Genomic DNA, 57,413 nt, shown 5'->3' with positions numbered 1-57,413 from the left:
GCCCCATCGCAGATGGGGAGAGGGTCATCTGCCCCCCGTCAGTCCAGCCAGGCGGCGGTCGGCAGGTTCCAGGGGCGGCGGCCGTCGATGCGGCAGACCGAGCGGGGCGAGGCAGGCGTTACCGTGCGTTTGATCGCGTCGAACCAGTCGGTCTGGCGGCGCGGTGGGACGACGGCCAGATCCGGCCGGCCCAGCCGCAGGAAGGCGACATAGGCCGCCTCGCCGACGTCGATGCTGCGGCGCAGGCGCTGGGTGGTCTCGGCGATCGCCTGCGGCCCGTCCGGCAGCCTGCCGCCGGCCCGGCAATAGCCGAGCACCGCCCCGGCGGTCGCCATCCGGTCCGGCGCGTTCAGCGCCTGGCGCAGCACCGGCCCGCTGGCGGGCGCCGCGTCGCCCAGCCGGGTCAGCAGGGTCGGGGCGCGGGCGAACCAGCCGGCGCGGGGCGCCAGGGCGATCAGCCGGCCGCTGATGCGGTCGAAGGCCGCCGGCGGCAGGGCGGCGACCACCTGGCCGATCTCCCAGACCATGCCGTCGTCGCGGTGGGCGACGGCGTCTTCCAGCAGCCCCATCATGGCGTCGGCCCGGGCGGCGAGCTGGTCGGCGTGCGGCGCCATGACCGCGCCGAAGCCGGTCTCGACGCGGGGACTGCGGCCGGCGAGCACCTCGTCCAGCCGCGCGCTGGCGTCGGCCCGGCGCTGGGCCTGCAGGCCGTCGATCAGCGCCAGCACCGGCGCGCGGTCGCCGGAGATCCGGACGGTCTCGGCCGCGTCGACCTCGGCCGCGCCGCGGTCGAACAGGCCGCGCGACGGACGCACGATGCGGATGGTCCGCGGTTGCAGGTTCAGCGCCGAGGCCAGCGCCGCGGCGCCGGCGTCGTCGCCGGACTTGCCCGAAACGCCCAGCGGCATGGGGAAGCGCAGCAGCTGGGCCGTGCAGTCCCAGCGGCTGTCGGCGTCATTCAGGCCACAGCCGATCACCGGCAGGGGGATGGGCATCAGGATGGCGGCCGTGCCGTAGACCCGCGTCGCGCCGGCGCCGCCGGGGCCGGTGACGCCCAGGGTCCAGATGGCGGTTTCCAGCAGCCCGCCGCCACCCTTCGCCTGGGTCCTCTGGCTGGTGACCAGCGGCGCCGCCGGCGTTTCCGGCATCTCCAGCAGGCACGCGTTGGCCAGCGGGACGCGGTCGACGTCGACGGGGGCGGTGCGGACCTGGATCGCGTCGGTGACCTCGACGGCGTCACAGTCGGCCTTCAGCCACAGACGCGCGGACCGATAGGACGGGGCCGGCGAGGGCGGCATGACGAGCGGTTCCGCGGCGCCGCGGCGCGTGAACCGCCGGTAGTGGCCCGGCAGCGGATAGGGCCTCGCGTTCGCGTCGATGAAGGCTGCCGGGAGCTGGTAGCCAGACACCAGAGGCTTCAGCGTCTGATAGTCCGTCACCAGCGCCTCGCGCGCCGGATCGAAGGCCATCGGCGTGGCGGCGTTGCGTCCGTCGATCTCGGCCTTCACGCCCAGGTACTGGACAAAACCCGCGCCGCTGGCCGCCAGGTTGCCGCCGTAGGCCAGGATCGGGACCAGCAGCGTCCAGCGCGGCAGCGCGCGGCGCCAGGCGTCGATGCCGATGGTGATCAGCAGCAGGTTGACCAGCACGATCGACCAGGCGGGGGCGCCCAGCATCATGAGGAGCAGACCGGTCCAGACGAACCACTGCCCGGCGATCACCAGCCCCAGCAGGATGGCCACGAACAGCGAGGCCGGCAGTTTGCGCGGCGGCCGTGTCAGCATCGCTTCAGCCATGCGGATCTCCCGTCATGGTTGATCAGCTAGGGCGGAAGTCCGAACAACGGGTTGACGCGGGCGCCGCCCGCGACGGTCAGGAACCCTTCTTCGAGGCCAGCGCCGCCAGCTGCTGCTGCATCGCCTCCATCTGCCGGCGCAGTTCGGCGAGGGAGTCGGCGTCGCCCTTGGGGGGCTCGGCGGTCGGTTCGGCGGCCTTGGCGGGGGTTGGGGCGGCGCCCGCGGCGTCTTCCGGGCGGAAGGCGAAGGGGGAGAACATCTTCATCGCCCGGTCGAACAGCTGCAGGTTCTGGCGGATCTGTTCCTCGTAGCCGGCGATGCCGGTGATGCCGGGCGGGCTGATGGCGCTGAACTGGCTGCGCAGCCGCTCCTGCTGGCGGATGAAGCTGTCGAGCGACAGTTCCAGGTAGCTGGGCAGGAAGGCCTGCATCTGGTCGCCGTAGAAGCGGATCAGCTGGCGCAGGAACTGGATCGGCAGCAGGTTCTGCCCGCGGCTCTCTTCCTCGAAGATGATCTGGGTCAGCACCTTGCGGGTGATGTCCTCGCCCGTCTTGGCGTCGTAGACCACGAAGTCGACGCCGTCCTTGACCATGGTCGAGAGGTCTTCCAGCGTGATGTAGGTGCTGGTGGCCTTGTTGTAGAGCCGCCGGTTCGCGTACTTCTGGATCACCACGCGGTCGGCGCCCCCCGGCGCGCCCGCTTCAGACTCGTTCGCCATCGTGTTTCCCGGCCCCCCGTTACGTGAGGGGTTTTTCGCACTGCAGTATCGCGGATGCAAATCGGCAGCGCCAGTGCTGGATGGGCGCCGCGCACCGGGTCGATCCTGCGATCGGGTAACGTCATCAATCCTATGCGTGACGAACGCCGCGTGAGTGTGCTTTGTGGCTGACAAAGCCATTCTCGCAAGGGAGCCTCCCATGAGCGACATCGTCATCGTCTCCGCCGCCCGCACCCCGGTCGGATCGTTCAACGGGGCCCTGTCCAGCCTGCCCGCCCACGAACTGGGCAGGGTGGCGATCCAGGCGGCCGTGCAGCGCGCCGGCATCCAGCCCTCCGACGTGCAGGAGGTGATCATGGGCCAGGTGCTGCAGGCCGGCGCCGGCCAGGGCCCCGCCCGTCAGGCCTCGGTCAACGCCGGCATCCCGGTTGAGAGCCCGGCCTGGAGCCTGAACCAGCTGTGTGGCTCGGGCCTGCGCGCCGTGGCGCTGGCGGCCCAGCAGATCAGCCAGGGCGACGCCGACATCGTCGTGGCCGGCGGCCAGGAGAGCATGAGCCAGTCGCCGCACGCGGCCAACCTGCGCAACGGCCAGAAGATGGGCGACCTGGGCTTCGTCGACACCATGATCAAGGACGGCCTGTGGGACGCCTTCCACGGCTATCACATGGGCCAGACGGCCGAGAACATCGCCGCCCGCTGGCAGATCACCCGCGAGGACCAGGACCGCTTCGCCGTCACCTCGCAGAACCGCGCCGAGGCGGCGCAGAAGTCCGGCCGCTTCGCCGACGAGATCGCCCCGGTGACCATCAAGGGCCGCAAGGGTGACACGGTGGTCGACCAGGACGAGTTCATCCGCCACGGCGTGACGCTGGAGAGCATCTCCGGCCTGCGCCCGGCCTTCACCAAGGACGGCTCGGTCACCGCCGCCAACGCCTCGGGCCTCAACGACGGGGCCGCCGCCCTGGTGCTGATGACCGCCGACGAGGCGAAGAAGCGGGGCCTCAAGCCGCTGGCGCGCATCGCCAGCTGGGCCCACGCCGGCGTCGATCCGGAGATCATGGGCACCGGCCCGATCCCGGCCAGCAAGAAGGCGCTGGAGAAGGCGGGCTGGAAGGTCGCCGACCTCGACCTGATCGAGTCCAACGAAGCCTTCGCCGCGCAGTCGCTGAGCGTGGTGCGCGAGCTGGGCCTCGACCCGGAGAAGGTGAACGTCAACGGCGGCGCCATCGCCATCGGCCACCCGATCGGCGCCTCCGGCGCGCGCATCCTGACCACCCTGCTGCACGAGATGGGCCGCCGCGACGCGAAGAAGGGCCTTGCCACCCTGTGCGTGGGCGGCGGCATGGGCGTGGCCATGTGCGTGGAGAAGCTCTGAGCGTCGCCCGACAGGGTCGTCTCGGGCAGTTGATTTCAACGAGAGGCCCGCAGCCTAGGCGGGCCAGGGAGAACGCAAGGCTATGAGCAGGGTCGCATTCGTCACCGGGGGAACCCGCGGCATCGGCAAGGCCATCACCGCCCGCCTCAAGGCCAGCGGCTACAAGGTGGCCGCGGGCTACGCCGGCAACGAGGTGGCGGCCAAGGCCTGCGCCAAGGAGCTTGGCGTGATGATCGTCAAGGGCAACGTCTCCAGCTTCACCGACTGCGCCCAGGCGGTGAAGGACGTCGAGGCCGAGCTGGGACCGATCGACACCCTGGTCAACAACGCCGGCATCACCCGCGACGCCATGCTGCACAAGATGACCGAGGAGCAGTGGATCGAGGTGATCCAGGTCAACATGGCCTCGATCTTCAACATGACCCGCAACGTCATCGAGGGCATGCGTGACCGCGCCTTCGGCCGCATCGTCAACATCTCGTCGATCAACGGCCAGAAGGGCCAGATGGGCCAGACCAACTACTCCGCGGCCAAGGCGGGGATGATCGGCTTCACCAAGGCCCTGGCGCAGGAGAACGCCAAGAAGGGCATCACCGTGAACGCCATCTGCCCCGGCTACATCGACACCGAGATGGTGTCGGCGGTGCCCAAGAACGTGCTCGACAACATCATCGCCCAGATCCCGGTGGGGCGCCTGGGCCGGGCCGAGGAGATCGCCCGCTGCGTCGCCTTCCTGTCGTCGGAGGAGGCAGGCTTCATCACCGGCGCCACGCTGACGGTGAACGGCGGTCAATACATCGCAGGCTAGCCTTCGGACCCGTCCAAAAAGCGCCCTGATCCCGGGGCATGCACCTTGTAATGGCGCCGAAACGTTGGGCCCTGAATGGCAGGATTGCCATCGCCGTGGCGCTCGCTGCGGCGATGGCTCTTGGATTCGGCTCGCCGGCCAGCGCCGGGCACGACGTGCTGCGCAACGCGCTGGGCCTGGAGCACATGGACGAGGGCCGCGCCGGCGCCTCGCCGCAGGTGGCGCGCTACAACATCGACGAGGGCGGGGTGTTCGTGCTGGACCGCAGCGCGCCGCACCCTCTGCTCAAGTTTGATGACAGCCCTGAAATCTGGGTGCTGAGCCAGGCGCGCGGGCCGCGGGGCGACATCATCTACAAGAACGACCTGGGCGAGACCATGCTGCGGGCCACGCGGCTGGGCGGGATGACGGTGTTCACCACCAAGCGGCCGGCCGGGTCGGCCGCCCTGCTGGTCGGCCCGACCTCGCCGCTGCGCATGCCGACCCTGGGGCCCGTGGTGCTGTATCAGCGGCTGTTCCAGGCCAGCGTCCGCGCCACCCGCTCGGCCCAGCACCTGGTCGAGTTCGAGGCCCCGGACGCTGACGCCTATTCCGACGCCCTGATCGCCGACGCCGCCGTGATCACCGTGGAAGCCTTCTCAAACCTGGCGTCCCAGCCGGACAGCCGCTCCTCCCTGGCGCGCGTCGGCAAGATCGCCTTCATCGTCGGCCCCAGGACCCAGGCGGCGATGCAGGGCGGTGTCCTGACCATCACCGTCACGCCCAAGGAAGGCATCGCCGGCCGTCCGTCGTCGCGCCGCATCCAGAAGGCGGTCTGGGGGCGGTAGGCGCTCCGCTGGAGCCCCCATCCCCCGCTTCGCGGGGACTTCCCCCAGAGGGGGAAGAGAATTGGCGCTCGAGCCTCTTACACCGTTCTCTTCCCCCCCCCCCTTGGGGGAAGTCCCGCCGAAGGCGGGGATGGGGGCTCCAGCCGGACTCAGTCCTCTCCGGCGCCGTCCGACGCCCCGTCTCCACCGGTCGGCGCCTTGCGCCGTCGCGGCAGGGGCTCCGGTGCGCCCGGCAGGCGGATCTCAAAGGTGGTCCCACTCTCGCCGGTCTCCACCAGGGTCAGGTCGCCGCCGTGTCCCTGGCTCAGCTCCTTGGCGATGGCCAGGCCCAGGCCGGCGCCGCCGCGGCGGGTGGACCCGGCGAACGGCTGGAACAGGTTGGTCTGCGCCCGGTCCGGCAGGCCCGGACCGTTGTCGGCCAGGCGGATCAGGCTGAAGCCGTCGGCCTGGGTCAGGGTGGCGCGGATCTGGCCGACGCCGCCGCGTCCCTCGACCCCGTCGATCGCCTCGCGGGCGTTGCGCATCAGGTTGACCAGGATGCGGTGCAGCTGTTCGGGGTCGGCGTCCACCCGGGCGCCCGGCGGCGAGTCCACCACCAGCCGCACGCCCTCGTGCGACAGGCGCGCGTCCTCGGCCGCCGTCTCGAGCGCCGGGCGCAGCGGCGTGGGCCGCTTGTCGGGGGCCGGCTCCTCGCTCTTGCCGAAGGCCAGCACGTTGGAGGCCAGCACGATGGCGCGGTCGAGGGCGCGCTCCAGCCGCGGCAGGGCCTGGGCCACCTTGGGGTCGCCCGACAGGGCCAGCCGTTCGGACGCGATCTGCGCGCTGGTCAGCATGTTGCGCAGGTCGTGGTTGATCTTGGCCACCGCCGCGCCCAGCGCCGCCAGCCGGGCGCGCGAGGCGAGGGCGGCGCGCAGGTCCGACTGCATCCGGTCGAGCTCGGCCTCGGCCACGCCGATCTCGTCGCGCCGGCCCGAGGGATGGATCGCCGCCTCGGGGTCCTCCGGATTGGCGCGGAACTTCTGCATCGAGCGGGTGATGCGCTGCATCGGCGCCACCAGCAGGAAGTTCAGCGAGAAGAACACCACCGCCCCGGCCATCAGCGAGGTGAAGGCGGCGATCGCCATCAGCCGGCCGAGCTGGGCCAGCAGCTCCTTGCGCAGCGGGGCGTCGGGGGCGACGATCTCGACGAACTCGCCGGGGATGTAGCGCGGCCGGGCGATCACCCGCACCATCCGCTGGCCGCCGCCCATCAGGGTCTGGATCGGCCCGGCCAGGGAGGTGATCGGATTGTCCTGGCGCAGGTCGATCAGATAGGGCGTGCGGGTCAGCCGCGGGGCCTGCAGCACCAGGCGCCGGTTGCCGTCGGCCTGAATCGCCACCGAGACCACCTCGGCCTGTTCCAGCAGCTGCTGCGACAGGTGTTCGGTGACCTGGCCGTTGGGGGCGGCGTCGGCCACGCGCGAGGCCAGCTCGGCGGCGCGCAGCCGGTCGAGCAGCCACTGTTCCTGGAAGGCGGCGAGGTTCGGCGGCAGGATCAGCAGGTTGGCCACCACCACGATCAGCACGGTGACCAGCAGCAGGCGCGAGGAGAGGCCGCCGAGCCTCGGGAACCGGCGCTCGCCTGACGATCGGGGCTCGGGCAGGGACGCGTCGTCCGCCATGGAATCCCGTTACTTGAGAAGCCGCGCCGTAGCAATGAAACGCACCGTCGCGGCGAATCCGGAAGCCGTGTCAGGCCGCGCGGCGCCGCATCCACAGCCGCCAGCCGATCGGCAGGGCCGACAGCGCCGCCAGGCCCGCCAGCGGCACGATGATGCGCGGCTCCTCGAACAGCGAGGCGTCGATCCGCCCGCCGCGCTCGAACACGACCCCCAGGCCCGAGCCGAGGCCGGCGAACACGAAGCACACCGGCGAGGTGCCCAGCAGCGTCGCCGCCATCAGGTCGCGCAGCCGCACCCGGGCCAGGCCCGCCGCGACGTTGGTGGCGAAGAACGGCATCATCGGGATCAGCCGCAGCGTCAGGAGGTAGGAGAAGGCGTTGCGCGTGAAGCCGGCCTCGATCCGCTGCACGATCGGCCCCGCCTTCTGCGTCGCCCAGTCGCCGAAGGCCGTGCGGCAGGCCAGGAAGACGATGGCCGAACCCACGGTGCAGGCCGTCAGGGCCGCCAGGCCCCCCACCAGCGTGCCGAACAGGAAGCCGCCGGCGGTGGTCATCGCCCCGGGACCCGGGATGCAGGCGACGACGATCAGCACATAGATCGCCACATAGGCCAGGACGCTCAGCACCGGGTGCGCGGTCACGAAGGCGGTCAGGGCGTGGCGGTGCGCCGCCAGCTCGGAGAGGTTCAGGTGGCGCCAGGCGCCCGACAGGATCGCCGCGGCCAGCAGGCCCAGCACCAGGGCGATCAGGCCATAGCGCCGCAGAAGTCCCGCGAGGAGGGTCACGCGCCCACCGCCTGGCTCAGGCTTGCGAAGCCGTCGGCCTTCAGCCGCGCGGCCAGGTCGCGGCGGATGCGCATCACCAGCCCAGGCCCCTCGAAGGCGAGCGCCGAATAGAGCTGCACCGCCGCTGCGCCCGCGCGGATCTTCTGGTAGGCGTCCGCCCCGCTGGCGATGCCGCCGACGCCGATCAGCGGGATGCGGCCGGCGGCGGCGGCGTGGAAGGTCCGCAGCACCTGGGTGGACGGCGCCATCAGCGGCGCGCCCGACAGGCCGCCGGTCTCGCCGCGGCGGGGCGAGCGCAGGCTGTCCGGCCGCGCGACGGTGGTGTTGGAGACGATGATGGCGTCCAGGCCGTGCGCCAGGGCCGCCTCGGTGATCGCTTCCGCCTCGCCGTCCTCCAGGTCCGGCGCGACCTTGAGAAACACCGGCGCCGCGCCCCCGTCGGCGGTCACCGCCGTCCGCGCCTCCCCCACCCGGCCCAGCAGATCGTCCAGCGCGGCCCGCGTCTGCAGGGCGCGAAGGCCCGGCGTATTGGGCGAGGAGATGTTGAGCGTGAAGTAGTCGGCCAGGCCCCACAGGCGCTTGAGCCCGGTCACGTAGTCGCCGATGCGATCCTCGGCGTCCTTGTTGGCGCCGATGTTGGCCCCCAGCACGCCCCGCCGCCGCTCCCGCCGCGCCAGCCGGCCGGCGAAGGCCTCCAGGCCCTGGTTGTTGAAGCCCATGCGGTTGATCACCGCCCGGTCCTCGCTCAGGCGGAACAGCCGCGGGCGCGGGTTGCCGGCCTGGGGCAGCGGGGTGACGGTGCCGCACTCGACGTAGCCGAAGCCGGCGGCCAGCATGGCGTCGGCCACCTCGGCGTTCTTGTCGAAGCCGGGGGCGAGGCCGACGGCGTTGGGCAGGTCCAGCCCCGCAAGCGTCGTCGCCAGCAGCGGGTCGTGCGCCGGATGGCGCGGCCCCAGGCCCGCCTTCAGTCCCGCGATCGCCAGGCCGTGGGCGTCCTCCGGGTCGGCCAGGCGCAGGGCGCGGGTCGCCAGGCCATGCAGGTCACTCACGGGACGAGCTCACCCAGGTCCGGCAGACCGTCGGCCTGCAGCGGGGCGGGGCGGGCCTCCAGCACCTGGTCGCAGGCCAGCGGGCCGTAGAGGTGGGGGAACAGGGCGCCGCCGCGCGATGGCTCCCATTTCAGGGCCGGCCCCAGCGCCTCGGCCTCGATGGCCAGCACGTAGAGATCGGCCTGCCCGGCGAAATAGCGTCGGGCGGTCTCGACGGCCTGGTCGGCCGCCGAAAAGTGGATGAAGCCGTCGGCCAGGTCGACGGCGGAGCCGTCGAACCGGCCCGTGGCCAGGGCGGCCTCCCATTCGGCGCGCGGCAGGATCTTGTAGATGCGGGTCATGCGGGCGTCTGTTCGTCGGGCTGTCTGGGCCTATTCGCCCTCGCCGCCGTGCTCGGAGGCCAGGAACAGGCCGTCGAACGAGGCGCGGCCGGCCGGGTCGATCAGGAAGGCGGCGGCGGTGGAGGTGGGGAACCGGGCGTCCATCTTGTCGACCTGCCAGGCGGGGGCGCCACCCTCCTCCAGCAGCATCACCGCCAGTTCGTGCAGCCCGGGATTATGGCCGACGATGATCAGGGTCTCGCCCTCGTCGGCCCAGGCTTCGGCCTCGGCCATGATCTCCTCGGCGGAGGCGTTGTAGAGGGCGTCCACCACCTCCATGCGCGCCGCGGGAAACGCCGCCCGGGCGCAGTCCCAGGTCTCCTGGGTGCGCTTGGCCGCCGAGACCAGGGCCAGGTCCGGCGTCAGCTTCTCGCGCGCGAGCACGCCGGCGATCAGCGCCGCATCCTCGCGCCCGCGCGGCGCCAGCGGGCGATCGATGTCGTCCTGCCCCCGGCCTCTCGGCTCGGCCTTGGCGTGGCGGAAAAGAATCAGACGGCGCATCGGCAAGGCACTCCCCGACTGACGTCTTAGCCGCTCGCCTCGCCGGCCGAAACCGCTGCTGGTGGTTGACAGCGGGGAAGCTTTGACCCCTCCAAGGCGCATGAGCGACGGAGACCTGCTGCAGGCGCGCGTCGATGCGCCGGTCGACGAGGGCGGGGGGACCATGCGGTTCCCGGCCGAGGCCGTGCTGCGCCTGGAATCGGGCGCCCGCATCGAAGGCCTCGAGATCGGCTACAAGACCTACGGCCGGCTGAACGCCGAGCGCAGCAACGCGGTGCTGGTGTGCCACGCCCTGACCGGCGACCAGCACCTGGCCTCGCCGCACCCGATGACGGGCAAGCCGGGCTGGTGGGACAAGATGGTCGGCCCCGGCCTGCCGCTGGATCCGGCGCGCTATTTCATCATCTGCTCGAACGTCATCGGCGGCTGCATGGGCAGCACCGGCCCGGCCTCGACCAACCCGGCGACCGGCGAGCCCTATGGCCTGAGCTTCCCGGTGATCACCATCGCCGACATGGTCCGCGCCCAGGCGATGCTGATCGAGGCCCTGGGCGTCGAGCGCCTGTTCGCCGTGGTCGGCGGCTCGATGGGCGGCATGCAGGCGCTGCAGTGGGCCGCGGACTTCCCGGAGAAGCTGTCGGCGGTGGTGTGCATCGCTGCCGCGCCCCGCCACTCGGCGCAGAACATCGCCTTCCACGAGGTGGGCCGCCAGGCGATCATGGCCGATCCGGACTGGCGCGGCGGCGACTACGCGCGCCTCGGCGTGCGGCCGGAAAAGGGACTGGCGGTGGCGCGCATGGCCGCGCACATCACCTACCTGTCCGAGCCGGCCCTGCAGCGGAAGTTCGGGCGCGAGCTGCAGCGCGACGGCCTGTCCTGGGGCTTCGACGCCGATTTCCAGGTGGAGAGCTACCTGCGCCACCAGGGGGCCAGCTTCGTCGACCGCTTCGACGCCAACTCCTATCTCTATATCACCCGGGCGCTCGACTATTTCGACATGGCCGCGGCGCATGGCGGGGTGCTGGCCGAGGCGTTCCGGCGGGCCAGGGACGTGCGCTTCTGCGTCTTCTCGTTCACCTCGGACTGGCTCTATCCCACCGAGGAAAGCCGCACGATCGTGCGGGCGCTGAACGCGGCGGGCGCGCGCACCAGCTTCGTCGAGATCGCCACCGACAAGGGCCACGACGCCTTCTTCCTGGACGAGCCGATCCTGCGGCAGGCGCTGCAGGGGTTCCTGGATTCCGCCGCCCAGGCGCGAGGCCTGACGTGAGGGCCCCTGACGTGAGGGTTCCTGAGGTGAGGGCTTGGGCGTGAACACGGGACCGGTCCGCGAGGACTTCCAGGAGATCCTGCGCCTGGTGCGCCCCGGCGCGCGCGTGCTGGACATCGGCTGCGAGGATGGCGACCTGCTGGAACTGCTGGCGCGCGAGAAGGACGTCGACGGCCGCGGCCTGGAGATCAGCCCCCAGAACGTCTCGGCCTGCCTCGCCCGCGGCCTGGCGGTGGTGCAGGGCGATGCCGACCGCGACCTGGACTCGTTCCCGGCCCAGGCCTTCGACTATGTGATCCTGTCGCAGACCCTGCAGGCGGTGCTGAACCCGCGGCATGTGCTGGGCGAACTGCTGCGCATCGGCGGCCAGGCGATCGTCTCGCTGCCGAACTTCGGCCACTGGCGCGTGCGGCTGGACCTGCTGCTGCACGGCCGCATGCCGATGACCGGCTCGCTGCCCGAGCCCTGGTGGTCGACGCCGAATATCCACCTGTGCACCCTGCGCGACTTCACCGCCCTGTGCGACGACCTCGGCCTGCGCATCGACGCGGCGGCGCGGCTGTCGGCCGGCCGTCCGGCGCGGCCGATCGATCCCTCGCGGCCGATCGAGAACTGGCGCTCGGAAGCCGGCCTGTTCCTGCTCAGCCGCCGTGACGGCGCGGCCCCAGCGGCCGCGGCGCCGGCGAAGGCGGACTTGTTCGGGTAGATCTGCGGAGGCGGCCCTGCGCCCCGATCCTCTTCCCCCACTGGGGGAAGTACGGCCGAAGGCCGGGATGGGGGCTCCCGTGCGCCAGCCCCTGGGCGAGCGTCCGCTCTCCGCTGGAACCCCCTACCCCCGCTTCGCGGGTACTTCCCCCAGTGGGGGAAGAGAAGCGGCGCTGTTGCCCGGACGACACCTGCTACGCCGCCTCGGTCGCCCCAAAGACCTCACCCGCTGATCGCGGCGGCGTCCAGTTCGCCGGTGCGTATGCGGATGGCGTTTTCCAGGTCCATGACGAAGATCTTGCCGTCGCCGATCTTGCCGGTGTTGGCCGAGGCGCTGATCGCCTCCACCACGGCGGTGACGATGTCGGACGGCACGGCGATCTCCAGCTTCACCTTGGGCAGCAGCTTCACCTCGTACTCGGCGCCGCGGTAGACCTCCGTCTTGCCCTTCTGGCGGCCATAGCCGCGCACCTCGGTCACCGTCAGCCCGGAGGCGCCCGCCTCGGTGACGGCTTCCAGGACCGCGTCGAGGCGGCTGGGCTTGATGACGGCGGTGATCATTTTCATGGGGAAACCTCTACTCGGCCCGGCGACCGTGAAGTTGGACCAAAACCGACCCGCCTCCAAGCGCCTCACCGTAGCCGTTCGTTCCGGCGCCTGAAGAAATGGCGCCCGAAGTGGCGATGCCGGAGAGGGCGCGGCCGCGGGTGGCCGGCTGCAGCACCCCGGGCGCCGGCGCGCGGGCGCGGACCTTCGCCCCCTTCGGCCGCACCGCGAAAGTCTGCTTGACGGCTTCCAGCAGGATCAGCCCGGCGAACGGCGGCCACAGCAGGGCGCCGGCCTGTTCGAAGCCCTCCGCCCAGCGCGCGGCCCAGCCGAAGGGCGGGGCGTAGAGCGCCCGCGTCCAGCCGGTGGGCTCGAGGTCCGCTTCGCGAACCAGGGTCTCCAGCTGGCGGCGGCTGTAGGGACGGCCCTGGCCGAAGGGGGTGGCCTCGGCGTCGGCCCACAGGCCGTGGCGGGCGGTGACCACCAGGATCGCCCGGCCCGACGGGGCCAGCACGCGGTTGACGTCCCGCAGCAGGGCCAGGGGATTGTCGGCCTCTTCCAGGGCATGCACCGCCAGCACGCGGTCGAACAGCGACGGCTGGAAGGGCAGGGTGGTCTCGTCCACCAGGCAGGCGAGGTTGCGCTCGCCCATCGGCCAGGCTTCCACGCCCTGGCCCGCCGGCATCGCGGCGACCGCCCGCCGCGCGCCGCGGCTGACGCTGTCGAGGAACGGCGTGGCGTAGCCCAGGGCCAGCACGTCCAGGCCGTTGGCGGTCTCCCAGGCCTCGTTGACCTTGCGCGCGACCATGGTCCGGGCGGCGCGGCCGAGCGGGGAGGCGTAGAATTCTCGCAACTGAAGCACGCCCTGGCGCATCGGGGCTCCGTTTCGATTCGGCTTCAATGTAAGGTCGCCGCGGTCCTTTTGTCCTCTCCCCGCCCTGCCGGAGCGTTTTGCATGCCTCTCACCGTCCACCAGTTCCCCTGCCTGTCGGACAACTACGGCTTCCTGATCCGCGACGAGGCGACCGGCAAGACCGCCACCGTGGACACCCCCGACGCCGCCGCGATCCTGGCGGAGCTGAAGACGCTGGGCTGGGGCCTGGACCTGATCCTCAACACCCACTGGCATGCCGACCATGCGGGCGGAAACGCGGAGATCAAGGCGGCCACCGGCGCCACCATCGTCGGCCCGGGCGAGGTCACCCGCATCGCTCCGCTGGACCGCCAGGTGGGCCAGGGCGACGTCGTCGAGCTGGGCGAGACCCGGTTCGCGGTGCTGGAGACCGGCGGGCACACCCTGGGCCACATCTCCTATTTCGACGCGGCGGACCACGTCGCCTTCGTCGGCGACACCCTGTTCGCCCTGGGCTGCGGGCGGCTGTTCGAAGGCACGGCCGAACAGATGTGGACCAGCCTGCAGAAGCTGGCCGCCCTGCCGGACGACACCCGCGTCTACTGCGCCCACGAGTACACGGCCTCGAACGCCCGCTTCGCCCTGTCGGTGGACGACGGCCCGGCGCTGAAGGCGCGGGCCGACGCGGTGTTCGCCGCCCGCGAGCGCGGCGAGCCCACCGTGCCCACCACCATCGCCCTGGAGAAGGCCACCAACCCGTTCCTGCGCGCGCCCGCCCTGGCCGGGCGGGTGGGCAAGGCCGGCGCGCCGGACTTCGAGGCGTTCGGCGCGGTGCGGGCGGCCAAGGACGGCTTCAAGGGCTGAGGCGCGACAGCCTGCCGCGGGCCCGGACTCATTTCCGACTTCGTTTGGCCGCCGCAAGTTCATGAATTTTCAGCCCTCTGGGTCCGAACTGATGGGAATCAGTCCGGGGGGCTTCATTGCGCTTTGCTGGATATCGCCTGGCCCGTGCGGCCTTGGGCGCCGCTGCGGGACTGGCCGTGCTGGTCGGCGCGTCCCAGGCCTGCGCCACCGACGGGCCTGACGAGGCCCTGCTGGACCGGCTGCTCGACAGCCTGCTGGCGGCGCCGGCGCCGACGAACGCGCCGCCGGACCTGTTCGGCCTGACCGGCGTGCGGCTGGGGCAGACGATCTACGACAGTGTCTGGCGCGAAGCCTCCAACAGCGCCCTGCCGACGGGCGACGCCGACTTCGATCGGGCGGTCGCCAGGCTCGCCAGCCTGCCGCTGCGCGAGCGGGTCGCCGGCGCCAACGCCTGGGTCAACGCCCACATCCCCTATGCCCCCGACCCGACCCTGTCCAAGCACTGGGGAACCCTGGCCAGGAGCCTGGCGCGCGGCAGCGGCGAGCACACCGACATCGCCATCGCCAAGCTGCAGCTGCTGGCCGCGTGCGGCACGCCGCGGCGTGACCTGTTCGTGGTGCTGGTGCGCGACTGGGCGCGCGAAGCCGACGACGCCCTGCTGGTGGTGCGCGACGGGCCTGACGCCTACGTGCTGGATTCGCGCCACGACGCGCCGCTCGCCCCCGGTCACACCGATCGCTACTTCCCGGTGCTGGCGCTGAACGTGGACGGCGCCTGGGTGTTCGGACGCCGGCAGGCCGGCGGCGCCGCTGGCCTGGACCAGGCGACCTTCATCGGGCCCTAGGTTCGGCGACCGATGTTCGATTTTTCCGTGCGCCGGGCCTTGCGGGGCTAACGCTGGTCTAGGGCCAAGCTTATCTATAGCTCTGGTTGCGCTTCCTGAGCGGGGCCGCGAGGGCGACCCCCAGCGCACCTGGAGGGTCCAATGCCCGAAGTCATAAGTATCGCGCCCTGGCTGGGCGCGATCGTGCTTGTCGTTCTGCTGCTGGTGCTGTTCGCCAGTTCCGGCATGGTCCGCTACATCGGCAACAGCCGTGTGGCGGTGGTCGAGAAGCTGTGGAGCCCCGCCGGTTCGATCCGATCCGGCATCATCGCCCTGAAGGACGAGGCCGGCTTTCAGCCCGACGTGCTGCGCGGCGGCCTGCACTTCTTCTTTCCGTTCCAGTTCCGGCTGCATGTGCAGCCCCTGGTGACCATCCCGCAGGGGCGGATCGGCTATGTGTTCGCGCGCGGCGGCCTGCCGCTGAACGCGGACCAGACGCTGGCCGCCAACCCTGACGACGTGGACTTCCAGGACACCCGCCGGTTCCTGGAGAGCGGCGGCCAGAAGGGCCCGCAGCGCAAGATCCTGCGCGAGGGCTCGTACGCCATCAACCTGGCCCAGTTCGTGGTGGTCACCCGCGACCAGACCTTCGCCCTGCGCCTGGACGGCGCCGACTCGGCGCTGCTGGACCAGATGGCCGAGGTGATCGCCGCGCGCGACGGCTTCGAGCCGGTGGTGATCAAGGACGCCGACGACCAGATCGGCGTGGTCACCGTGCACGACGGCCCCGGCCTGGCGTCGGGCGACATCATCGCCCCGACCGTGGGCGTCGATCCGGCCGACACGGCGACCTTCCACAACAGCTTCCAGGACCCCAGCAAGTTCCTGGCGGCGGGTGGTCAGAAGGGCCGCCAGCTGCAGGTGCTGGTCGAGGGCACCTATTATATCAACCGCCTGTTCGCGACCGTCGAGCGGATCCCCAAGACCGTGGTCGAGGTCGGCCAGGTCGGGGTGGTGGTGTCCTATACCGGCGACGCCGGCGTCGACACCTCGGGCGAGAGCTACCGCCACGGGGAGCTGGTGGAGAACGGCCGTCGCGGCGTCTGGTGCGACCCGCTGCTGCCCGGCAAGTACGCCTTCAACACCTACGCCGGCCGCGTGACCATGGTGCCGACCACCAACTTCATCCTGAAGTGGGAGAGCAACGCCATCGGCTCGCACAAGTTCGACGAGAACCTGGCCGAGGTGTCGCTGATCACCAAGGACGCCTTCGAGCCGACCCTGCCGGTCTCGGTGGTGGTGCACATCGACTACCGCAAGGCGCCGCTGGTGATCCAGCGCTTCGGCGACATCAAGAAGCTGGTGGAGCAGACGCTCGATCCCATGGTCAGCGCCTATTTCAAGAACATCGGCCAGACGCGCACCCTGATCGAGCTGCTGCAGGACCGCAGCGAGATCCAGTCGCTGTCGTCGCAGGAGATGAAGACCAAGTTCGGGGTCTACAACCTGGAGCTCCAGGAGGTGCTGATCGGCACCCCGCGGCCCAACGCGGCCGGCGACGACCAGATCGAGCGCATCCTGACCCAGCTACGCCAGCGGCAGATCGCCGACGAGCAGGTGGGCACCTATGAGCGCCAGAAGCTGGCCGCGCAGAAGGAACGCGAGCTGCGCGAGGCGGAGGCCTTCGCCAAGCAACAGACCGCGATCACCGAGTCGCAGCTGTCGATCCAGGTGCAGCAGAACGCCGGCCGGGCGAACCTCGCCCGCTCGGAACAGGAGGCCGAGCAGACCCGCACCCTGGCCAAGGCCGAGGCCGACCGCATCCGCTTCCTGGGCGAGGGCGAGGCCAAGAAGGTCGTGGCCCTGGCCGCCGCCGAGGCCGAGCGCGTGACCAAGGTGGGCCTGGCCCAGGCCGAGGCCATCGAAAGCCAGGTCGCCGCGTCCGGCGGTCCCCGCTTCCAGCTGGCCCGCCAGGTCGCCGAGCGCTTCGCCGAGGCCCTGGAGACCAGCGGCGTCGACGTGGTGCCCAAGGTTCAGATCGCCGGCGGCGCCAATGGCGGGGGGGCGTCCGGCGGCGTGCTGCAGGCGCTGATGACCCTGCTGATGGCCGAGAAGCTCGACCTGCCGCTTGGCCTCTCCGAACCGCCCGCGGCCGAACCCGAGAAGGAAGACGCCTAGCGGGCAAGGGCTCCGGCGGTTCTCCGCTGGAGCCCCCATCCCGGCCTTCGGCCGTACTTCCCCCAATGGGGGAAGAGAACGGCAGTCGGCTCAGAGGCGGCTTCTCTTCCCCCTCTGGGGGAAGTCCCGGCGAAGCCGGGGAAGGGGGCTCCAGCTTGGCTGGGGCCCCTTTTCCTTGCGCCATCCCCGTGCACAACTGCGCGCCAATCAGAACAGGGGAGGCGTTCCATGCCCATCGCCGCGGTCAACGGCCAGAACATCTACTACGAGGACACCGGCGGGACGGGTCCGGCGATCATCTTCTCGCACGGCCTGTTCATGGACCACGCGATGTTCGCGCCGCAGGTCGAGGCGCTGAAGGGGCGCTGGCGCTGCATCACCTGGGACGAGCGCGGCCATGCCGGCACAGCCTCGGACACCCTGGCGCCGTTCAGCTACTACGACTCCGCCGACGACCTGGCGGCGCTGCTGAAGCACCTTGGCATCGAGCGGGCGGTGCTGGCGGGCATGAGCCAGGGCGGCTTCCTGTCGCTGCGCTGCGCGCTGACGCATCCGCAGATCGTCCGCGCCCTGGTGCTGATCGACACCCAGGCCGGCCAGGAGGACCCCAACGCCCTGGAGGGGCATATGCAGCTCGCCAACACCTGGGCGACGCAGGGCCTTTCGGACGAGATGGCCGGCATCATCGAGCACATCATTCTGGGCGAGGGCTGGGCGGGCGCCCCGGCCTGGAAGGCGAAGTGGAAGACCATCAAGCCGGTCAACGTGCTGGGCTGCATGCAGACCCTGGCCAGCCGCGACGACATCACCCCGCGGCTGGGCGAGATCAAGGTCCCGGCCCTGGTGGTGCACGGCGACGCCGACGCCGCCATCTCGCTGGACTTGGCGAAGACCCTGACGGCGGGCCTGCCCGACGCCCAGCTGGTGGTGGTCCCCGGCGCCGGCCACGCCGCCAACCTCACCCACCCGCAGGTGGTCAACCCGGCGATCGAACGGTTCCTGGCGGGGTTGGGTTAGCGCTCCGCTGGAGCCCCCATCCCGGCCTTCGGCCGGACTTCCCCCAAGGGGGGAAGAGAACGGATGTGCGGGGCTCGAGCGCCAATTCTCTTCCCCCTCTGGGGGAAGTACCGGCGAAGCCGGGGAAGGGGGCCCCAGATTGGAGCCCCCGCCCCTAGATCTCCCGCGCCCTTCCCGCCCAGTAGGGCTTGCGCACCTTGCCACGCTGGATCTTGCCGGCGGGGCTGCGGGGCAGTTCGTCGACGAAGTCCACGGTCTTGGGGACCTTGTAGCCGGCCAGGTGCTGGCGGGCGAAGGCGATGATTTCCTTGCCCAGGGCCTCGGAAGGCTCGTACCCCGGGTTCAGGGTGATCACCGCCTTGACCTCCTCGCCCCACTCGTCGTTGGGCGCGCCGATGCAGCAGCTGTCCTCGACCGCGGGATGCTTGATGATCTCGTTGTCGATCTCCTGCGGATAGATGTTCACCCCGCCGGAGATGATGGTCTCGGCGTTGCGGCCGGTGAGGAACAGGTAGTTGTCCTCGTCCAGGTAGCCGACGTCGCCCAGGGTGAAGTAGCCGTCGCGGTGCGCCGCGGCGGTCTTGGCCGGGTCCTTGTAGTATTCGAACGGCGCCACCGGCGAGACCTTGAAGTACAGGGTGCCGGAGACGCCCTTGGCCACCGGGTTGCCCTCGTCGTCGAGGATCTTCAGGGCGTCCTCGGCCGGCAGCTTGCCGACGGTGCCGGGCTTGGCCAGCCACTCCTCGGAGGAGACCACGAAGCCCGCGCCGCCTTCCGAGCCGGCGTAGTATTCGTTCAGGATCGGCCCCACCCAGTCGATCATGGCCTTCTTCACCTCGGGCGGGCAGGGCGCCGCGCCGTGGATGATGTAGCGCAGGGACGAGATGTCGTACTTGCGGCGCACCTCGTCCGGCAGGGCCAGCAGGCGCTGGAACATGATCGGCACCAGGTGGGCCCGCGTGACCTTGTACTGCTCGATGGTCTTCAGCACGCCCTCGGAGTCCCAGCGGTCCATGAACACCAGCGGGTTGCCCTGGGTCATCGACGAGCGCACGTCGAACGCCAGCGGCGCGGCGTGGTAGGCCGGTCCGGCGCACAGCTGCACGTCGTCCGGCGCGCCCAGCTGGATCTGCAGCAGGGCGGCGCTGGCCTTGCGATAGACCCCCTTCGGCCGGCCGGTGGTGCCGGAGGTGTACAGCATCTGGCTGCCCAGCTCGGGGTCCTCGATGTCGCTGGCGTCGTGCGCCTGCAGGGCCTTGGCGTAGGGGACGAAGCCCTCGGCGTCGTCGCCGACGGACAGCTTGACGACCACGTTGGGGGTGTTCGCCTCCAGCGCCGACTTGTATCGCGGCTCGGCGATCAGCGCCTTCGCATCGCAGTCGTTGATGATGTACTCGACCTCGTCGGTATTGAGGTGCCAGTTCACCGGCGTGATGCGGAAGCCGCCGCGCAGGGTGGCGTTCAGCACCTCGACGAACTCCGCCCGGTTGCTGGTCATCAGGGCGACGGAGTCGCCGGCCTGCAGCCCGGCCGCGCGCAGCAGGCGGACGATGCGGTTGGCGTTCTCGTTGACCTGCCGGAACGTGCGGGTCCCGATCGGGTCGTGAATGGCGATGGCGTCGGGCTTTTCGGCGGCCCAGATGCTGGCCGTCATGCCCTTGGAAGCGGCCAGGGTCAGGCGTTCAATCAACTCAGGCATAAAAAACTCCTCCCGGCGCCGTCAAAGGCCTCGGAGGATCTTCTTTGTGGATCCCCGTCTGGCTGGCGCCACGTTCAGTGTGACGAATGAATATGCCCATTGATTGCCAGGAGGGGCGGCCGTCAAGCGGGACTTGCGCCCTTGCCGGGGCGCAGATTTTGCGACCCTGGCGTTCGCTGTCCTCTGTTTGCGTCGGCAAGTATAGCTTCGATCGTTTCTATTCTAAAATCATAGTAAATGAGGCGTTTATCGTTAGGTGATCTGCACGATGTTTGTCGCGGATCAAGGTGAACGCGAATTTACGACGTCCCTTAATGACACCGAAATGGGCGCGGTCGCAGGTTGTGCCTGAAATCGCGCCATTTTCAGCGCGGTGGGGGTTGGGCGGGCGATATGCGTACAGGAACCATCATCAGCCTGGGGGCGTCGGCTGTCCTGGGCGTCGGCGCGCTCCTGGTGGCCAAGGTCTGGTTGCCGCACGCGGCGCAGGGGAGTCCCTCGGCCAAGGCGCCCGCGCCGGCGGAGGCCACCGTACCGGTTGTCGTGGCCAGCGGCGCCATTCCCTACGGCGGCAAGCTGGACGCTTCGCATCTGGTGCTGGCGCACCTGCCGCAGGGCGCCGTGCCGCAGGGCGCCTATTCCTCGATCGAGCAGGTGACCAGCCAGAACGGCGGCGCGCCGGTGGCGGTGGTGGCGATCTCGGCGCGCGAGCCGATCCTGCCGACCAAGGTCAGCGGCGCCGGCGCCAAGCCGACCCTGTCGGCGATGATCACCGAGGGCATGCGCGCCTACACCATCGGCATCAGCGACACCTCGGGCGGCGGCGGTCACATCCTGCCCTCCGACCGGGTGGACGTGGTGCTGACCCGCGAGGTGCCGCTGCCGCAGAAGGTCCGCGACGATTGCGGCGGCTGTAAGCGCTACGTCACCAACGTGGTGATCCAGAACGTCCGCATCCTGGGCATGGACCTGAACGCCGATCCCAGCTCGACCCAGCCGGTGCTGGCGCACACCGCCACCCTGGAGGTGTCGATGGCCGACGCCCAGCGCCTGTCCCTGGCGGCTCAGGCCGGCAGCCTGTCGCTGGCCCTGCGCCGCACCGGCCAGGGCGAGGTGGACCCGGTCCGGCCGATGGGCGTGCGCGACCTTGGCCCGCTGGACACCCCGATGGCCCCGCACGCGGCCGGCCTGCGTTCGGTGAGCCACGCCAGCCGCGCCAAGCCGGCGGCCGCGGCCGCCCGACACTCCATCATCGTCGTCAACGGCGACGCCCGATCGGCGGTCGACGTGCCGTCCGAGCGCGGCCTCTAGAGCGCCATCGCCATGCACAAGCGAGCCATGAAATCCTTCACCGCCCTCATCGCGTCGGCGCTCCTCGGCCTGGCCGGGCTGGCGACGGCGGTCCCGGCCGCGGCCCAGATGGTCAGCGACCAGCAGGGCGCCAGCACCATCGTCGTCGCCAAGGACAAGTCGGCGGCCTTCCGCCTGGATTATCCGGCCGGCGAGATCGTGGTCGCCGCGCCCGAAACCCTGGCCCTGGTCGCCACCACCGACCGCAGCTTCTATGTGCGGGGCAAGTCGGTCGGCGTGACCAACATCCTGATCTATGACGCCCAGCACCGCCTGGCCCAGGTGGTGGACGTGCGCGTCGGCTACGACACCGACAGCCTGCAGGCCGACCTCGCCGCAGCCCTGCCGGGCGAGCCGATCAAGGCGGCGAACTTCGCCGGCGGCATCCTGCTGTCGGGAGAGGTCTCGACGTCGAGCGTCGCCCTGCGCGCCGCCGCCATCGCCGAACGCTATGCGCCCAAGGCGGTGCAGTCGGCCCTGACGGTCAAGGCGGCCCAGCAGGTGATGGTCGAGGTGCGGATTATCGAGGCTTCGCGCTCGGCGCTGAAGGACCTCGGCGTCGGCCTCAATGTGCAGAACATGTCGGGCTTCACCCTAAACACGGCCAGCACCCTGATCAGCAACAGCGCCCCGACCGGCACGCTGGACGTCGGCGGCCACTTCGGTCCGTGGAGCGTGGACGCCACCATCAAGGCCCTGGAGCAGCGCGGCTCGGTGCACACCCTGGCGCGGCCGAACCTGACGGCCATGTCCGGTCAGGAGGCCAGCTTCCTGGCGGGGGGCGAGTTCCCCTTCCCGGTGCCCAACGGCCAGAACGGCGTGACCATCGAGTTCCGCACCTTCGGGGTGAAGCTGAACGTCACGCCCACGGTGCAGGACTCCGGCCAGATCCGCCTGAAGGTGGCGCCCGAGGTCAGCCAGCTGGATCCGCGCAACGGCGTGACCATCCAGGGCTTCCAGGTGCCGGCCATCTCCACGCGCCGCGCCTCCACCGACGTGGAGCTGCGCGACGGCCAAAGCTTCGCCATCGCCGGCCTGTTCGAAAAGGGCCAGACCCGGGCGGTCAACCAGGTGCCTTGGGCGGCGGACGTGCCGGTGCTGGGCGCGCTGTTCAAGTCGGTCGACTGGCAGAAGAACGAGACCGAGCTGGTGATCATCGTCACCCCCCGGCTGACCACGCCCACCGACCACCTCGAGACCCTGCCGAACCCGCTGAAGGACGACACCGATCCCAGCCCGATCGACCTGATCCTGGCCGGCAAGGGGGTCGAGATGCCCCGCTCGGAGCCGCCTCCGGCGACCCAGCTGCCGGCGCCGGCGCCTGTCGCGGCGACCGATCCGGCCAGCGTGCCGGGTCCCGCCCCGGGTCCGGTGGCCAGCGCCGAGCCCGCCGCGGTCCCGATGCCGACCACCAGCGATGCGCCGGCCGCGGCCGGTCAGCCCTGACGGCCGCGCTCCAGACGACAGTAGCCCTTCTCACGCGAGCATCCCGATGAGCCATCCGGTCCTGAATGAACGCCATGTCCTCGTGATCGGCCAGCGGCTCGCGCCTGTCGCCCAGGAGGCTATGCCCGCGGCGCGGCTGGAGGTCGCCGGCGCCGAACGCCTGGATCTCCCCGATACCCTGCACGGCGCGCTGGAGCTGCTGCTGATCGACGTCGACGCGGTGGACCCGGCGGTGCTGACCGGGGTGCTCAACGCCCTGTCGCAGCGCCCGACCCCGCCGGCGGTGCTGCTGGCGGGCAGCCACCTGCCCACCGCCCTGGTCAAGGCGGTCATGCGGCTGAGCCGGTCGGACGTGCTGGAGGCGCCGTTCACCTCGGTCGACCTGTCGCGGGCGGCGGCCGTGCTGCTGGCTGACGCCAAGGCCCCGGCCGGCGCGCCGCACCAGGCGCACTGCTGGACGGTGATGGGCTCGGTCGGCGGCTGCGGCGCGACCACCATCGCCGTGGAGATCGCCACCGAACTGGCCCGCCGCGCCGGCGCCGACCGCCGCGTGGCGCTGGTCGACCTGAACCTCTGCGACGGCGCCGCCAGCGCCTACCTGGGGGCCACCGCCAACATGCTGCTGGCCGAGGCCTCGGCCACGCCGGAGCGGATCGACCAGGCGCTGCTCGACGCCTTTTCCATGCGGGTCGGCGGCGGGCTGGACCTGCTGGCCTGCCCGCGCGATCCCAAGGCGTTCGGCAAGGTCTCGGCCATGGCCGTGTGCCGCGTTCTGGAGGTGGCCTGCCAGGTCTACGACCACGTGGTGGTCGACCTGCCGCGGCATCACCAGGCCTGGACCCTGGACGTGCTGGCCGGCTGCGACGAGATCCTGGTGGTCTCCGAGCTGACCGTCCCCGCGCTGCTCGCCGCGCGCTCGCTCGCCACCGAGATCGAGGCCGAGCTGCCGGACGGCGCGCCGCCGCGCATCATCCTCAACCGCCTGGCCAGCCGCGTGTTCGGCCCGGCCCCCTCGCTCGCCGAGGCCGAGAAGGCGCTGCAGCGCAAGGCCGACGGCGGGGTGACCTCCGACTGGGAAGCGGCCGCCGCCTCGGCGAACCTCGGCGGGGCGATCAGCCACCACCGGCCGCGCTCCAAGATCGTGCGCGATATCGCCGTCCTGGTCGACCGGCTGACGGCGCCCCAGGCCGCGCAGCGCGGGCGGGCCGCCTGATGAGCCGCTTCGCCTTCCGCCGCGCCACGCCGGTCGAGCCGGCGCCCGAGCAACCCGCCCCGCCGCCGTCCGCCCCGCCGCCCGCCGCCGAGGCGACCAAGCCGGGCTTCACGCCGCCGGCCAAGGACGCAGCCGCTCCGGCCCCGCCGCCGGTGGACAACACCATGCTGGACATGCGGCTGAAGCTGCACGCCCGGCTGATCGACGAGATCGACCTTTCCAAGCTGGACAAGCTCGAGGAAGGCGAGATGCGCCGCCAGGTGCGCAAGCTGGTGGGCGACTTCGCCCGCACCGAGCGCCTGGCGCTGAATGCCGGCGAACTCGACGACATGGGGGCTCAGGTGTTCGACGAGATGGTCGGCCTGGGTCCGATCGAGCCGCTGCTCGGCGACGATTCCATCGCCGACATCCTGATCAACGGCCCGTTCCAGGTCTATGTGGAGCGGCGCGGCGAACTGGAGCTGACCCCGGTCCGCTTCCGCGACAACGACCACCTGCTGCGCATCGTCAACCGGATCGTCTCGACGGTGGGCCGGCGGATCGACGAAAGCCAGCCGATGGTCGACGCCCGCCTGCCCGACGGCAGCCGCGTGAACGCCGCCATCGCCCCGATCGCCATCGACGGCGCCTCGGTCTCGATCCGCAAGTTCTCGAAGCGGCCGTACAGCCTGGACCGCCTGGTGGGCGTGGGCGCCATGCCGGCGTGCGTGGCCGAGTTCCTGTACGGCGCGGTGCGCAGCCGGGTCTCCACGGTGATCTCCGGCGGCACCGGCTCGGGCAAGACCACCCTGCTGAACGCGCTGTCGGCCGCGATCAGCGAGAAGGAGCGCCTGATCACCATCGAGGACGCCGCCGAGCTGCAGCTGCAGCAGCCGCACGTGGTGCGCATGGAGACCCGGCCGCCGAACATCGAAGGCAAGGGCGAGATCCGCCAGCGCGAGCTGGTGAAGAACGCCCTGCGGATGCGTCCCGACCGGGTGATCCTGGGCGAAGTGCGCTCGGAGGAAGCCTTCGACATGCTGCAGGCCATGAACACCGGCCACGAAGGCTCCATGGCCACCATCCACGCCAACAACCCGCGCGACGCCATCACCCGCCTGGAGCAGATGGTCGCCATGAGCGGCATGCGCCTGGAGCCGAGCGCCATCCGCGGCCAGATCGCCTCGGCGGTCGGCATGATCGTGCAGGTGATGCGCCTGTCGGACGGCTCGCGCCGCTGCATGAGCGTGTCGGAGATCACCGGCATGGAGGGCAATGTCGTGCAGATGCAGGAGATCTTCGCCTTCCACCGCGTCTCCACCGACGCGGACGGCAAGGTGCACGGCGAGTTCCGCGCCTCGGGCCTGCGCCCGAAGTGCATGGAGGAGATGATCCGCCGCGGCATCCACTACGACACCTCGAACTTCGATCCGGGCAAGCCGCTGCAATGAAGTTCGACGTCGACCCCTCGATCGCCTTCTACGTGCTGGTGTTCGCCGCGGTGTTCACCGCCGGCCAGGCCGCCTATGGCCTGCTCAGCGTCGGCGTGGCCAAGCGGGCGGTGAACCGGCGGCTGGCGACGGCGGAGCGCACCACCGGCCTGGGCGACCTGGTGCTGGAGCTGCGCAAGCAGCGGGGCATCGGCGCCGACGGCGCCTCGATCTTTTCCTGGACCTGGTTCTCCGACCTGGTGATGCGCTCGGGCGTGCCCTACGACGCCCGGCGCTGGGGGATGGTCACGGGCGGGCTGGGCTTCACCCTGGCGATCGGCGTCTGGGTGCTGACCAAGAATCCCATGCTGGGCGTGGTCGCCGGCATCGCCGGGGCGGTGATCCTGCCGATCCTGTATCTCAACTTCAAGGCGGCGGGCCGGGCCAAGATGCTGGGCCAGCAGCTGCCTCAGGCGCTGGAGGTGATCGTGCGCAGCCTCGAGGCCGGTCACCCGGTGCCGACGGCGGTCGCCCTGGTGGGGCGCGAGCTGCCCGACCCGATCGGCTCGGAGTTCGGCATGGCCGCCGACGAGATCGCCTATGGCGCCACCCTGGAGCAGGCGGTGGGGCGCATCGCCGACCGCTGCAAGCAGATGGACGTCGACCTGTTCGCCGCCACCATCCGGCTGCAGGAGCGCGCCGGGGGCAATCTGACGGGCCTGCTGAAGATGCTGGCCCACACCGTGCGCGAGCGTCAGAAGATGCGGCTGAAGATCAAGGCCGCCTCCTCGGAGGGGCGCGCTTCGGCGATCATCCTCACGGCCGCGCCGATCTGCGTCTTCATCCTGCTGCAGGTCGCCAGCCCGCACTTCTACGGCGATGTGATCGGCAAGCGGCCGGTGCAGATCGGCCTGGCCGGGCTGGGAGGCTGGATGTTCATCGGCAACCTGGTGATGCGCAAGATGATCGACATGCGGATCTGACCCCATGAACATCGCCCTGTTCCAGACCATACTGACCGTCGCCTCCTTCGCCCTGATCGCCGTGGGCGTGGGTGGGGGCGGCTTCCTCATCGTCCGCAACGCCGTCACCGGCGTGCGACGTCGCGCGCGGCTGTCCGGCGAGACCGTCGCGGTCGGCGCGGGAGCCGCGTCCGGCGGCCGCGGGGTGGAGGCGTTCTCGGGTGTGCTGTCGGGGGTGCGGCGCCTCGGTGACCGCATGGCGATCCAGGACCCGGCCCAGGTCTCGGCCCTGCGCCAGCGGCTGATCCAGGCGGGCTTCTTCAGCCGCGAGGCGGTGACCCTGTATCTCGGCGCCCGGGCCGTGGCGATGATCGCCGCCATCGGCGGCACCGTCGCCCTGCTGCCCTGGGCCCTGTCGGGCGGCGGCGGCAAGGCCGCCCTGCTGCTGGCGGCGCTGCTGTCGGTGGCGGCCCTGCTGGGGCCCGACCAGGTGATCAAGGCCAAGCGCAAGAAGCTTGAGCTGGAATACCGCGAGGGGTTCCCGGACCTGCTCGACCTGCTGGTGGCCTCGGTGGAGGCGGGCCTGTCGCTCGACGCCGCCGTCAACCGGGTGACGGACGAGCTGGTGCGCCGCTATCCGCACCTGGCCGAGCACCTCAAGGTGCTGACCCTGGAGCTGCGGGCCGGCCGCGCGCGCAAGGACTGCTGGTCGAACTTCGCCGAGCGCCTGGGCATCGACGAGGCCCGCTCCATGGCCACCATGCTGCGCCAGGCCGAAGAGATGGGCACCAGCCTGGGCGAGACCCTGGCGGTGTTCTCCGACGACATGCGCTCCAAACGCATGCTGCGGGCCGAGGAAAAGGCCATGGCCCTGCCGGCCAAGCTGATGATCCCGCTGATCCTGTTCATCTTCCCCTGCCTGCTGGGGGTGCTGATCCTGCCGGCGGCGTTCCGCATCTCGCAGAGCATGGTGGCCGGGCACTAGCCGAGGCGCGGGCAAGGCCCTCAGGCGAACGAGTCGCGCAGGGTGGCGTAATAGTAGCGCCTGAACTGCAACGTGGCGCGGTCCGTGCCGACGGAGGGCTCGCGCCCGGGCGCCGGAACTTCCGCCGGGCCGGACGACTCGACGACGGCGCGGTCTTCGTCGGCGATGCGCCCGTTCATCCAGGCGAACAGCGGCGTGAACGCCGGCGACCGCAGGAAGTCCCGTGATCCGACGACCGTGAGGCGCGTCCGGCCCGGGTCCGACGGCGTGACGATGGCGTGGATGCGCAGATGCCGGCCGGGCGCTGGGATCAGCAGCGACATGATGTTCGGCCGATGAAACTCGAGCAGGGCCCCGCCGTCGACGCCGTCGAGCGCCGCGCTGGCGCGGCCGCCCCAGGAGGTGTCCTCCCAGCCGATATCCATCCGCGAGGCGTCCGTCATGCGTCGCCGCAGAGGACGGCCGATGGTCCGGCGGTGCACGAAGGGCAGATGCGGGCTGTCGAGCATGTTCTCCATCGCCCGGGTCCAATGGCATCGCCACACGCGCTCGGTGTAGGCGCGGGCAAGGCCAGGCGCGGCGAGTCCCTCAGGCGCCACGGGGTCTTCGGCGGCGTCCGCGCCGGGCGCCGTGCGCAGCCAGATCAACTCGCCGATCTCGCGCACGGCCAGGGCGGTGGCCGGCATGCGGTCCAGGCGCGCCTCCGGGTTGAGGGGAATGCGCCGGTTGACGCCCCGCGTGTCGAAGCGCCAGCCGTGAAACGGACATTCCAGGCAGCCGTCCTCGCCCACGCGCCCGCCGGACAGGGCCACGCCTCGGTGCGGGCAGCGGTCGATCAGGGCGCCGGCGCGGCCGGCGCGGTCGCGGAACAGCACGACAGGCTCGCCCGCCACGACGATCCGCACGGGGCGGCGACCCACGCGAGCGCTGCGCGCCGCTGGGGTCCAGACGTTGGCGAAACCCTGGAACAGGGGATGGTCGTCGGGGCCGGCCATGGTCACCTTCGCGGGCTGCAGACTGTACGCACGCCACCTGCGCCCGGATCACGTCTCGACGGACCGGCAGGGGGCGGGGTCCCTGAGTCTCCGTGCGCGCTCCCGGCGGCCGTTTACCGCAGCGGCCGGGCGGGTCAAGCTGCACGCGGCGGAGGGACATCCGCCGGCAGGGAGACGACCATGGCCGCCTACCAGACCATCCTCTACGACAAGGGCGACCATCGGGCGACCATCACCCTGAACCGGCCCGAGGCGCGCAACGGCATCGTCCAGCTGATGATGGACGAGTTCTGGGCCGCGCTGCAGGACGCGGCCGCCGACACCTCGCTGCGCGTGCTGGTGCTGCGCGGCGCCGGGCGCGACTTCTGCCCGGGCGCGGACGTGAAGGCCTATGCGGCGGGCGCGGGCGGCAAGTCCGACCCGAGCACCTTCCATGTGGCCACCCTGCTGCATGAGGCGCCGCTGGTGACCGTCGCGGCGATCCGCGGGGCCTGCGCCGGAGCCGGGTTCGGCTGGGCGGCGGCGTGCGACCTGCGGGTCTGCGACGACACCGCCCGCTTCAACTCCGCCTTCCTGGGCGTCGGCATCTCCGGTGACATGGGCGGGCCGTGGACCCTGCCGCGCATCGTCGGCGCCGCGAAGGCGCGCGAGCTCTATTTCCTGCCGGGCAAGTTCGACGCTGCAGAAGCCAAGGCCATCGGCCTGGTGTCGCGGATGTTCGACGAGGCCGGCTTCGAGGCGGGCCTGGCCGAGATCGTCGACCGGCTGGCGAATTCCGCGCCGCTGGCGCTGAAGGCGATGAAGGCCAACTTCCTCGACGCCGAGCGCATGGGCCTGGCCGAGTTCGTCGCCGTCGAGACCGCCCGTCACACCACCTGCGGCGCCAGCGAGGACAGCCGCGAGGCGTTCAAGGCGTTCGTCGAGAAGCGTCCGCCGGTGTTTCACGGCCGCTGAGGGTCCCCTCCCATCTGTCATCCCGGAATCCGCGCAGCGGATATCCGGGACCGCGGCAGGCGTCAGCGTGTGTCGAGCCGGCCCCCCCCGGGCTTCCGGCGGCCCCGGATAAGGCGCATGCGCGCCTTTCCGGGAGGACAGTCGGGAGGGATCAGAACCGCAGGTTGGCCGCCAGCCTGAAGGCGACGTCGTTCTGGCCGCGGACGTTCTGGGCGTCGGAGCGGAAGTCCACCTCGCCGCCCAGGCGCAGGGCGCCGCGCACGACGGTCCCGTAGGCCAGGTCGAGGTCGGTCTCGTTGCCGTCCGGGGTCAGGCCCACGCGGGTGAAGCCGGTGTGGGCGTAACCCTGGTCGTCGACCGTGGTGACCGCCAGGTCCGCCGTGCCGGAGCTGACGCGCAGCGGCTTGCGGATCGACACGGTCAGGCTGTCGCCGGCGCGCAGGGCGTCGACCTGGACGAAGGAGACGCCCCAGGCGCGGGCGGTGATGTTGCTCACGTCACGGATCAGGCCGTCGTTCAGCTTCGCGCCGTCGGCGCTCACCCAGGCGGCCTCGGCCAGCAGGCTGCGGCCGCTGCCGAGATCATAGGCGGTGCTGATCGAGACTTCCCGGCTCCGGTGCTGGCCGCCGAACGACAGCAGGCCGGCGCCGTCGTAGGTCGAGCCGAGCAGGCCGTTGGTCTCCTTCAGGCCGGAATAGGAGACGCCCAGGGTCCAGCGGCGGGTGACCTGGGCGGTCGCGCCCACCACCGCCGCCGAAGCGCCGGACAGGGTGCGGTTGCTGGCCAGGCCGGACGAGGTGGTCTCGTCGGTGGCCGACCAGCCGGCGGCCAGGCGCACGCGCCCGCCGAGGCTGGCGCCGATCGCCGAGGCGTTGCCGCCCTGGGCCAGGTTCAGCAGGGCGGTGCTGGCGCCGATGTGGCTGGTCAGGTCGGCGGCCGGGGCGTCGACGCCCCAGAAGGCCTGGGCGAAGGCCGCCGAGGAATTCATGCCGCGCGACACCGCCGCCACGTCGCCGCGGCCGTCGGCCAGCATCACCGCGGTCATGCCGCGGTCACGCGCGCCGAACATGCGGTCGGCGACGTCGTTGGCGCCGCTGTCGCCGAACACCGCCTCGCCGAACGACACCGGCTGCAGGCCGGTGGCCATGACAAAGCCGCCGCCGGCCAGGTGGCGGCCCAGCGTGGTCGGGGTGCTGACGGACACCGGGGCCGGGGTGACGACCGTGGCCACCGAGCTCGTCGACACCAGGCCCGAAAGGTTGCTGGTGAAGTTGCGCTGGAAGCTGTCGAAGGTGGTGTAGGCCGACAGCTGGCTGCGGATGGCGCTGAGGTTGCCCAGGGCGCCGGAGGTGATCATGGCGCTGGTCAGGCTGCTCACCGGCGTCGACTTGCCGTTGGCCTGGGTGACGGTCAGGGCCCCGATCGGCTGGAACGCCTGATTGATGTTCAGCAGGCCGTTGCCGTAGGTCGAGTCGACGCCCTTGGTTCCAAGGTCGGTGGCGGTCAGGAACAGCACCTGCGCGGCCGTGCCGTTGCGCATCAGCACCGGCCAGGTCGCCTCCAGCAGGGCCACGGCCCCGGCCACTTCCGGCGCGGCCATCGAGGTGCCGGTCCAGTAGGCGAACGAGGTCGAGCCGTACTGCAGGCCCGGCGCGATGATGCTGTCGCCATTGCCCATCAGCCACAGCGACGAATAGGCCGTCGAGCCTGCCTTGCCGCTGCCCGGCTTGTTGGAAAAGCTGGAGATCTGGTTGTTCGACCCCACCGAGCCGACCAGGATCAGGCGCTGCAGGGCCGCCGCGGAGAGGCCGCTCGTGTTCGCGCCATTGTTCAGGTTGGCCGACGAATTGCCACCCGCCCAGACGATCACCACGTTCTTCGACGCGGCGTAGTTCACCGCGCTGATGATGTCGCTGTTGGTCATGTAGGTGAGGCTGAGGTTGATCACCTGCGCCCCGCCGTTCACCGCCTTGGTGATACCGTTGGCGATGTCGCTGTTCATCCCCGTGCCCGAGGCGTTCAGCACCTTCTCCGACAGGATGGTGGCAGAGGGGGCGACGCCGGACATGCTGATCGCCGGCGTCGGGCTGTAACTGCCCGCGGCGATTGCGGCCACGGCCGTGCCATGACTGTTGTCGTCGTAGACCCCGTTCGAGCAGCGGAAGGTGACCGCCGCGCAGGACGAGGCGCCGAGCACGCGGCCGGTCACTTCCTGGTTGCTGGCGGCGATGCCGGTGTCGACGATGCCGATGGTGATGCCTGCCCCGCCCTTGGCGGTGGCCTGCACCGCGGCGGTGTCGCCGATCTGGGCCTGCCAGGCCGCCGAGCGGTCCGCGCCGGCGACCGCCTGGCCGCCAAACAGCAGCGCCAGCGCCGAGGCGCTGGCCAGTAACTTATAAGACACGATGTTCTGCCCCCGCAGAGTGGTATTCCACTTTGTGGCAAACTAGGGGCAATCCGTGAAGATCAGCTTAGCGCGACAAATGCGCCCTGGTTAACAGTTCATGTAGCAACGATACCTCGGTCAGCCCGCTGTTCACCTTCACCAGGAAGATCATCAAATGACCCGTGGCTGGATGAATACAGCTTGGCATAGAGGCCGTTACGCGCGATCAGCGCGTCGTGCGGGCCCTGCTCTATTATGTGGCCCTGCTGCAGCACCACGATCATGTCGGCGTCGCGCACGGTCGCCAGGCGGTGGGCGATCACCAGGCAGGTGCGGCCGGCGAACAGCACCTTCAGCGCGCGCTGGATCTCCAGCTCGGTGAAGCTGTCGATGTTGGCGGTGGCCTCGTCCAGGATCAGAATCTTCGGATTGGCCACCAGGGCCCGGGCGAACGACAGCAATTGGCGCTGTCCGAGCGAAATGTTTCGCCCGCGCTGGCCAAGCTGGGTCTGGTATCCGTCCGGCAGGCGCATGATGAAATCGTGCGCCGAGACCGCCTTGGCCGCGGCGACGATGTCCTCGTGCGTGGCGCCGGCGGTGTTGTAGCGGATGTTCTCCTCGATGGTGCCGGTGAACAGGAACGGCTCCTGCAGCACCATGCCGATCGTCTGGCCAAGGCTCTCCAGGGTCACGTCGCGCACGTCGTGGCCCCCGACCAGCACGCGGCCCTGGTCCACCTCGTAGAACCGCCGCACCAGCGACATGATGGAGGTCTTGCCCGAGCCCGTCGGGCCGACCAGGGCGACCACCTGTCGGGGGGCCACCTTCAGGCTGACGTCATGCAGCACGACACGGTCGGGCGAATAGCCGAAGGTCACGTGGTCCAGTTCGACGGTGGGCTCGACGTCCTTCAGCACCACCGCATCGGGCTTGTTGACGATGCTCACCGGCACGTCCAGCACCTCGAAGATGCGGTGCCCGGCGGCCATCGCCCGCTGCATGATGGTGTATTGCATCGACAGCATGCGCACGGGGTCAAAGAACCGCTGCACATAGAAGACGTACGAGACCATGGCGCCGACCTGCAGCTCCTGGTTCAGCACCTCGCCGCCGCCGACGACGATGATCACCGCCATGGCGAAGCCGGTCAGAATGTCGACCGTCGGCACCATCACCTGGGTCAGGGCCGAGGACTGGATCTGCGCGGTCATGTTGCCCCGCGCCTTCTCCTCGTAGAGCTCGAAGTTCATCGCCTCGCGCCGGGTCTCCTGCACCGTGCGGATGCCGTTGATGTTCTCGGCCAGGGCGCCGTTGGCGATCGACGAGGCGTCGCGGGCGTTGCGGAAGGTGGTCTTGGAGAACGGCAGCCAGATGGCCCGGATGCCGACCAGCGCCGGCAGCACCAGCATGGTCAAAAGGCCCAGCTTCCAGTTCATCACCAGCATGAAGATCACCGTGCCGATCAGCACGGCGAAGTCGCCGAGCGCGCCGGTGGAGCTCTCCAGGAACTCCTGCAGCGCGTTCACGTCGCCCTGCAGCCGGCTCATCACCCGGCCGACGTGGGTCTTGTCCATGAACGACAGCGAGACCTGCTGGAAGTGGGCGAACATCGCCCGGCGCACGTCGAAGATCACCGCCTGGGCCAGGCGGGAGCTCATCCACTGGTCGGTGAAGAAGGCGAAGGCGTAGAACACCGCCACGCCGACGAACATGGCCACCACGCGGTCCAGGCGCGACGGGTCGTGTTCCTGCGCCGCGGTCACCGCCCGTCCGATCAGGAACGGGATCATCAGCTGGCTGCCGGCCGAGCACAGCACCGCCGCCTGGGCCGCGTAGAGGAAGGCCCTGTGCGGCTTCAGGAAGGCGAAGAACCGGCGCAGGATCTTGGTGTCGAACGACATGAAGATCTCTTCGGCGTCGGCCGTGCCCAGGTTGGCGCGGGGCTTGCGCGGCGCGGTGGCGACGCCGGGGTCGCGGTCGAAAGCCATGTCGCTCATCAGACCGCCTCCTCGATCTTGCGCTTCAGCTTGGCGTCGGCGATCGACAGGCCCTGCTCGCTGCGGGTCTGCAGCTGGTAGAGGTCGGCGTACTCGCCGCCCATCGCCAACAGCTCGGCGTGCGTGCCGCGTTCGACGATGCGGCCCGCCTCCAGCACGATGATCTCGTCGGCGTGCATCAGCGACGAGAGGCGGTGGGCGATGATGATGGTGGCCTTGGCGCGGGTGGCCTCGGCCAGGGCGTCGCGCACCTTCTTTTCCGTCACCGCGTCGATGGCGGCGGTGGAGTCGTCGAAGATCATCACCCCCGGGCCGGGCACCACGCCGCGGGCGATCGACATCCGCTGGCGCTGGCCGCCCGACAGGGCCACGCCCCGCTCGCCGACCCGCGTCTCGTAGCCGCCGGCGAGGCTGGCGATATAGTCGTGGATCTGGGCGGTGCGGGCCGCGCCGGTGATGCGGTCCTCGTCGGCCCAGGGATCGGCATAGGCGACGTTGTTGGTCACCGAGGAGTCGAACAGGAAGGCCTCCTGCTGCACCAGGCCGATGTATTCGCGTAAGGACGGCAGGGTGACGTCGCGGATGTCCTGGCCGTCCAGGGTGATGCGCCCGGCGGTGACGTCGTAGAAGCGCGGGATCAGGTTGGCGATGGTCGACTTGCCGCTGCCGGGCGGGCCGACGATGCCCAGGGTCTTGCCCAGGCCGACCTCGAAGCTGATGTCGTGCAGGATCGGCTTGCCGGGATCGTAGCTAAAGTCGACGTGCTCGAAGCGCAGCAGGCCGGCGGTGGGTTTCAGGGGCGGCGCACCGGGCTTGTCGGCGATGGCGGGGGGCTGATCGAGGATCTCGAACAGCCGGCCGCCGCAGGTGGTGGCGCGGGCGGCGGCCATGACGATCATGGCGATCTGCCGGATCGGCGCCTGCAGCAGGGTCATGTAGGTCAGGAACTCGGTCAGCCGGCCGGCGGTCATCTGGCCCGCCGCCACCTTGTGCCCGCCGTACCAGAGCAGCGCGGCCATCGAGGCGTTGAAGCTGAGCGTCATGGCCGAGACCGAGCGGAAGCGCAGCACGATGCGCTTGTACGACTGGTTCAGGGCCTCGCTGGCGGCCTTGTCGAACTTGCCGAGCTCGAACTGCGTGGCCGCGAAGGCGCGCACCACGCGGATGCCCTGCAGGTTCTCCTCCATGGTGAGGGTGAGGATGCTCATCAGCTCCTGCACCCGCATCCAGGTGACCCGCAGCAGGAAGCCCATGCGCGCCAGGATCCACGCGGCCACCGGCACGAAGGCCAGCCCCAGCAGCGCCATGGTGGCGTCGGCCCGCACCATCTGCACCGTGGCGACCGCCAGCAGCAGCAGCAGCGTCAGGAACTGCATCATGCCGTTCTGGATGAACATCCGCGTGCCCTCCAGGTCGAGCATGCCGCGGGTGATCAGGTCGCCGGAGTGGATCTTGTCGTGGAAGCCGAACGACAGGCGCTGCAGCTGCTGGAAGAAGTCCAGCCGCAGGCGGTAGGCCACCGTCTGGCTGACGTACTCGCCCTGGTAGCCGCCGTAGCCGGTCAGGAGGCCCCGTGCGGAGCTGGCGACGATGACCAGCAGGGCGGAGATCCACAGCGCGTGCTTGGAGCGGCCCATCAGGGCGGCGATCTCGCTGGCGCCCATGTGCGCCAGGCGGGCGTGCTCGACGGCCTTCAGCAGCACCTGGGCCTGGTCGACGGCGTGGCCGAACAGCTTCGGCAGCGTCAGGCCGGCGATCGCTGCGCCCAGGGAACAGGCGATCGCGATGGCGACCCGGCCGGGCTCCTGGCGGACGGCCATGGCCGTGATCCGCTGCAGCACCCGGGGCATCGCCTTGACGTCGATCTGAGGCTTTTCAGCCAGCGGCTGCTCGTGCTCGCCAGGCGGACGAGCGTCCTCACGCGGGGGCGCGCCTCCCTGCGCGCCTGTGGAATCCGGCATCTTGAAATCCGTATGCGGTATGGCCGCCATACTGCGCGCGGCGCCGGTGAACCGCCAGCCCAGCGTGTCACCAGTCCCTACCCGCAATTGTAGCGGTGTTGAAATATTTCGATATATCGGCGATTAGATATATCGATTTCCCCGGGCCGGCAACCCGCTGTATCGCGCCTGGCCCGTCGGCCGCAGCCATCGTCGCCTCTCGCCACGTCAGTCTCGACACGCGCGGCCGCCTCTGGTCAGGGTGCGGCGAAACGTCGAACGACAGCACGAGGGAGGCGGCTTTGGCGCGCGATCTGAGACCGGTGATCATCGGGGTCGGCGAGGCGTCCGAGCGCATCGACGCGGCCGACTATCAGGCCCTGTCGCCCGCCGCGCTGGCCGCCGCCGCGGCCCAGGCGGCGCTCGAGGACGCCGGCGCGAGCCAGCCGCTGGCCCCGCACATCCAGGTGATCGCCGCCATCCGCCAGTTCGAGGTCTCCGGCCCCAACGCCAAGCCCCCGTTCGGCGCGGCGGACAACTTCCCGCGCTCCGTCGCCCGGCGCATCGGCACCGACCCGGCGCGGGCGATCCTGGAGCCGGTGGGCGGGCAGGGGCCACAGCACCTGGTCAACGAGTTCGCCCAGGCGATCGGCCGGGGCGAGGCGGACATGGTGCTGCTGGTGGGCTCCGAAGCGATCTCCACGGTCCGCCACCTCGCCAGCCAGGGTCAGACCCGCGACTGGGCCGAGACCCTCGGCGGCCAGCTGGAGGATCGCGGCTTCGCGGTGGACGGCCTCAACAGCGCCGAACTCGCGCGGCACGGCGCGCGCACGCCGATCAGCGTCTACGCCCTGTTCGAGAACGCCCGCCGCGCGCGGCTGGGCCTGTCGCGCGACGCCTATGCCCGGGAAATGGGCCGACTGTTCGCCCCCTTCACCGAAGTCGCCGCCGGCAATCCGCACGCCATGTCGCGCGAGGTCTACGACGCCGAGGCCCTGGCCACGGTCACCGGGCCGAACCGGCTGACCTCCGATCCCTTCCCCCGCCGCATGGTGGCGCGCGACCAGGCCAACCAGGGCGCGGCGGTGCTGATCGCCGCCGCCGACACGGCGCGCGCTCTGGGCGTGCCGGAGGACAGGCTGGTCTACGTGCACGGCGGGGCCGACGTTAAGGAGCGCCCGCCGATCGAGCGGCAGGACCTGGCGTCCAGCCCGGCCGCCGTACTGGCGTCGAAACGGGCGTTGCAGACCGCCGGCCTGTCGCTCGCCGACGTCGACCTGTTCGATTTCTACAGCTGCTTCCCGATCGCCGTGTTCAACGTGCGCGACGGCCTGGGGATGACGGCGGACGATCCGCGGCCGTTGACCGTGACCGGCGGGTTGCCGTTCTTCGGCGGCGCCGGCAACAACTATTCCATGCACGCCATCGCCAGCATGGTGCGCGCGCTGCGGGCCAGGCCCGGCGCGGTGGGCTTCGTCGGCGCCAACGGCGGCTTCCTGTCCAAGTACTCGGTGGGGATCTATTCGACGCGCCCGTCGACCTGGACCGGCTTCGACAGCACGGCCCTGCAGGCCGAGGTCGACGCCTGGCCGGCGCCGCCGCTCGCCGCGCCCGGCCCGGCCGAGGGCGTGGTCGACACCTATACCATCGACTACGCCGGCCCGGCCCCGCTGGGCGTGGTGGTCGCCCACACCGCCGCGGGCGAGCGCTTCGCCGCCACGGTGGACGATCCGGACCTGGTGCAGGCGATGATCGCCGCCGATCCGCTGGGCGCGCGGGTGTCGACCGAGCCCGACGACAAGGGACGGGCGCACGTGAAGTCGCTGAAGGCGGTGGGGTAGGGCGGGGACTGCGCGCGCCCCCTTGCGCCCCCTCCCCCGCTTCGCCTTCGGCTGCGCAGGGGAGGAGAAGAATCATCGACGGCGTTCACCCTCCTCCCTTGCGAAGCGCAGCGTAGCGGGGGAGGTGGCAGGCCGCGAAGCGGGCTGACGGAGGGGGCGCAAGGCCACCGCCCCGTCGTCGCCCCTCTCTCTCAGTCGAACAGCTTCAGGTCGATCGCGTCGGCCATCGCCTTGTAGCCGGCGTCGTTGGGGTTGAGGTGGTCGCCGCTGTCGTACAGCGGGTTCAGCCGCGTCGGGTCCTTGGGATCGCGCAGCACGGCGTCGAAGTCGATCACGCCGTCGAAGGCGCGTCCGCTGCGGATCCAGGCGTTCACCGCCACCCGCTTGGCCGCCGACGCCTCGCTGTAGAAGCCCGGTCGCGACGGGATCGGCCCGAAGGGCGGCAGGGTGGCGCCGATCACCTTGATGCCGTGGGCGTGGGCGCGGAGGATGATCTGCCGGTAGGCCATGATCACGTCGTCGGCGGTGACCTCCTCGTCGAGCAGCTTGCGCGCGCCGGGAAAGCCGAAGTCGTTGACCCCCTCCAGCACGATCAGATGGCTCACGCCGGACTGGGCCAGCACGTCGCGATCCAGCCGCGACAGCGCGTTCGGGCCGATGAAGTCGTGCAGCAGCCGGTTGCCGCTGATCGCCGTGTTGATCACCGCGAAATAGGTCGGCGCCTTGCGGGCCACCAGCCGCTCCGCCAGGTGGTCGGGCCAGCGGTGGTTGGCGCCCATCTGCGAGCCGAAGCCGTCGGTAATGGAATCGCCGATGGCGGCGATCACCTTGGTCTTCTTGGCCACGCCCACCTCGATGGCCGAGACGAACGGCCGCTCAGTCAGGGTCGCCGCGCCGGGCAGGTCGGCCGCGCTGGTCTGGGCGCCGGCGGCGACATAGGCGGTCTGCAGGCCGAAGAAGTGACTGGTCGCGTCGCCGCTGGGACCGGGGAAGTAGAGGCTGACGGCCAGGGTGGAGAGGTTCGGCACCGGCACGTCGACGGAGTCGCTGACGACGCTGGAGAAGGCCGGGATGGTCACCACCGCCTTGCCGTTGAAGGTCAGCTGCCGGTCGCTCGGGGTCTGGATCTGCGCGCCGACGCCTGTGGCGATGGCGATGTGGGCCGAGGCGATGGTCACCGGCTTGGCGCCGTATTCGTTGGTCAGCCGCACGCGGAAGCGCCCGCCGCCCAGGCTGACGCGTGCCAGTTCGCGGATGGTCTGGTTGTTGAGCACCGTCGGCGGGCTGCGCGGCGGCTCGGGGCTGGCGGCCCAGGTGGCGGCCCAGGTGCTGTCCGGCACGGTGTCGCCCGCCGCCTGCGCGGCGCCGGTCAGTGACAGCGCGCCGAACAGGCCCGCAACCAAGGTCATAGCCCGGCGCGCACGGCCCGGCGCGATGCGCATCTTACGCATGTCCCACTCCCTCGATGCTTCCGCCGACGGGCAACCAGGGTCGCCATCCGCAGAAGTCCCGCCCGTAAAACGTGGATGATGCCAGCTGCCCAGACGGGCGACCGTTGTTCCGCCATTACGCACACGCCGCGGTTTTCGCCAATGCCGAAATGCGCTCAAAACCACTTCGCACTTGCAACGCGCGCGCGGCTCTAGCTTAACTGCCGCCGTTTTCGGGCGGGGCCGCGTCTACTTTCCATGAGCGCCAGTATCTTCATCAGCTTCGCGTCGCAGGACCGCAAGGTCGCGAACACGCTCTGTCAGGCCCTGGAGGGACGCGGCTTCAAGTGCTGGATCTCCAGCCGGGACATTCTCCCGGGGGAGAATTTCCAGGTGGCCATCGTGCGGGCGATCCGCAAGGCCAAGCTGATGCTGCTGGTGTTCACCGCCAACTCGAACAATTCGGCGGAGATGAACAAGGAACTGGCCCTGGCCAGCCAGCAGAAGCTGACCGTGGTGCCGCTGCGCATCGAGGACGTGGCGCCCAACGACGCCTTCGCCTACGAGTTCGCCACCCGGCAGTGGATCGACTTCTTCGCCGACTGGGAGCTGGCGATGAACGCCCTGGCCTCCCAGATCGCCAACGTGCTCGGTCCGGAGGAGATCGGCGAGGTCGAGGCGGCCGGCGCAGCCCGCGTGGCGGCCCCCGCTGCAGCGCCTGAGCTGGCTGCGCCGGAGCCGGAGGCGCACGCGCCCGAGGTCCAAGCGCCTGAGGCGGCGCTCCCCGAACCTGTCGCGCCCGAACCTGTCGCGCCCGCGGCGCCCCCGGAGCCCCCGGCGGAAACGGTCGCCATCTGGCCCGCCGCGCCGCCGGCGGTGGAGGACGAGCGAGAGCCCGAAGCGGATCCTGCGCCGCCGGTCGAGGCCGTGGCGTCCCCGCCTGAACCGGCTGCGGCGATCCCGACCCCCGCGCCAAAGCCTGCGCCGGCCCCCACGGCCGCCGCGCCGGCGCGCAAGAAGGGCTCGCCCCTGCCGCTGATCATCGGCCTGGTGGTGGTGGTCGCCGCCGCCGCGGCCGCCGCATGGTTCGTGCTGGGCCCGAAGTCCGGCTCGTCGGCCGCCGCCGCCAGTACCGCCGCGCCGGCCAGCAGCGCCGCGGCCGCCACCCCGACCGTGACCCTTGCGCCGGCCGCGTCCTCCGCCCCTGCAGCGTCCGCCGCCCCTGGCGCCGCCGCGCCCGGCGCTGGCGCCACGGCCGCGCCGCCCGAGGAAGGCGACAGCGCTGCGGCCACCGCGGCCGCGGAAAAGGCGGCCCGCCGTCACCAGCCCAAGACCCCCGGCGCCGGCGCCGGCGCCCCGTCGCGCGCCAGCCGCTCGGACGTCCCGTACTGACGGCAGGGGCGATGGGCCGCCCATCCGGAACGTCCGGCGATGAGTGAGGCCAAGCCAACCGACCACGGCGGCCGCCGGCGCACCCTGATCTCGCTGTGGGCCGTGTGGCTGCTCCCGACCCTGGTGATGGTCACCCTGGCGCTGGGGCTGCGCGCCTGGATCGACACCGGCGCGACCGTGGCCGACTCCCTGTACCGCTCGGCCGCCCTGTTCGCCTACAACGACGTCTACGGCGGCGGCGCGCCGACCCACGACTGGCGCATTCTGGTGGGGCGCTGGACGGGTCTGGCGGCAGTGTTCGGCGCCGCCGGCACGGCGCTGGCCGCGGTGCTGCAGGAGCGGCTGGCCCTGGCCGCCGCGCGGTTCCTCAAACAGGAGGTGGTGGTCATCGGCGCCGGCGCCCTGGCGACCAAGGCCTTCGACCAGGCGTTCCGCTCGGGGCGCAGCGTACTCTGGCTGGGCGCGCCCAGCCTGGGCGTCTCGAACATGGGCGCCATCGCCCTGCCCTGGCCGCCGGAGGACGCCGCCCGCGCGGTGTACGAGCACTGCCGCCACGCCGAGCACGTGCTGCTCAGCAACACCGACGACGCCCTGTCCCTGACCCTGGTGCGCGCGGCGAGGGCCGCCGCGCCGAGATCCTTCATCACCGTGCTGATGCGCGACGCGCGGCTGGCGGAGGACGCCGCCGCGACCCTGAACCAGTCGCGCACCCGGGTGCTGTCGCGCGCAGCGATCTCGGCCCGGGCCCTGCACCAGGCGCACCCCCCCTTCCTGCTGGCCCGCGCCTTCGGCCACCAGCGCATCCACGCGGTGATCGTCGGCTTCGGCCAGGCCGGCCAGGCCATCGCCCGCGACCTGATCGTCAACTGTCGCACCACCTATCTGGAAAAGCCGCGCATCACCGTGATCGACCCCCAGGCCCGGGCCCTGGAAGGGGTGATGCGCCTGCGCGCGCCGGAGATCGACGAGTGCGCCGAGTTCGTGTTCGTCGCCGGCCGGGTCGCCAGCGAGGCCATCGAGCCGGACGCCGCCAGCCTGACCGGCATCGTGCAGGCCGGCGGACCGATGACCGCGGCCTACATCTGCCTGGCCGAGGACGCGGCGGTGCTGGCCAGCGCCGGCATGGTGCAGTCGATGCTTCGCTCGGTGGGCATTGCCCGGGCGCCGATCTTCGTGCGTCTGCGTGACGCCAACGCCCTGGGCGAGCATCACGGCGAGGCGCGGGGCCTGGACGCCCTGACCCCGTTCGGCGATCTCGACGCGATCCTCGCCGCCAGCGAGTTCCTGTCGCGCACGCCGGACGCCGCGGCGCGCAGCTTCAGCGCCGCCTACCGGGCCGCGCTGGCGCCGGAGGTGCGCGACGACCCGAAGAACACCTCGGCGCGCCCCTGGGACGAGCTGGAAGAAACCTTCCGCCAGGCCAACCGTGACGCCGTGGCCCACATCCCGGCGAAGCTGGCCAGCGCCGGGATCGCGCCCACCCTCTGGCGCGGTGTGATCGGCATGCCGCTGCTGGGCGATGACCATCATCTGTTCACGGACGAAGAGGGCTGTGAGGCGCTCGCGCGGCTCGAACATCACCGCTGGAACGCCCAGCGGCGCATGGACGGCTGGCGCTGGACCGATGCGCCGCGCAAGGATGAGTCGCTGCGCCGCCATCCCTCGCTGGTGGAGTACGACGCCCTGGCCGACGACGTGAAGGAGTTCGACCGGGTCTATGTGCGCGAGACCGAGCGGGCGCTGCACGCGCCGCGCTGAGCCCCTGCGCCGGCGTGCAGAATTTCTGGGGCGCGCTGGCTGAGCCCTTGCCTAAGCTGGACCAAAGACAGGACGCCACCGGAGGAACTCCCATGTCGCTCGACCGCCGCGCCGTGCTCGCCGCCGGCCTTGCGCTGCCAACCCTGGCCGTCGCCCCGCGGGTGCTGGCCCAGCCCATCGATCCGCGACTGCAGGCGGCAATCGACGATCCGCGCCGCAAGCCGGCGGACCGGGCCCGCGACGCCTTCCGCCATCCGGCCCAGACCCTGACCTTCTGGGGCCTGAAGCCGGGCATGACGGTGATCGACGTCAATCCGGGGACCGGCTGGTGGACCGACATCCTGGCGCCCTACCTGGCCGCCACCCATGGCCGCTACATCGCCGCCGGCGCGGACCTGGCCAATCCCAAGCTGTCCGACGCCGCGCGGCAGGGACGCGCCGCCTTCGAGGCGAAGTACGCCGACAAGGCCGTCTATGGCGATGTGACAGTAGCGGGGTTCGGCCGGGTGTCGGGCCCGCTGGCGCCCCCCGGAACCGTCGACCTGGTGATCGTCTCGCGCGAGACGCACAACTGGGCCGATGGCTTCATCCAGAAGGCGTTCGCCGACTTCCACGCCGCCCTGAAGCCCAGCGGCCTGATGGGGGTCGAGGACCATCGCGCGCCCGATGGCGCCGACCCCAAGGCCGGAACCGGCTACGTCTCCGAAGCCTGGGTGATCGACCAGGCGAAGATGGCTGGCTTCCGCCTGGATGGCCGCTCGGAGGTCAACGCCAACCCGAAGGACACCAAGGACCATCCGTTCGGCGTCTGGACCCTGCCGCCCACACGCCAGTCCGCCCCCAACGGCCAGCCGGCCAATCCGGCGTTCGATCACTCGAAGTACGACGCGATCGGCGAGAGCGACCGGATGACCCTGCGGTTCGTCAGGGTCTGACCGCTTCCCTCTGACCCTGGAAGGGCTCTAGTCTAGGCGCCGGCGACCGTGGCGAACAGGTCGCCGGTCACCGCGCGCGGGGCGGGCGCCGGCTCGGCGCGCTTGCCGAAGGCGAAGCGCTCGACGAAGTCCCACAGCTCGCCGACCTCGCGGGCCGCCGCGCTCTCGCCGAGCTCCTCCACCGAGTGGCCGTGCTCCAGCGCGGTCTGGTAGACGGCGCGCGAGCGCAGCAGCGCCGGCGCGACCGGCAGCCGCATGATCTGCAGCGCCTGCAGGGCGCGCTTCACGGCGGGGGCTTCGGCGCCCTCGCGCATCACCGGCGCCTGGTTGACGATGATGATCGCCGGCTTGCGCAGCCGTCGGACCACGTCGACGGTGTGCACCGAGGCCGCCATGTCGAGGAACGTCGGGCGCAGCACCAGCAGCGACAGATCGGCCAGCACGATGGCGCTGGCCAGGTCCTCCTCGGCGCCGGCGGCGGTGTCGATGAACATCGCCTCCACACCGGCCCGCACGGCCTGAGCCTGGACGCCGTAGAGATCTCGGCCGGTGGTGTCGACGTACTGCGGTCCGCTCTCGCGGCGCACATGCAGCACCTCGCCGGACGACCGCTGGGGATCGGTGTCGGCGACCAGGGTGCGATAGCCGCGCAGGTGTGCGGCCAGCGACAGGTGCGTCGCCACGGTGGTCTTCCCGGACCCGCCTTTGCGGGCGATCACCGCGATGGTCCGCATCTGGGATGGTCGCCTCCAACCCGAATCAGTTTCGCTTGTGGCGTAGCTTGACCACGCGAAAGCGGGTTTGTGCGAACGGAGTTTTCCGTAAGGCGCAGATTTCTGCACCCAGGACGGGGAGGGGCCGAAAGGCCGGCGCCCGCCGCCCGCGCCGGGGGCGTCGGGCCTGCCGCAAGGTCTCAGTCGGGAGACCGCGCGGTGACGATCCAGGTGGCCGAGGGCACCAGCACGCCGTCAGGCCCCGCATGCGCCGCGAGGGCCTCGCGCACGGCCGACACCGCCGCGTCGCGGCGATCCGGCTGGCTGGCCAGGGCCCGGCCCAGCGGGCCGACCCGAAGGGCGGTCTGCAGGGCGTCGTCCAGCGTCCGTGCGCCGATGCGCTCGTCATGGGCCGTGACCGCGATGTCGGCAAAGCCAGCCTCGCTGAGGATCCGCCGCACCCGCTCGCCGTCGGCGAAGGCGAACGGTCCGGGCGCATGCGGATCGGCCGGCGGCGCGGCCGGGGCGTCCAGCACCGGGGCCGCCGCCTGCATCGGCAGGGTCATCAGCGGATTGTCCGCCATCGCGCGCCAGCAGACGAAGGCCAGGCGGCCGCCGGGGCGCAGGGCCCGGCGGATGTTGCGGAAGGCGGCGGTCGGGTCGGCGAAGAACATTACCCCGAAGCGCGAGAACGCCGCGTCGAAGGCGCCCGGCTCGAAGGCGTGGGTCTGGGCGTCGCCCAGGGCGAACCGCACCTGCGGATAGCCGGCCGCGTCGGCCCTGGCGCGGGCGAGCGCGAGCAGCGGCTCGGCGATGTCGACGCCCAGCACCGAACCTTCCGGGTCGATGCGCCAGGCCAGGTCCAGGCTGGTTGCTCCGGCGCCGCAGCCAATGTCCAGGATGTGCTCGCCCTCGCGGGGCGCCAGGGCGTCGATGGCGGCGCGGCTCAGCGGCGCCAGCTGCCAGTCCATGATCTCCTGCATCGCGGCCCAAGTCGGCCCCGCCTGCTGGTTCCAATAGGCGGCCTGATCGGCGTTGGCGGCGGCGGTGGCTTCGGTCATGGCGTCTTTCGGGACGGCGTCCCTCCCGGCGACGGGGCCGGGAGGGCAGGGACTCTAGTCGACGATGGACGAATAGATGATGCTCTTCAGCTGGCCGCGGAAGTTGAACGCCCCCGACGGCATCAGCTGGGTCATGAACACCACGCTCAGGTCTTCCTTCTGGTCGACCCAGAAGATGGTCGAGGCGGCGCCGCCCCAGTAGAAGTCGCCGGCCCCGAGGCCGCCGTTCTTCACCTCGTCCAGCGTGCTGGCGAAGCCCAGGCCGAAGCCGACGCCTTCGTTCGCCGTCTCGGAGAAGCCGCCGATGGCCATCTCCGTCAGGTCGCGGCCGTCCTTCAGGTGGTTGCGCTTCATCAGCTCGATGGTGCGCGGGCCGAGGATGCGCGCGCCCTCCAGCTCGCCGCCCCGGCGCAGCATCTCGCAGAACTTCAGATAGTCCTCGGTGGTCCCGGTCAGGCCGCCGCCGCCGGAGAAGAAGCTGGGCTCCTTGCGGTACTCGCTGGTCTGCGGATCGTCGATCAGCTGCAGCGACTTGTCGGCGCCGCGGCGGTAGTTGGCGCAGAACCGGTCCAGCTTGTCGTCGGTGACGTTGAACGCGGTGTCCTTCATCCCCAGCGGGTCGAAGATGGTCTCCTGCAGATACCTGTCGAAGCGCTTGCCGCTGATCCGCTCGACCAGGGCGCCGCAGACGTCGGTGGACAGCGAGTACATCCAGCGCTCGCCCGGCTGGTAGCGCAGCGGCACCTGGCCCAGCTTGTCCATGAACTCCATCAGCGTCTCGCCGCGACCGCGGCGCACGCCGACCTCGGCATAGACCTTGTCCACCGGATGCCCCTCATCCGGCGCCCCCAGCGCCACCAGGGCCGCGCCGTAGGTCAGGCCGCCCGTGTGGCACAGCATGTCGCGCATGGTCGGCGCGCGCACGGCCGCCTCGGTCTTCATGTCGGCGCCCGAGCCGGACACCCACACCCGCTGGCCCTTCCACGACGGAAAGAAGCGGCTGACCGGGTCGTTGAGCTGGAAATGGCCGCGCTCGTAGAGGCTCATCAGCGCCACCGAGGTGATCGGCTTGGTCATCGAGTAGATGCGGAAGATGGCGTCGTCGGTCATCGCCTTGCCGCGCTCGCGGTCCATCTGGCCGAACGAGCGGGAATAGGCGAGATGGCCGCGGCGGGCGACGGCCACCTGGGCGCCGGCGATCTTGCCGGGGCCGATGTAGTTTCGGTCCAGGTGCTCGGTGATGCGCTCAAGCCGCGCGACGGAGAGGCCGGTCTTCTTCGGCGCCAGTTCCATGAATGCGTTCCTTCCAGGCCGCCTTGGGGCGGGCTTCGAAATTGGAAGGGCCCGACAGGAGACGGGCCCGGCCGCTGAAATTGCGGTCGGGCCACACTCTAGGCCCGGATGCATGATGGCGTCATCCCCGGCGACGCCCAACGCAGCGAACCGTCTGTCCTTCTCCCCTTGCGGGAGAAGGTGTCTTGCGCAGCAAGACGGATGAGGGGTTGGTGCGGCATCGCCGGTTGGCGCCGCGCCAGCGTGTGCAGGCTAGTCTCGCAGGATCATCAACCCCTCATCCGTCCGCCTGCGGCGGGCACCTTCTCCCGCAAGGGGAGAAGGGTTGTGCGCAACGACCGGCCACAGGCGCGCGGAGAGACGCGTCTACGGCTCCTCGGACGCCGCGTCGGCCACGGCCTTCCAGTTGCCGTCGGCCTGCTTGCGGTAGACCGTGACGTAGGCGCCGTGGATGGTCGCCGGCTTCCTGGTCTTCGGGTCGGTGGCCGTCTGGGTGAACTTGCCGCGCGAGAAGGCGATGTCGCCCGACGGGGCGACAGTGACGCTGTCGGGCGAGAACTCCACCTTGATCGCCGGGTCCTTCGCCACCTCGGCCAGGCCGGCGCCGATGGCGGCCGAGCCGGTCATGGCCGGGGTCGCCGGCTGCAGCACCGTCGCGGCGGCGTCGTAATGCGCCGCCAGCTTGGTCGCATCCTTGGCCTTCCAGTCCGCGGCCCACTGGGTCTCCTGGGCCCGGATCGCGGCCTCGTCTGCGGCGGTGTCCGGCGCGGCCTTGGGCGGCGGGTTGGTGACCACCTGCGGGCTGGCCGGCGCGGCGGGGGCGGAGGCGGTGGTGACGATGTCCTCCATCGCCTTCCACGAGCCGTTGGCCACCTTCTTGTAGACGGTGACGTAGCCGCCGCTGTGGGTGGCCGGCGCCTTGGTCTTCGGATCGGTCGACGTGAGGGTGTAGGTCCCCGTCGAATAGGCGAAGTCGTTGGAAGCCGCGACCTCGATGCGGCTGGCCTTGAAGTCCAGGGCGAAGGCCGGGTCGGCCATCATCTGCCGCCAGACGTAGCGCAGCACGTCGGTGTTCTTCGACGGGGTCTGCCCGGGGGCCAGCAGCTCGCCGCTGGCTGTGTAGTGGCTGACCATCTTCTCGACGTCCTTCGCCTTGGCGGCGGCGGCGAAGTCGACTTCGTTGGCGGTCAGGGCGTCGACGGCCTTCTTGGTGTCCGGCGATAGGGCGCTTGTCTCTGCTGGTTTGCTGCACCCGCTAAGAAAAGCCACGGCCACGACGCTGGCCGCAGCCGTCAATACTGCGTACTTCCTCACGGAACGCTCCCCCTGTGTTGAATTTTGCAGGACTGTCGACCCTAACTTACTGCGTCGTCAAGCTTGCAATCGCCTTTGCGGGACCGCCTGCCGCGCGAGCGGCTCGCGGCCGGCGGGAATCCTCCGCAAGCGTTTGCGACACCGCCGCACTCGCCCTGAAATTTCCGGGGCTTAGACGATCAGAACTGCGCGATTGCCGGTCGATTCGGCGTCAGAACGGCCCGGCAAACGCGACTTTGATCGGCGCCCAGTCGACAGGGCCGGACCTTCCCTTGTAATAGCGCCGCGAACGACCCTTCCAAAAGTGAGGGTCCCGGACGGGTTTGTGGGGTATAATTTGCTCGATCTTCCGCCACCGCAGGGGCTTTATGACCCGCGCCATGAACATGACGCGTGCGGCGTTGGTTTTGTGGCCAATATCAAGGGGAAAAAATCCCATGAGGTCGTCGCCTGCGGCCTCGAGATCCTGGTCAATCTGGATCACCGCGGCGCCGTGGGCGCCGACCCGCTGGTGGGTGACGGCGCCGGCATCCTGATCCAGATCCCCGATCCACTGATCCGCGAATGGGCCCGGGTTGAAGGCGCCCAGCTGCCTGCGCCGGGCGACTACGCCGTGGCCATGTGCTTCCTGCCGCGCGACGAGGACACCCGCGCGCTGGCGGTCAGCCAGTTCGAGCACTTCGTCCGCGTCGAGGGCCAGGTGCTGGTCGGCTGGCGCGACGTGCCGGTGGACACCGACGGCCTGGGCAAGGCCGTGCTGGAGGACATGCCGGTGATCCGCCAGGCGATCGTCGCCCGCGGACCGGAGACCCGCGACCAGGACGCCTTCGAGCGCAAGCTGCTGGCGATCCGCAAGCAGACCCAGAATCCGCTCGAGGACCTGGCCAAGAAGTACGGCATGCCGGGCCTGACCCAGCTGTACATGCCGTCGTTCTCGTCGCGCACGGTGGTCTACAAGGGCCTGCTGCTGGCGACCCAGGTGGGCCGCTTCTACAAGGACCTCTCGGACGAGCGCACGGAGTCGGCCCTTGCGCTGGTGCACCAGCGGTTCTCCACCAACACCTTCCCGTCGTGGAAGCTGGCGCACCCGTACCGGTTCATCGCCCACAACGGCGAGATCAACACCGTGCGCGGCAACGTCAACTGGATGAACGCCCGCCGCCGCACCCTGGAATCCGACCTGCTGGGGCCGGACCTGGACAAGATGTGGCCGCTGATCCCGCACGGCCAGTCGGACACCGCCTGCCTGGACAACGCGCTGGAGCTGCTGATGGCCGGGGGCATCCCCATGGCCCAGGCGGTGATGATGCTGATCCCCGAGGCTTGGGCCGGCAACCCGCTGATGGACGCGAAGCGGCGCGCCTTCTACGAGTACCACGCCGCCCTGATGGAGCCCTGGGACGGCCCGGCCGCCATCGCCTTCACCGACGGCCGCCAGATCGGCGCGACGCTGGATCGCAATGGCCTGCGCCCCGCGCGCTTCGTGATCACCGACCAGGACCATGTGATCATGGCCTCGGAAGTCGGCGTGCTGACCGTCCCCGAGGAGCGCATCGTCCGCAAGTGGCGCCTGCAGCCCGGCAAGATGCTGCTCATCGACATGGAGCAGGGCCGGATCATCGACGACGACGAGATCAAGGCCAGCCTGGCGGACGCCGAGCCCTACGAGGAGTGGCTGCGCCAGACCCAGTTCAAGCTGGAGGACCTGCCCGAGCCCGCGGCCTGGGAGCCGGCCGTCGCCAATGACGCGCGCGCCCTGCTCGATCGCCAGCAGGCGTTCGGCTACACCCAGGAAGACCTGAACTTCTTCCTCGAGCCCATGGCCTCGCAGGGCGACGATCCGATCGGCTCGATGGGCGCGGACACGCCGATCGCCGTGCTCTCCAGGCGGCCCAAGCTGCTCTACGAGTACTTCAAGCAGAACTTCGCCCAGGTCACCAACCCGCCGATCGACCCGATCCGCGAGGAACTGGTGATGAGCCTGGTGTCGATGATCGGGCCGCGGCCGAACCTGCTGGGCCGCCAGGCCGGCACGCACAAGCGGCTGGAAGTCCTCCAGCCGGTGCTGACCAACGCCGACCTGGAAAAGATCCGCTCGATCGCCGAACTGCTGGACGGCGCCTTCCGCACCAAGACGCTGGACGCCACCTGGCCGGCCAACGACGGGGCGGCGGGCCTGGAGCGGGCGCTGGAGAAGCTGTGCTACGCCGCCACCGAGGCGGTGCTGGCCGACAGCAACATCCTGATCCTGTCCGACCGCGCGCTCTCGCCCGAGCGCATCGCCATCCCGGCGGCGCTGGCCACCGCGGCGGTGCACCACCACCTGATCCGCCAGGGCTTGCGCATGCAGACCGGCCTCGTCATCGAGACCGGCGAGGCGCGCGAAGTGCACCACTTCTGCGTTCTGGCCGGCTACGGCGCCGAGGCGGTGAACCCGTACCTGGCGTTCGAGACCATCGAGCAGCTGCGCGTCGAGCGCGGCCTGCCGCAGAGCGCCTACGAGGCGGCCAAGAACTACACCAAGGCGATCGGCAAGGGCGTGCTGAAGGTGATGTCCAAGATGGGCATCTCCACCTACCAGTCCTATTGCGGCGCCCAGATCTTCGACGCCGTCGGCCTCTCCACGGACTTCGTCGAGCGGTACTTCACCGGCACGGCGACCACGGTCGAGGGCGTCGGCCTGGAACAGATCGCCGAGGAAAGCGTGCGCCGTCACCGCGACGCCTTCGGCGATGCGCCGGTGTATCGCGACATGCTGGACGTGGGCGGGACCTACGCCTTCCGCCTGCGTGGCGAGGAGCACGCCTGGACGCCGGAGTCGGTGTCCCGGCTGCAGCACGCCGTGCGCGGCAACGTCAGCGCCGACTACAAGGCCTTCGCCCAGTCGATCAACGAACAGTCGGCCCGGCTGCTGACGCTGCGCGGGCTGATGCAGTTCAAGCTCGCCGAGACCCCCGTGCCGATCGACGAGGTCGAACCGGCGTCGGAAATCGTCAAGCGGTTCGCCACCGGGGCGATGAGCTTCGGCTCGATCAGCCGCGAGGCGCACACCACCCTGGCGATCGCCATGAACCGCATCGGCGGGCGGTCGAACACCGGCGAAGGCGGCGAGGAAGCCGACCGTTTCGTGCCGATGGCCAACGGCGATTCCATGCGCTCGAAGATCAAGCAGGTGGCCTCGGGCCGCTTCGGGGTCACCGCCGAGTACCTGGTCAACGCCGACGACATCCAGATCAAGATGGCTCAGGGGGCCAAGCCCGGCGAGGGCGGCCAGCTGCCGGGGCACAAGGTCGACAAGAACATCGCCCGGGTGCGGCACTCCACGCCCGGCGTGGGCCTGATCAGCCCGCCGCCGCACCACGACATCTATTCGATCGAGGATCTGGCGCAGCTGATCCACGACCTGAAGAACGTCAACCCGCGCGCCCGCATCTCGGTGAAGCTGGTGTCGGAAGTCGGCGTCGGCACCGTGGCCGCGGGCGTCTCCAAGGCGCGCGCCGACCATGTGACGATCTCCGGCTTCGAGGGCGGCACCGGCGCCTCGCCGCTGACCAGCCTGACGCACGCCGGCTCGCCGTGGGAGATCGGCCTGGCCGAAACCCAGCAGACCCTGATCCTGAACGGCCTGCGCGGCCGCATCGCGGTGCAGGTGGACGGCGGTCTGCGCACCGGCCGCGACGTCGCCATCGGCGCCCTGCTGGGCGCGGACGAGTTCGGCTTCGCCACCGCGCCGCTGATCGCGGCCGGCTGCATCATGATGCGCAAATGCCACCTGAACACCTGCCCGGTGGGGGTGGCGACCCAGGACCCGGTGCTGCGCGCGCGCTTCACCGGCCAGCCCGAGCACGTGATCAACTACTTCTTCTTCGTCGCCGAAGAGCTGCGCGAGATCATGGCCAGCCTGGGCTTCCGGACGATGGACGAGATGATCGGCCGGGTGGATCGCCTGGACGTTCGTCCCGCCGTCGAACACTGGAAGGCCAAGGGCGTCGACCTGAGCAAGCTGCTCTACCAGGCCCCGGCGGGCGAGGGCGTCGCCACCCTGCACCGCGAGACCCAGGACCACGGGCTGGACAAGGCGCTGGACAACGAACTGATCGCCGCCGCCCTGCCCGCCCTGGAACGGGGCGAGCCGGTGCGTATCGAAAAGACGATCCGCAACGTCAACCGCACCGTCGGCGCCATGCTGTCGGGCGAGGTGGCCCGCCGCTACGGCCACGCCGGCCTTCCGGAGGACACCATCTCGGTGCGCTTCACCGGCACCGGCGGCCAGAGCTTCGGCGCCTTCGCCGCCCGCGGCGTGTCGCTGGAGCTGGTGGGCGATTCCAACGACTACGTCGGCAAGGGGCTGTCCGGTGGACGGGTGGTGGTGCGCCAGCCGCCGCAGGCCAATCGCGAGCCCACCGAGAACATCATCGTCGGCAACACCGTGCTGTACGGCGCGATCGCCGGGGAGGCCTATTTCGAGGGCGTGGCCGGCGAGCGGTTCGCCGTGCGCAATTCCGGCGCCGTGACGGTGGTCGAGGGCGTGGGCGACCACGGCTGCGAATACATGACCGGCGGGGTGGTCTGCGTGCTGGGCGACACCGGGCGCAACTTCGCCGCCGGCATGAGCGGCGGCATCGCCTACGTCTACGACCCGAAGGGCCGGTTCAAGGCGCTGTGCAACATGGCCATGGTGGACGTCGAGCCGATCGGCCCGAGCAAGCCTGTGGACCGTGAGGACGAAGGGCTGGCGAAACCCAGCCAGAAGTCCGTCAGCGTCGAGAACAGCGGCATGGGCGATCCGCTGAACTTCGACGCGGAACGCCTGCGGGTCCTGATCGAGCGGCACCAGCTCTATACCGGCAGCGCCCGCGCGCGGATGCTGCTGGAGGACTGGGACGCCGCGCTGGCCGCCTTCGTCAAGGTGACCCCCAAGGACTACCGCCGCGCCCTCACCGACCTCGCCGCCGAACGCGCCGCCGCCAAGGCGGTCGCGGCCGAATAGCGACCGATGTTTCAACCTGCCCGGCCCGGGTCCGAGGGCGAGCGAACGATACCGGTTCTCCGCTGGAGCCCCCATCGTCTCGCCGCCTTCGGCGCCGATCCACTTCCCCCTGAGGGGGAAGAGAACGGTAGTCGGAGTTCCTTCTCCTCCCCCCTTGGGGGAGGGGGACCGCGAAGCGGTGGAGGGGGCTCCAGCCCGGAACCGGCCGACATAATGTTATTGGAGCCTGCCTGATGGGAAAGCCCACCGGCTTCCTTGAGATCGAACGGCGCGATCGCGCCTACGCCAAGCCGACCGAGCGCGTGAAGCACTTCAAGGAATTCATCGTTCCATTGTCGGACGATGCCTTGAAGGGCCAGGCCTCGCGCTGCATGAACTGTGGCATCCCGTTCTGCCATCAGGGCTGTCCGGTGAACAACCAGATCCCCGACTGGAACGATCTGGTCTACCGCGACCGCTGGCAGACGGCGCTGGAGAACCTGCACTCGACCAACAACTTCCCGGAGTTCACCGGCCGCATCTGTCCCGCCCCGTGCGAGGCCTCGTGCACCCTGAACATCCAGGACACGCCGGTCACCATCAAGTCGATCGAGTGCCAGATCGTCGACCGCGGCTGGGCCGAGGGCTGGATCACGCCGCGCCCGGCCGCCCAGCCCACCGGCCGGCGGGTGGCGGTGGTCGGCTCGGGTCCCTCGGGCCTCGCCTGCGCCCAGCAGCTGGCGCGCGCCGGCCATGCGGTGACGGTGTTCGAGAAGAGCGACCGCATCGGCGGCCTGCTGCGCTACGGCATCCCCGACTTCAAGATGGAGAAGCATCACATCGACCGCCGCGTCGCCCAGATGGAGGCCGAAGGGGTCACCTTCCGGCCGGGCGTGGAGGTCGGCGCCCAGGTGTCGGTGGAGTGGCTGCTGGGCGGCTATGACGCCCTGGTGATGTCCGGCGGGGCCGAATGGCCGCGCGACCTGACGATCCCCGAACGCGGTCTGCACGGCATCCACTATGCGATGGATTTCCTGACCCAGCAGAACAAGCGCAACGCCGGCGACGACGAGGCGCTCGCCGCACCGGCCGGCACGATCAGCGCCACGGGCAAGCATGTGGTGGTGATCGGCGGCGGCGATACCGGGTCGGACTGCATCGGCACGTCCAACCGCCAGGGCGCCCTGTCGGTGATCCAGCTGGAGATCATGCCCGAGCCTCCGGTGCGCGAGAACAAGGCCCTGGTCTGGCCGGACTGGCCGCTGAAGCTGCGCACCTCGTCGTCGCAGGAGGAAGGGGTCGAGCGCGACTTCGCCGTCACCACCCGCGGCGCCATCGAGCGCGACGGCGTGATCGAGGGTCTGGTTTGCGCCCGCGTCGACTGGGCGCCTGGCCCAGACGGCCGCATGACCATGACCGAGGTCCCCGGCAGCGAGTTCACCCTCAAGGCCGATCTGGTGCTGCTGGCGATGGGCTTCGTCGGTCCCCGGCGCGAGGGCCTGGTCGAGCAGGCCGGCGTCGCCCTCGACCCGCGCGGCAACGTGCTGGCCAACACTGACGACTACCGGACCTCGGCGCCGAAGGTGTTCAGCTGCGGCGACATGCGGCGCGGCCAGTCCCTGGTGGTCTGGGCGATCCGCGAGGGCCGCCAGTGCGCCCGGGCCGTGGATGAATACCTGATGGGCGAAAGCCTGCTGCCGCGCTGATCTTCACCGCCCGGTAGTAGCCAGCGCCTGAAATACCCGCGATGATGTGGCTTGGCGTTCGCCGGCCTTGACGGGCGGGGAGCGCCGGGTGCGACGGGGGGTGGTTTGGCGGCCAGTGCAGACGTAGCGTCCAGCGTGCCCGCGCCGGCGCCCGCCGCTGCCGCCCCGCCCGCGTCGGGGCCGGGGCTCGACGCCCTGCGCGCCGCGCACGCCAAGCTGCTGGCCAACAAGCGCATCCAGTTCGACTTCGCGGCGCCCGAGAAGCCCCCGCCGCCGCCCAAGCCGCCGCCGCACTGGCTGCTGGCGCTGCAGCGCTTCATCGCCCACCTGGTGGACTGGGCATTGCCGGCGCTGAAGATCCTGTTCTGGGTCGGCGTGGGGGCCATCGCCCTGCTGCTGGTGTTCCTGATCGTGCGCGAGCTGACCGGCGTGCGCTTCGAGCGCCGCCGCCGCGCCGCCGCGCGCAACAAGCCGGTGGATTGGCGGCCGGACGCGGTCAAGGCCAGGGCCCTGCTGGAGGACGCCGACGCCCTGGCCGCCCAGGGGCGCTACGACGAGGCGGTGCGGGTGATCCTGTTCCGCAGCATCGACGACATCGAAGGGCGCCGGCCCCGGCTGGTGCGCCCGGCGCTCACCGCCCGCGACATCGCCGCGCTGGAGGGCCTGCCGGCCGCCGCCCGTCCCGCCTTCAGCCTGATCGCGCGGGTCGTCGAGGCCAGCTTCTTCGGCGGCCGCCCCGTCGACCGCGCGGGATTCGCCGACTGCCGGCAGGCCTACGAGGCCTTTGCCTTTCCCGAGGTGTGGGCGTGAGCGCGCTGGGCGTCAGGGGCCGGGGCGCGGCCGGCGTCGGCCTGACGGTCGAGCGCGACGCGCCGGTCGTGCAGCGCCTGTTCAACCCGATCACCGCCATCTGGCTGGTGCTGGTGGGGGTGTTCGCCTTTTCCGCCCTGGTGGTGCTGGGAACCTACGAGCGCGACCTGCGCGGCGGCGACGATGGCGGCGCGCACGCCCTGTCCCGCTCGGCGGTAGGCTACGCCGGCATGGCGCAGTTCCTGCGCGATGCGGGCCAGACGGTGGTGATCAGCCGCAACAAGCTCAGCAAGGGACACGCCGAGGGGCTGCTGATCGCCACGCCGCCGCTGGACGGCAAGCTCGCCGACGTCAAGGCGCTCAACTTCGGCGGACCGGTGCTGCTGGTGCTGCCCAAGTGGAACGCTTTCCCGGACTTCCTGCGCCGCGGCTGGGTCGGCGAGGGCAGGCCGATCGACCTGACGCGGCTCGACAAGGCCAGCCTGCTGGGCGGCTATGCCCCCGCACGGCGCCCCGGCGCCTCGCCGGCGACCCTGTTCGCGCGCGGCGACGTGTTCGGCGACAGCCTCAGCTTCCGCACCGGTCCGATCGACCGGCTGCAGGTGTTGCAGACCAAGGACCTGATCCCGGTGCTGCAGGACGAAACCGGGGCCACGGTCCTCGGGCGGGACCCGAAGTCGAACGTCTATGTGCTGTCCGACCCCGACCTGCTGGACAACCACGGCCTGAAGTCGGTGGACAATGCGCTGGCCGGGGCCCGCATCGTCGAGACCCTGAAGGCCGGCGACGGGCCGGTGCTGTTCGACGTGTCGCTGGACGGCTTCGCCCGCGAGCGGAACGTCATGCGGCTGCTGTTCGACCCGCCGTTCCTGGCGGTGACCCTGTGCCTGTTCCTGGCCGCCTGCCTGGCCGGCTTCCAGGCCGCCTGCCGCTTCGGCGCCACGCGCCGCGCCGGCCGGGTGTTCGCCCTGGGCAAGGAAGCCCTGGCCGACAACACCGCCGCCTTGATCCGCCTCACCGGCCGCGAGCACCGCATGGGCCTGCGCTACGCCGAACTGACCCGCAACCTCGCCGCCCGCGCGACAGGCGTTCCGCGCGAACTCACCGGCGACGCCCTGACCCGGTTCCTCGACCGCATGGGCGCCCAGCGCGGCGCCGAGGACCGCCTTTCCGAACTGACCGCCATCATCGGCGGCGCCGCCAATCGCGAGCAGGTCCTGGCCGCAGCCAGGCGCCTGTTCCGCTGGAGACTGGAGATGACGCGTGAACGTCAATGAAGTGAAGGCCCTGGCCGACGGCATGCGCGCCGAGATCGCCAAGGCCGTGGTCGGTCAGTCCGACACCGTCGACCTGATGCTGACGGCCTTGCTGGCCGGCGGCCACGTGCTGCTGGAAGGTCCGCCGGGGACGGCCAAGACCTTCCTGGCCCAGTGCTTCGCCCGCACGCTCGGCCTGGAGTACGGACGCATCCAGTTCACGCCGGACCTGATGCCCGGCGACATCATCGGCGCCAACCTGTTCAACTTCCAGACCTCGGCGTTCAGCCTGACCAAGGGGCCGATCTTCTGCGAGCTGCTGCTGGCGGACGAGATCAACCGCACCCCGCCCAAGACCCAGGCGGCGCTGCTGGAGGCCATGCAGGAGCGCAACGTCACCATCGACGGCAAGTCGCATCCGCTCAGCGCGCGCTTCACCGTCGTGGCCACGCAGAACCCGATCGAGCAGCAGGGCACCTATCCGCTGCCGGAGGCGCAGCTGGACCGGTTCCTGTTCAAGCAGACGCTGAAGTATCCCTCGGCCGACGAGGAGCGCGCCATCGTCGCCGCTCACGGACAGCGCACCGGCAATCCGGACCCGGCCAGCCTGGGCGTGTCGCCGGTGGGCGGGCCCGCCGAGATCGCCGGGGCGGTCGAGGCCGTGGCCGGCATCCGCCTGGCCGAACAGATCGTCGGCTATATCGTCGCCCTGATCCGCGCCACTCGCGAAACGCCGGACCTGGAGACCGGGGCCAGCCCCCGCTCCGGCGCCATGCTGGCCATCGCCGCGCGCGCCCGCGCCGCGCTGGAGGGCCGCGACTATGTGATCCCCGACGACGTCAAGGCGCTGGCGCTGCCGGCCCTTCGCCACCGCGTGATCCCGTCACCCGCGGCCGAGATCGAGGGGCGGCTGGTGGATGACACCCTGACCGGCCTGATCGAGCGGATCGAAGCCCCGCGATGATCTATCCCACCAGCCGGGCGGTCCTGCTGATGGCGGTCGGCGCGCCCGTGGCGCTGCTGATCGGCCTGATCTCGCCCGGCTATTGGGTGGTGGGCGGCGGCTGGGCGGCGCTGATCGTCGGGCTGGTGCTGCTGGACGCCTTCATCGGCCCGGCCCGCGCCCGGGTCGAGCTCACCCTGGACAGCCCGCGCGCCCTGGGCATGGCCGGCGAAGGCGCGCTGAAGGTCAAGGCGGTGTTCGACCGCGGCGCGCCGCGGCGCGCCGAGATCGCGGTGGAGACCAACGAGCGGCTGGTCGCCGCGCCGGACCGGCTGTCGGCGGAGTTCCACGCCGGCGAGGCGGAGGCCTCGACCACGCTCACCCCGCTTCGGCGCGGCGAGGGCGAGATCCAGAACGTCTGGCTGCGCTGGCGCGGTCCGCTCGGCCTGGTCTGGAAACAGGTGCGCGAGGCGCCCGAGCGCAAGATCGCCATCATTCCG

General features: G+C 70.7%; 45 protein-coding genes (1 of these 45 only partly in view). 26 read left to right on the top strand and 19 right to left on the bottom strand.

Translation table 11 applies throughout. The features are described 5' to 3' along the window. Positions 1 to 38: 38 nt before the first annotated feature. Positions 39 to 1,796, bottom strand: a complete 1,758-nt coding sequence (locus ACO2Q3_RS15835; RefSeq protein ID WP_423308189.1) for a hypothetical protein — start codon at positions 1,794 to 1,796, stop codon at positions 39 to 41. A 76-nt stretch (positions 1,797 to 1,872) separates the two neighbouring features. After that, positions 1,873 to 2,514, bottom strand: a complete 642-nt coding sequence (gene phaR / locus ACO2Q3_RS15830) for a polyhydroxyalkanoate synthesis repressor PhaR (RefSeq protein ID WP_423308187.1) — start codon at positions 2,512 to 2,514, stop codon at positions 1,873 to 1,875. Between the two features lie 199 nt (positions 2,515 to 2,713). On the opposite strand from phaR, the gene ACO2Q3_RS15825 reads away from it, so the two are divergent. The 3 genes from ACO2Q3_RS15825 to ACO2Q3_RS15815 all read left to right on the top strand — a co-directional run bounded on the left by ACO2Q3_RS15825 (position 2,714) and on the right by ACO2Q3_RS15815 (position 5,524). After that, the gene (locus tag ACO2Q3_RS15825; RefSeq protein WP_423308185.1) at positions 2,714 to 3,889 is read left to right on the top strand and encodes an acetyl-CoA C-acetyltransferase; all 1,176 of its coding nucleotides are present in this window, start codon (positions 2,714 to 2,716) and stop codon (positions 3,887 to 3,889) included. A gap of 82 nt (positions 3,890 to 3,971) precedes the next feature. Further along, positions 3,972 to 4,697, top strand: coding sequence for an acetoacetyl-CoA reductase (phbB, locus tag ACO2Q3_RS15820; RefSeq protein WP_423308183.1), 726 nt, complete (start codon positions 3,972 to 3,974; stop codon positions 4,695 to 4,697). Between the two features lie 95 nt (positions 4,698 to 4,792). Then, positions 4,793 to 5,524 (top strand): DUF4908 domain-containing protein, encoded by a 732-nt coding sequence (locus tag ACO2Q3_RS15815; RefSeq protein ID WP_423308181.1) that lies wholly within the window; start codon positions 4,793 to 4,795, stop codon positions 5,522 to 5,524. 149 nt (positions 5,525 to 5,673) lie between these two features. Here the strand turns inward: ACO2Q3_RS15815 and ACO2Q3_RS15810 are convergent, their stop codons facing one another. The 5 genes from ACO2Q3_RS15810 to ACO2Q3_RS15790 form a co-directional block, all read right to left on the bottom strand. Further along, complete coding sequence (locus ACO2Q3_RS15810; protein ID WP_423308179.1) at positions 5,674 to 7,185, bottom strand: sensor histidine kinase; 1,512 nt, start codon at positions 7,183 to 7,185, stop codon at positions 5,674 to 5,676. 70 nt (positions 7,186 to 7,255) lie between these two features. Further along, positions 7,256 to 7,969, bottom strand: a complete 714-nt coding sequence (locus tag ACO2Q3_RS15805; protein ID WP_423308177.1) for a TVP38/TMEM64 family protein — start codon at positions 7,967 to 7,969, stop codon at positions 7,256 to 7,258. Further along, the gene (locus ACO2Q3_RS15800; protein WP_423308175.1) at positions 7,966 to 9,018 is read right to left on the bottom strand and encodes a quinone-dependent dihydroorotate dehydrogenase; all 1,053 of its coding nucleotides are present in this window, start codon (positions 9,016 to 9,018) and stop codon (positions 7,966 to 7,968) included. The genes ACO2Q3_RS15805 and ACO2Q3_RS15800 overlap by 4 nt, the downstream gene beginning before the upstream one ends. Continuing rightward, positions 9,015 to 9,359, bottom strand: coding sequence for a DUF952 domain-containing protein (locus tag ACO2Q3_RS15795; protein WP_423308173.1), 345 nt, complete (start codon positions 9,357 to 9,359; stop codon positions 9,015 to 9,017). The genes ACO2Q3_RS15800 and ACO2Q3_RS15795 overlap by 4 nt, the downstream gene beginning before the upstream one ends. A 30-nt stretch (positions 9,360 to 9,389) precedes the next feature. Next, the gene (locus ACO2Q3_RS15790; RefSeq protein ID WP_423308171.1) at positions 9,390 to 9,899 is read right to left on the bottom strand and encodes a SixA phosphatase family protein; all 510 of its coding nucleotides are present in this window, start codon (positions 9,897 to 9,899) and stop codon (positions 9,390 to 9,392) included. 100 nt (positions 9,900 to 9,999) lie between these two features. On the opposite strand from ACO2Q3_RS15790, the gene metX reads away from it, so the two are divergent. Beyond that, a complete protein-coding gene (gene metX, locus ACO2Q3_RS15785; RefSeq protein WP_423308169.1) occupies positions 10,000 to 11,169 on the top strand; it encodes a homoserine O-acetyltransferase MetX in 1,170 nt (389 codons plus the stop codon). Positions 11,170 to 11,209: 40 nt separating this feature from the next. Continuing rightward, positions 11,210 to 11,875 carry a methionine biosynthesis protein MetW gene (gene metW / locus ACO2Q3_RS15780; RefSeq protein WP_423308167.1) on the top strand — a complete coding sequence of 222 codons (666 nt, stop codon included), beginning with the start codon at positions 11,210 to 11,212 and terminating at the stop codon, positions 11,873 to 11,875. 221 nt (positions 11,876 to 12,096) lie between these two features. On the opposite strand, the gene ACO2Q3_RS15775 is transcribed toward metW, so the two are convergent. Then, the gene (locus ACO2Q3_RS15775; protein ID WP_423308165.1) at positions 12,097 to 12,441 is read right to left on the bottom strand and encodes a P-II family nitrogen regulator; all 345 of its coding nucleotides are present in this window, start codon (positions 12,439 to 12,441) and stop codon (positions 12,097 to 12,099) included. Positions 12,442 to 12,451: 10 nt separating this feature from the next. Further along, complete coding sequence (locus ACO2Q3_RS15770; protein ID WP_423308163.1) at positions 12,452 to 13,294, bottom strand: class I SAM-dependent methyltransferase; 843 nt, start codon at positions 13,292 to 13,294, stop codon at positions 12,452 to 12,454. A gap of 81 nt (positions 13,295 to 13,375) precedes the next feature. Between ACO2Q3_RS15770 and gloB the strand changes: the two genes are divergently transcribed. The 4 genes from gloB (at position 13,376) to ACO2Q3_RS15750 (ending at position 18,156) form a co-directional block, all read left to right on the top strand. Beyond that, positions 13,376 to 14,137 (top strand): hydroxyacylglutathione hydrolase, encoded by a 762-nt coding sequence (gloB, locus tag ACO2Q3_RS15765; RefSeq protein ID WP_423308161.1) that lies wholly within the window; start codon positions 13,376 to 13,378, stop codon positions 14,135 to 14,137. Positions 14,138 to 14,253: 116 nt separating this feature from the next. After that, complete coding sequence (locus ACO2Q3_RS15760; protein ID WP_423308159.1) at positions 14,254 to 14,982, top strand: hypothetical protein; 729 nt, start codon at positions 14,254 to 14,256, stop codon at positions 14,980 to 14,982. Between the two features lie 141 nt (positions 14,983 to 15,123). Next, entirely contained in the window at positions 15,124 to 17,139 is a 2,016-nt protein-coding gene (locus ACO2Q3_RS15755; RefSeq protein WP_423308157.1) for an SPFH domain-containing protein, read from the top strand. 228 nt (positions 17,140 to 17,367) lie between these two features. After that, positions 17,368 to 18,156: an alpha/beta fold hydrolase gene (locus ACO2Q3_RS15750; protein WP_423308155.1), complete on the top strand. Its 789-nt coding sequence runs from the start codon at positions 17,368 to 17,370 to the stop codon at positions 18,154 to 18,156. Between the two features lie 154 nt (positions 18,157 to 18,310). Here ACO2Q3_RS15750 and ACO2Q3_RS15745 read toward each other — a convergent pair whose 3' ends face one another. Continuing rightward, positions 18,311 to 19,855 carry an AMP-binding protein gene (locus tag ACO2Q3_RS15745; RefSeq protein ID WP_423308153.1) on the bottom strand — a complete coding sequence of 515 codons (1,545 nt, stop codon included), beginning with the start codon at positions 19,853 to 19,855 and terminating at the stop codon, positions 18,311 to 18,313. A 393-nt stretch (positions 19,856 to 20,248) separates the two neighbouring features. Here ACO2Q3_RS15745 and cpaB point away from each other — a divergent pair, with 393 nt between their 5' ends. The 6 genes from cpaB to ACO2Q3_RS15715 are packed head-to-tail and all read left to right on the top strand — an operon-like array spanning position 20,249 to position 27,220. After that, positions 20,249 to 21,166: a Flp pilus assembly protein CpaB gene (gene cpaB / locus ACO2Q3_RS15740; RefSeq protein ID WP_423308151.1), complete on the top strand. Its 918-nt coding sequence runs from the start codon at positions 20,249 to 20,251 to the stop codon at positions 21,164 to 21,166. A 27-nt stretch (positions 21,167 to 21,193) separates the two neighbouring features. After that, entirely contained in the window at positions 21,194 to 22,651 is a 1,458-nt protein-coding gene (locus ACO2Q3_RS15735) for a pilus assembly protein N-terminal domain-containing protein (protein ID WP_423308149.1), read from the top strand. Positions 22,652 to 22,697: 46 nt separating this feature from the next. Continuing rightward, positions 22,698 to 23,864 (top strand): AAA family ATPase, encoded by a 1,167-nt coding sequence (locus ACO2Q3_RS15730; protein WP_423308147.1) that lies wholly within the window; start codon positions 22,698 to 22,700, stop codon positions 23,862 to 23,864. Further along, positions 23,864 to 25,294, top strand: coding sequence for a CpaF family protein (locus tag ACO2Q3_RS15725; RefSeq protein ID WP_423308145.1), 1,431 nt, complete (start codon positions 23,864 to 23,866; stop codon positions 25,292 to 25,294). Before ACO2Q3_RS15730 ends, ACO2Q3_RS15725 begins: the two co-directional genes overlap by 1 nt. Continuing rightward, positions 25,291 to 26,256, top strand: coding sequence for a type II secretion system F family protein (locus ACO2Q3_RS15720; RefSeq protein ID WP_423308143.1), 966 nt, complete (start codon positions 25,291 to 25,293; stop codon positions 26,254 to 26,256). The genes ACO2Q3_RS15725 and ACO2Q3_RS15720 overlap by 4 nt, the downstream gene beginning before the upstream one ends. A 4-nt stretch (positions 26,257 to 26,260) precedes the next feature. After that, on the top strand, positions 26,261 to 27,220 hold the full coding sequence (locus ACO2Q3_RS15715) for a type II secretion system F family protein (protein ID WP_423308141.1): 960 nt from the start codon (positions 26,261 to 26,263) through the stop codon (positions 27,218 to 27,220). A 20-nt stretch (positions 27,221 to 27,240) separates the two neighbouring features. Here the strand turns inward: ACO2Q3_RS15715 and ACO2Q3_RS15710 are convergent, their stop codons facing one another. Then, the gene (locus ACO2Q3_RS15710) at positions 27,241 to 28,215 is read right to left on the bottom strand and encodes a Rieske 2Fe-2S domain-containing protein (RefSeq protein ID WP_423308139.1); all 975 of its coding nucleotides are present in this window, start codon (positions 28,213 to 28,215) and stop codon (positions 27,241 to 27,243) included. 180 nt (positions 28,216 to 28,395) lie between these two features. On the opposite strand from ACO2Q3_RS15710, the gene ACO2Q3_RS15705 reads away from it, so the two are divergent. Beyond that, positions 28,396 to 29,169 (top strand): enoyl-CoA hydratase/isomerase family protein, encoded by a 774-nt coding sequence (locus tag ACO2Q3_RS15705; RefSeq protein WP_423308137.1) that lies wholly within the window; start codon positions 28,396 to 28,398, stop codon positions 29,167 to 29,169. Positions 29,170 to 29,320: 151 nt separating this feature from the next. On the opposite strand, the gene ACO2Q3_RS15700 is transcribed toward ACO2Q3_RS15705, so the two are convergent. The 3 genes from ACO2Q3_RS15700 to ACO2Q3_RS15690 form a co-directional block, all read right to left on the bottom strand. Then, positions 29,321 to 31,573, bottom strand: coding sequence for a S8 family peptidase (locus tag ACO2Q3_RS15700; RefSeq protein ID WP_423308135.1), 2,253 nt, complete (start codon positions 31,571 to 31,573; stop codon positions 29,321 to 29,323). A 98-nt stretch (positions 31,574 to 31,671) separates the two neighbouring features. Then, entirely contained in the window at positions 31,672 to 33,552 is a 1,881-nt protein-coding gene (locus tag ACO2Q3_RS15695; protein ID WP_423308133.1) for an ABC transporter ATP-binding protein, read from the bottom strand. Then, positions 33,552 to 35,513, bottom strand: coding sequence for an ABC transporter ATP-binding protein (locus tag ACO2Q3_RS15690; RefSeq protein ID WP_423308131.1), 1,962 nt, complete (start codon positions 35,511 to 35,513; stop codon positions 33,552 to 33,554). The genes ACO2Q3_RS15695 and ACO2Q3_RS15690 overlap by 1 nt, the downstream gene beginning before the upstream one ends. A 281-nt stretch (positions 35,514 to 35,794) precedes the next feature. Between ACO2Q3_RS15690 and ACO2Q3_RS15685 the strand changes: the two genes are divergently transcribed. Then, entirely contained in the window at positions 35,795 to 37,333 is a 1,539-nt protein-coding gene (locus ACO2Q3_RS15685) for an acetyl-CoA acetyltransferase (protein WP_423308129.1), read from the top strand. Positions 37,334 to 37,524: 191 nt separating this feature from the next. Here the strand turns inward: ACO2Q3_RS15685 and ACO2Q3_RS15680 are convergent, their stop codons facing one another. Further along, a complete protein-coding gene (locus tag ACO2Q3_RS15680; RefSeq protein ID WP_423308127.1) occupies positions 37,525 to 38,784 on the bottom strand; it encodes an SGNH/GDSL hydrolase family protein in 1,260 nt (419 codons plus the stop codon). A gap of 237 nt (positions 38,785 to 39,021) precedes the next feature. Here ACO2Q3_RS15680 and ACO2Q3_RS15675 point away from each other — a divergent pair, with 237 nt between their 5' ends. The 3 genes from ACO2Q3_RS15675 (at position 39,022) to ACO2Q3_RS15665 (ending at position 42,848) form a co-directional block, all read left to right on the top strand. Then, on the top strand, positions 39,022 to 40,155 hold the full coding sequence (locus tag ACO2Q3_RS15675) for a toll/interleukin-1 receptor domain-containing protein (RefSeq protein WP_423308126.1): 1,134 nt from the start codon (positions 39,022 to 39,024) through the stop codon (positions 40,153 to 40,155). Positions 40,156 to 40,194: 39 nt separating this feature from the next. Then, entirely contained in the window at positions 40,195 to 41,913 is a 1,719-nt protein-coding gene (locus ACO2Q3_RS15670; protein ID WP_423308124.1) for a RyR domain-containing protein, read from the top strand. A gap of 92 nt (positions 41,914 to 42,005) precedes the next feature. Next, positions 42,006 to 42,848 carry a class I SAM-dependent methyltransferase gene (locus ACO2Q3_RS15665; RefSeq protein WP_423308122.1) on the top strand — a complete coding sequence of 281 codons (843 nt, stop codon included), beginning with the start codon at positions 42,006 to 42,008 and terminating at the stop codon, positions 42,846 to 42,848. 32 nt (positions 42,849 to 42,880) lie between these two features. Here ACO2Q3_RS15665 and ACO2Q3_RS15660 read toward each other — a convergent pair whose 3' ends face one another. From ACO2Q3_RS15660 to ACO2Q3_RS15645, 4 genes are all read right to left on the bottom strand, one after another. Then, complete coding sequence (locus tag ACO2Q3_RS15660) at positions 42,881 to 43,582, bottom strand: AAA family ATPase (protein ID WP_423308120.1); 702 nt, start codon at positions 43,580 to 43,582, stop codon at positions 42,881 to 42,883. Between the two features lie 179 nt (positions 43,583 to 43,761). Further along, a complete protein-coding gene (locus ACO2Q3_RS15655) occupies positions 43,762 to 44,622 on the bottom strand; it encodes a class I SAM-dependent methyltransferase (RefSeq protein WP_423308118.1) in 861 nt (286 codons plus the stop codon). Positions 44,623 to 44,676: 54 nt separating this feature from the next. After that, positions 44,677 to 45,915 (bottom strand): serine hydrolase domain-containing protein, encoded by a 1,239-nt coding sequence (locus ACO2Q3_RS15650; RefSeq protein WP_423308116.1) that lies wholly within the window; start codon positions 45,913 to 45,915, stop codon positions 44,677 to 44,679. A 366-nt stretch (positions 45,916 to 46,281) separates the two neighbouring features. Next, positions 46,282 to 47,229 (bottom strand): YybH family protein, encoded by a 948-nt coding sequence (locus tag ACO2Q3_RS15645; RefSeq protein WP_423308114.1) that lies wholly within the window; start codon positions 47,227 to 47,229, stop codon positions 46,282 to 46,284. A gap of 304 nt (positions 47,230 to 47,533) precedes the next feature. Here ACO2Q3_RS15645 and gltB point away from each other — a divergent pair, with 304 nt between their 5' ends. The 6 genes from gltB to ACO2Q3_RS15615 all read left to right on the top strand — a co-directional run. Further along, entirely contained in the window at positions 47,534 to 52,219 is a 4,686-nt protein-coding gene (gene gltB / locus ACO2Q3_RS15640) for a glutamate synthase large subunit (RefSeq protein WP_423308112.1), read from the top strand. A 233-nt stretch (positions 52,220 to 52,452) separates the two neighbouring features. Continuing rightward, positions 52,453 to 53,904 carry a glutamate synthase subunit beta gene (locus tag ACO2Q3_RS15635; protein WP_423308110.1) on the top strand — a complete coding sequence of 484 codons (1,452 nt, stop codon included), beginning with the start codon at positions 52,453 to 52,455 and terminating at the stop codon, positions 53,902 to 53,904. A gap of 105 nt (positions 53,905 to 54,009) precedes the next feature. Further along, positions 54,010 to 54,714: a DUF4129 domain-containing protein gene (locus tag ACO2Q3_RS15630; RefSeq protein WP_423308108.1), complete on the top strand. Its 705-nt coding sequence runs from the start codon at positions 54,010 to 54,012 to the stop codon at positions 54,712 to 54,714. Next, entirely contained in the window at positions 54,711 to 55,991 is a 1,281-nt protein-coding gene (locus tag ACO2Q3_RS15625) for a hypothetical protein (RefSeq protein WP_423308106.1), read from the top strand. The genes ACO2Q3_RS15630 and ACO2Q3_RS15625 overlap by 4 nt, the downstream gene beginning before the upstream one ends. Positions 55,992 to 56,013: 22 nt before the next feature. Beyond that, complete coding sequence (locus tag ACO2Q3_RS15620) at positions 56,014 to 56,934, top strand: AAA family ATPase (protein ID WP_423308904.1); 921 nt, start codon at positions 56,014 to 56,016, stop codon at positions 56,932 to 56,934. After that, positions 56,931 to 57,413, top strand: the 5' end (the start) of a protein-coding gene (locus tag ACO2Q3_RS15615) for a DUF58 domain-containing protein (protein WP_423308104.1). Its footprint extends 828 nt past the window's final position; 483 of the gene's 1,311 nt are visible here — the first part of the coding sequence; its start codon is at positions 56,931 to 56,933; its stop codon lies off the right edge, out of view. The genes ACO2Q3_RS15620 and ACO2Q3_RS15615 overlap by 4 nt, the downstream gene beginning before the upstream one ends.

Origin of the sequence: Caulobacter sp. KR2-114 (genome assembly GCF_049446115.1) — a bacterium.
In the GTDB taxonomy this organism is placed as follows: domain Bacteria; phylum Pseudomonadota; class Alphaproteobacteria; order Caulobacterales; family Caulobacteraceae; genus Acaudatibacter.
The sequence above is the reverse complement of the archived record's forward strand: the minus strand, read 5'-3'. Positions and strand labels throughout refer to the sequence as shown.

Bases quoted from the DNA above. Each gene is read 5' to 3' on its own strand.
- ACO2Q3_RS15835 (WP_423308189.1), bottom strand. From the start codon at position 1,796: ATGGCTGAAGCGATGCTGACACGGCCGCCGCGCAAACTGCCGGCCTCG.
- phaR (WP_423308187.1), bottom strand. From the start codon at position 2,514: ATGGCGAACGAGTCTGAAGCGGGCGCGCCGGGGGGCGCCGACCGCGTG.
- ACO2Q3_RS15825 (WP_423308185.1), top strand. From the start codon at position 2,714: ATGAGCGACATCGTCATCGTCTCCGCCGCCCGCACCCCGGTCGGATCG.
- phbB (WP_423308183.1), top strand. From the start codon at position 3,972: ATGAGCAGGGTCGCATTCGTCACCGGGGGAACCCGCGGCATCGGCAAG.
- ACO2Q3_RS15810 (WP_423308179.1), bottom strand. From the start codon at position 7,185: ATGGCGGACGACGCGTCCCTGCCCGAGCCCCGATCGTCAGGCGAGCGC.
- ACO2Q3_RS15795 (WP_423308173.1), bottom strand. From the start codon at position 9,359: ATGACCCGCATCTACAAGATCCTGCCGCGCGCCGAATGGGAGGCCGCC.
- ACO2Q3_RS15790 (WP_423308171.1), bottom strand. From the start codon at position 9,899: ATGCGCCGTCTGATTCTTTTCCGCCACGCCAAGGCCGAGCCGAGAGGC.
- metX (WP_423308169.1), top strand. From the start codon at position 10,000: ATGAGCGACGGAGACCTGCTGCAGGCGCGCGTCGATGCGCCGGTCGAC.
- ACO2Q3_RS15775 (WP_423308165.1), bottom strand. From the start codon at position 12,441: ATGAAAATGATCACCGCCGTCATCAAGCCCAGCCGCCTCGACGCGGTC.
- ACO2Q3_RS15770 (WP_423308163.1), bottom strand. From the start codon at position 13,294: ATGCGCCAGGGCGTGCTTCAGTTGCGAGAATTCTACGCCTCCCCGCTC.
- gloB (WP_423308161.1), top strand. From the start codon at position 13,376: ATGCCTCTCACCGTCCACCAGTTCCCCTGCCTGTCGGACAACTACGGC.
- ACO2Q3_RS15755 (WP_423308157.1), top strand. From the start codon at position 15,124: ATGCCCGAAGTCATAAGTATCGCGCCCTGGCTGGGCGCGATCGTGCTT.
- ACO2Q3_RS15750 (WP_423308155.1), top strand. From the start codon at position 17,368: ATGCCCATCGCCGCGGTCAACGGCCAGAACATCTACTACGAGGACACC.
- ACO2Q3_RS15745 (WP_423308153.1), bottom strand. From the start codon at position 19,855: ATGCCTGAGTTGATTGAACGCCTGACCCTGGCCGCTTCCAAGGGCATG.
- cpaB (WP_423308151.1), top strand. From the start codon at position 20,249: ATGCGTACAGGAACCATCATCAGCCTGGGGGCGTCGGCTGTCCTGGGC.
- ACO2Q3_RS15735 (WP_423308149.1), top strand. From the start codon at position 21,194: ATGAAATCCTTCACCGCCCTCATCGCGTCGGCGCTCCTCGGCCTGGCC.
- ACO2Q3_RS15730 (WP_423308147.1), top strand. From the start codon at position 22,698: ATGAGCCATCCGGTCCTGAATGAACGCCATGTCCTCGTGATCGGCCAG.
- ACO2Q3_RS15725 (WP_423308145.1), top strand. From the start codon at position 23,864: ATGAGCCGCTTCGCCTTCCGCCGCGCCACGCCGGTCGAGCCGGCGCCC.
- ACO2Q3_RS15720 (WP_423308143.1), top strand. From the start codon at position 25,291: ATGAAGTTCGACGTCGACCCCTCGATCGCCTTCTACGTGCTGGTGTTC.
- ACO2Q3_RS15715 (WP_423308141.1), top strand. From the start codon at position 26,261: ATGAACATCGCCCTGTTCCAGACCATACTGACCGTCGCCTCCTTCGCC.
- ACO2Q3_RS15710 (WP_423308139.1), bottom strand. From the start codon at position 28,215: ATGGCCGGCCCCGACGACCATCCCCTGTTCCAGGGTTTCGCCAACGTC.
- ACO2Q3_RS15705 (WP_423308137.1), top strand. From the start codon at position 28,396: ATGGCCGCCTACCAGACCATCCTCTACGACAAGGGCGACCATCGGGCG.
- ACO2Q3_RS15695 (WP_423308133.1), bottom strand. From the start codon at position 33,552: ATGAGCGACATGGCTTTCGACCGCGACCCCGGCGTCGCCACCGCGCCG.
- ACO2Q3_RS15690 (WP_423308131.1), bottom strand. From the start codon at position 35,513: ATGCCGGATTCCACAGGCGCGCAGGGAGGCGCGCCCCCGCGTGAGGAC.
- ACO2Q3_RS15680 (WP_423308127.1), bottom strand. From the start codon at position 38,784: ATGCGTAAGATGCGCATCGCGCCGGGCCGTGCGCGCCGGGCTATGACC.
- ACO2Q3_RS15675 (WP_423308126.1), top strand. From the start codon at position 39,022: ATGAGCGCCAGTATCTTCATCAGCTTCGCGTCGCAGGACCGCAAGGTC.
- ACO2Q3_RS15670 (WP_423308124.1), top strand. From the start codon at position 40,195: ATGAGTGAGGCCAAGCCAACCGACCACGGCGGCCGCCGGCGCACCCTG.
- ACO2Q3_RS15665 (WP_423308122.1), top strand. From the start codon at position 42,006: ATGTCGCTCGACCGCCGCGCCGTGCTCGCCGCCGGCCTTGCGCTGCCA.
- ACO2Q3_RS15660 (WP_423308120.1), bottom strand. From the start codon at position 43,582: ATGCGGACCATCGCGGTGATCGCCCGCAAAGGCGGGTCCGGGAAGACC.
- ACO2Q3_RS15655 (WP_423308118.1), bottom strand. From the start codon at position 44,622: ATGACCGAAGCCACCGCCGCCGCCAACGCCGATCAGGCCGCCTATTGG.
- ACO2Q3_RS15650 (WP_423308116.1), bottom strand. From the start codon at position 45,915: ATGGAACTGGCGCCGAAGAAGACCGGCCTCTCCGTCGCGCGGCTTGAG.
- ACO2Q3_RS15635 (WP_423308110.1), top strand. From the start codon at position 52,453: ATGGGAAAGCCCACCGGCTTCCTTGAGATCGAACGGCGCGATCGCGCC.
- ACO2Q3_RS15620 (WP_423308904.1), top strand. From the start codon at position 56,014: ATGCGCGCCGAGATCGCCAAGGCCGTGGTCGGTCAGTCCGACACCGTC.